Genomic DNA, 57,671 nt, shown 5'->3' on the forward strand with positions numbered 1-57,671 from the left:
ATTTTGAGATAATTGATACGATGATTGAGTTGTGCAACAGGCACTATGTCTGAGACCCGGGTGTCAGATAACCTAGTTCTACTAACTAAAATAAAGGTAAAGCCATACTATTTAATTTGCATTAGAACAAATCAAATTTACGTCTCTACAAAATAGGATTTTCAGCTTGTGTTATTTTATTCCGCCACGATCACTTTGATGTCATAACCTATGAAAAGTCCGCTCTCTATAACACCGGTGATTGCCTTCAGTTGTTCTTCGAGCGAAGAGTCAATGTAGTTGAAACGGGTGTCGAGGATAAAGTTGCCGTTTTCTGTAAAGATAGGTCCGTCTTTGCCACGAGCGGGACGAAGAACAATCTCCGAGGCACCCAGTCGCTGCAACTCATGCTCTACATAAGTCAGTGATTCCGGAAAGACCTCTACAGGGATGGGAAATTTGCTTCCCAACTGATTCACACGCTTGCTGGGGTCGATGATGATGAACGTTTTGCGGCTGCTTTTAATCAGTAGTTTCTCTTTGAACATCGCTCCGCCACGTCCCTTAATCAAGTTCTGTTGCGGATCTACTTCGTCCGCTCCGTCGAATGTCCAGTCGGGGCGTTTGTTCCAGAGGGTAGTTTGGGGGATGCCTAGCTGTATGCAGGTCATCGAGATTTCTTGTGAGGCGGGAATCACTTCGATATGCAAGTGCTCTTCACGAATTCGTCGTGAGAGTTCGAACAGAGTCAGGTAGACTGTAGAGCCGGAGCCGGCTCCTATCACATCCCCGTCTTTTGCCGTGGCGGCAATTTCACGGGCTACGTGTTCTTTTGCCTCCCGGTTGATGATGGAGTCCGACCATTGCAGGTGTTTTATCAGGTGATTTTCCCAATCCATAAATTTGCGTTCTAAATCGTTTTCGTTTTAAGTTCCTCTTTTCTATATAACGAATTTGTGAATCTGTTTGTTTGTTCGTTTTAAATTCAGGTGATCTGATTGTTTAAATAGTTAATAAACGATTCGTTAATTTTTAACTTTGTTGCGTTAAACGTTAACGAACCTCTGCTTTTTATTAAACCGTGTTATAAGTTGGGCTGCTTTGGCCTGAAAATTTGGAGATGACCGAAAAGTCCGTATCTTTGTACTGTGTTTTTCATAGTATTAGATTTAAGGTTAACAAAGATTGGCTGTCTGGGATAGATAGCCTTTTTTTTGTCCCTACCATTCCTTACAGAATCAGCCAGATTGCAATGATATGTCCGATGCTGCCTCCCAGGCAAAATAAATGGAAAGTGGCATGCATATACGGTTTGCGCAATGAATAAAAGACAGCTCCCACGATGTATGAGACTCCACCGCCGATCAGCCACCAGAAAGCAGTAGTGGCTCCCAGTTCTCCCAGATGATCCAGCAAAGGTTTCATGGCCACTAATATGCACGCACCCATACCCACATAACAGGCCGTTTCGAGGTTGCTGTGTTCTTTCAGCTTTTTGAAGCTAAGAATGAAACCGGCAATAGCCGACAGCCAGACGAAAGCGAAGATTCCCCATCCCCATCCTCCGGCATGCCGCAGGACAAGTAGCGTGAAAGGAGTGTAGGTGCCCGCGATGTGCAGGTAGATAGCTCCATGATCGAATTTGCGGAGCAACTCTTTCAGTTTTCCCGGACGGCTGCCGTGATACCACGTAGAACTGATATAAGAGGAAAGCATCCCCGCCAGATAGACGGATACACAAGCAACTGCCCACTGCGGTTCCATATTCTCGGAAGCCTTTTCCAATAGGAAATATCCGGCCACGATTCCAAGCAGGATACCTGCTCCGTGACTAAGGGTATTTGCCCATTCTTCTATATTATTGTATCGTTTGTTCTTCAATGTTCCTTTTTTTGAATGGTTAAGTCACAAAAAATGTTGAGTCGCAAAGATACTTTATTTTCCGTAAAGCGTTTCCCTCCTTATTCTTTTTTTAAAATGATTTTTCCTCCATATTGTCCTGCCACTTGCTTGCGGAAATCAATGAATGCCGCATATTCATCCGGACTGTAAACCCCTTTGCACATAAACAATCGGTGAGTGATGTAGATTTCCTTATCTTTCACCTGAATATCGGAATGGAAACTGCCGAACTTGCTTTTCACGTCAAGCGGTTTCGGAAGTCCTTCGATTACATATCCTTCCGGCAGTTGGATGCGGATGCTGTCGGCATCTGTGTATCCGTAGTTGATGTAAATGGGATAGGCGCGCTTCGTCACAGGAGGAACACTGAATTCTTTTCGGAACACATTGGTGGGGATAAACAGACGGTTGCCCGTTTTATGCCCGTATTGATTGCTGGTGGCAGTGTAGTCGAAGGTGATAGACGGATTGGCCTCCTTGCACTCGCTGATTTGCAGGTTCTGAATATTGGCTTGGGATAAGTTGATGCTTGAACGGATGCGGTCTTTTTGTTTGTTGGGCTCCAGATAGACGATGCCTGCTTCATTCTCATATTGGAAAATCCGGGAGATTTCGTTCACCTCTATCCGTGCCTCGGCTGTGGGGGAGAGGGTGATGTTGGCAACGATGTGCTGCGTGTTCAGCGAGTCGGGATAGGTGGGCAGGCGATACATCTGGCCGCCGGTCGGTTTGATGAGTAAGGCGTCGTGTCCCGCAATGTCTTGGTGGACATAGCCGAAGGGAAGCGATGGATTTGTACATTCCAGCCAGAGCGTATCTTGGGGAAGCGGAACTTGCAGGATGACGTGATTCATCTGGTTGGCACTGGAGAAGTCTGGTAGCAAACGCTCGTTGGTGGTGCTGATGACTGTATAAGTGGAAGCAATTCCCAACTCTTTCAGCATGGCGCGGGTGTAATTGGACAATCCTTTACAGTCGCCGAATCCCGTGCGACAAACATCGGCGGCGGCAATGGGCTGTAAACCTCCGATGCCTAGTTGGATGCTCACGTAACGGGTGGTTTTGGCCAGATAATCGTAGATTGCTTTCACCTTGTCCCGGTCGGTAGTGCAGCTGGCTGTCAGTTCGTGCAGCTTGGCGCGGAAAGGTTCGGTGAGCAGGTCGCGTCCGTCGAGCAGTTGGTATTGCCATTCTCCGTACTTTTGCCAGCTGCTCATATCGCCTTCCGACTTGTCGTACTTGAAAGCGGAGGGAGCAAAGTAGACACGTGGAAATAGCTCGGCGAAATCCGGACCGAAAGGTTCTTTGATGATGGGAGAGAGCTTGGAAGCGGTGGCTTCGATCACTTGCTGCCCGTCGGCTCCGGTGGACTCCTTCACTTCGATTCCTTTTCCCTGCGTGTTCAGTTCGCGGTATCTGCATCCTTGTCCTGCGGGCAGCTCGATCCGGTAAGTCGCTTTCTCCACTCCCTGGTTAAATTCTGCCTGTGGGACAAAAGGGAGATAACCGATCAGTCCGTTGTTGCATTTTATTTCCCATTCGTATTTCACTGTGAAAGGGAAAGAAGGATAATTACATTCGTAATAATAAAAATAATCGTCCGTGGTAAGCGAAGAGCTGTATTCACTTTTCTGTAGTTCGGATTTCTTTATCTTACGTACACTTTGTCCGGTGGCATTGAGGATTTCTCCGGAGAATTTCTGCAAAGAACGGAACATGTCACATCCGCAGAAGAAACGGGCTGCCTCCAATCCTTTGCGGTTGAGGACGGTGATTGTCAGGCTTTCTTTTTCTATGGATTGAGTCATGGATTTGCAGAGAACCTCTGTGCGTGCTTCCACGATGATGGAATTGGCATCCTTGAGAATGTCCTGTGCACATGCCGGCTGTATGTGCAGACTTAGGTAAAGAATGGCACAGGACAGACCGAATGCCCGGCATATCTTTTGTTTCAGGATGGGGTGGCTGGAACGAATCATTTTATAAATAGGTAAAGTTTATATTTTCTTGAGCACGATGAGTGCGTTGTTTTTCTCGATCACTTTGGTCCATAGTTCCTGCAGTTGTTTGTATTGTTCGGTGAGGAATATAGGTTCTTTCAGGTGGAAAATATAATTAAGTGAGATTGTATTTCCCTGTCTCTGAATCATATATTTGCACTGCAAGCCGTCTCCTTGTGTCCGGATGACTTGTGGTTGGGGCGTTTCTTCCACTTCGTATCCTTCGGGGAGAGTCAGTGTAGTCAGCATTGTAAACTTGTACGGATAAGGAAATTCAATGGGGAGCACTCGTTCCGTCTGGATAAAAGGATTGCTTTTTAGTTGCGGAAAGAGCATCGGGTTAATATAGAGGTGGCTGTCCGTCTGGTCGGTTTGCAGGACGAAGTCGAATTCTTCTTCTATCAGTGCCCAGTCATTTTCCTGCTTTTTCACTTTCAGGTTGGTGACGGTGAGTTTGTTTTTCTGGCTAGCATTGCTTTCGGGGGCCGAAACGATACTGTCTTGTTTGTGCTTCTCGTTTGTCTGATATTCTACGGCTTCCTGTCCGTAGAGAATGGTGCTGCGATGTCCTTTCACTTGGTTTCCTTCCATGCGGGCCTCAATCTTCATAAAACTTTTGTTGTCGGCAAGAGCCATTACGTTCACCCATTTCTTTTCTTCTTTCACTTTCGGGGAGAGGATACGCGCTTTGTTTACAGACAGTTCGAGTGGAAGTATATTGAGAGTGGGCACGTCCATGGAGCCGTCTAAAAAGACGTATTTCTGTTTGTTTATGTCGTAGACGGCGACAATGAACGTATTCAGTTTTTGCAGGGAAGGGAAGTTGTAAGGCAGCATGCCCGACGAACGCCGGCTCAAAACTACCGGATAGGCTTCCAGCCCGAAGTCTTTCAGAATGCTGATAAGGATGAAATTCAGGTCGGCGTTGCTGCCGTTTCCTTTGGGAATCACCTTTTCGAGTTCCTTGCTGTAGAGCTGATAGCGTCCGTTCCATGCCATTTTCTTTTTGAGTACCTGGAAGGCGCAGATGACTTTCTCTTCGAAACTCATTTCGCTGTTATATGCCTGTTTAGTTTCCGGGCGAAACGGGTTGGTGAAGGAGAGGTATTTGCCGAACTGTGTATTTTCCGGTTTCAACAGTTGGTTGTCTACATCTTCCCATTTCTGGCTGTATGGCTTGTATTCGTTGGGGGTGAATTGTGTGCCTTGCAGGTCGAAACTCACTTGCACCTTGTAGTCTTCCGGACACCAGCAGTAGGGTTCGTCCTGACGGATAGCCGGAAGGTTGCGTGAGGTAAAGGTGGTTTCCTGTGCCGAAACGATGAAGTCTTTGCTGACTCCGCCTGCACTGGATCCCTCACGTTCCGTGGCATGGATGGAGGAGTCTCTTTGTTTCACTTGTATGTAGTCCTTTCCCCGCAATTCGATGTTATAGATGAACACATGCGGGATGGTGATCTTATACTGGTTGTAGAGCATTGGGAGTTCTTCCTGCATCATCCAGTTGTCGATGTGTGAAAAATAGTCGGAGTAGAGTTTGTAGTGATATTCGATGACAGTGCCTTCTTTGACAGCAGGCAGAGAGAATTTCAGCATTTTATACAGGTTGTTGATCCGCTCGAAAGAGATGGACTCCCGCTTCATGGACGTTTTTATACATTTCCCGTTTTCCATATTGTAGGAGCAGCCTTCTATGTCGCTGGCTCTTTCCTGCCCTTCGTCCCTATCGGTGGGAGAGTAGTAGGGAACGGATACGTCGGCGTATGACACTCCTTGCGGTTTCAGGATTTTGATGCGTACCCAATGCTCGGTAGTCAGTTGAAAACCGTCGTGGTAGACGAAGTCACTTTGTCCCTGATGGAAAAGATAAATAGCCGTAGCGGTGGTGTCGGGGGCATAGGAGGTGAGAGATAGTTCTTCTTTGGAAGGTTTTCCGTACTTTAGATTGGGCTCTATGGTGGCTGTTGTGGCTTGTTGCGAGTGGACAGGCGACAGAAATTGTAACAGAAATGCGCAGAGAATAAATAGTTTTCTCATAATTGTGTTTTTGTAGTATGCTCACAAAGATAAAAAAAATAGAGAAAGGTGTATCACCTTTCTCTATTTTAATTTTGTTTTATATATAAAATATATTATACCAAATGTCCGATCCATTCTTCGCGGTCACCGGGGAGAAGGTCGATAACGGGAACTTCTACCATTGTGTAGCAGCCCGGTTGTTGCTTCATGGAAGCGCGTGCCACGCATACCAGTACTTGTGCGGTCAGTGCGGGGTTGTTGATACGCATATTAAATTCGAACAACTGGTTCTGTGTTTTGCCGGATACACCTTTGCGAGTCAGATTTACACCATGACCCATGTCTAGCAGGGCGTCTACACTCGGAACGAGTTTTACGTGTGTTTCATCGTTCACGAAGTAAGGATCTGCTTTGATGGCAGCGGCTACTTCTTCGAATTTATATCCGTCTTTCAGTTCGATGTATACCATGCGGCGGTGGATTCCCGTGCCGGTCGGAATGGTCATGGAAAGGGCAGCTTTCACTCCGTCAATCGCTTTTACGGCTACTGTGTGTCCCATGCTCATACCGGGACCGAAGTTGGTGTAGGTGATGCCTTTCGGAGCAATTGCTTCCAGCATGGTGCGTACGATGGAATCGCTTCCCGGATCCCATCCGGCAGAGATGATCGATACGGCTTTATGTTCTTTGGCGGTAGCATTCAAGGTACGGCGCAGGTCAACGATACCGGTGTGGATATCGAAACTGTCTACCGTATTAATCCCCATTGCCAGGTATTCTTTTGCATATTTCTCAACGCTGCGGGTCGGTGTGCAAAGAATAGCTACGTCTACATCTCCCAGCTCTTTTATGTCCTTCACGACTGCGTAGTTTGTCAACTCTTCCGGTTTGTTCTCTGCTCCTGCACGACGAACGACTCCGGCTATTTCAAAATCAGGTGCTGCCTGAAGTGCTTCGAGTACGTAGTGTCCAATGTTGCCATAACCAACGATGGCGGCTCTTACTTTTTTCATTCTTTTCTTGGTTTTATATGAACATTTTTCTTTATTTCTGCCACAAAAGTAAACAAAACACTAGTAATAATTGTTTGGAGCCTACATTATTTTTTATTTTTTTCACCACATTATATATAATTAGAAGGTAAATCTGACACCTGCCTGGCCTCGCCAACGCGAATAATAATCGCTATAAGAATGCATTGTGTAGTCAGCATCGTGCAGAAATTGGAAGTTGCCTTCGCCTTTATAGGTGACGGGGGTGTAAGTTCCGCCGGATTCATACGTGCGCCCCCATTTTTTATTCAGCATATTGCCTATATTGACAATATCCAGTGAAAATTCCAGTCCGTACGTACGTTTGCTCGTCACGAAACTGATGGTGTGTGATAAATGCAGGTCGAAGTGATGCTCGAACTTTTCGTTGGCGCCGTTGCGTTGGCAGTATTCTCCCCGGTGGTTCTTCAAGTAGTCCTCATTTGCCAGCCAAGCCTTGAAATTGGTTTTCTGCTCTTCGGCAGTATATCCGGAGGTGGCGGTGAAGTTCATCTGGTCCGCTTCGGCGTCAGTTGGGATATACATCAGGTCGTTGTAGCCGCTGTCACCGTTCAGGTCGCCGTAGTAGTAGACAGAGTAAGGTATACCGCTGCTGCCATTGTAGATCAGTCCGATAACAGTGGAGTGGTTTGTTTTCCACTTTTTCGTGTAGAAAGCCGCTACGCGGATGTTGTGAGGGACATTGAAGATTGAATTGGCCAGTTCCGGGTCATTCGGATTGCCGGTGGTATAGTTGTATTGCCAGTTGGTTTGGGCGACTGACCCGGTACAGTCATTTTGTGCTTTCGATTTTGTATATGCGTAGGAGGCTGTTACGTCCAGGCCGAAGTCGAATTTCTTCATTCCCTGGAGGGATAAATTGTAGGTGTATCCTTTGTTGGTGTTGGTCAGAACATAGACACCGCTATATGTATTTGCTCCTTCAATTTTGCTCAACATGGGGCGTTGGTCGAATTGCAGGCTTGGAAAGGTTTCTCCCAAGGTCTTTCCGGTCAGGTCTACTATCGGATTCTGATATAAAATGTCGTTCAATGATTTGGAGAAAATCGCTTCTGCTGTCCAGTTGATGCCACCCAGCGTGAAGTCAAAACCCAGATTGAGACGCAGGTTTTGAGTAAATTTGAAGTCTTTATCGAAAATGTTGATGGTCTGCGAACCGCTGGCTGTCAGTTTTTCCACATTCTGCGTCTGCTTCGACAGGTTGAGGATGAAAGACAGGTCTTTGGTGGCATCCGGATTGCTGCTGCTTGTGCTCGCGATATAGGAAGAAAGCTGGATTCCGGTGCCCGAAAAATTATTGCTCAACCAGACGAAAGGAATACGTCCTGTGAAAACACCTGCTCCGCCACGGAGAATGTATTTGCCCGCCCCGTCCATGTTCCATCGGAAACCGAAGCGAGGGGAGAACATCGGAGCACTGCTTAACCTGGAGTTTGTCTTGTAGTGCCATCCTTTGGATGCTGCGAATTCGTTGAACGAAACATTCTCGGCGGGTGTGTCGAAGAAGAGGGGAATGTCCATGCGGACTCCCAGTGTCAAGTCTAAATGGCCGGTTACATTAAAATTGTCTTGTGCGTAAAATCCGAGCTGTCCGGCACCGAAAGCGGCGGCCCAACGAGGAGTGCCGGTCACGTCTACATTGGCTTGCGCAAAGCGGTATTGCTTGATTTTACCGGCATAAAAGTCGTCCGGGCTGCTGAAGAAGTAGCTCCCGTACGCGTCCTGTATAAACAGGTTGGAGAATTTATAAAACTCGTTGTGCGTTCCGAAAGTGAAAGCGTGTCTGCCGGTATACCAGGTCAGGTTGTCGGTGAACGACCAAATGTCCTGATTCAGGCTGTTCTCCATAGAAGAGCGGTCGTTGCCTAAATGCAGCGTGCCATTGCCTACATTCCCTATTTCAATCATCGGGAAAGGTGCGCCCGGCTGACGTTCGTCGCGTACACGCACGTAGGAAATACGGAATTCGTTGCTCCATTGGTCCGAGAAGCGGCTTTGTAATTCGGCAGTGAAAGAATTTGTCTTCGATACAAAATCATAGCTGAAATCAGAGGAGTTGAGCACTGCGGCAGAACTTGCGCTGTTCATCTGTCGGGCGGAGACGAGACTCCAGCGGATAGAGGCTTTGTGCTTGTCGTTGATGTTCCAGTTCAACTTCAAACCTGCTTTGTCGGATTTAGCATAAACATCCGTCGAATTCAGTTCTCCGTTGTAGGTAACTTCTTGTTGTATGGCCATTTCACGCAATTTATCCAAGATATTGTTGGCTGTGGCGGCATCGATCAGAGAAGCGAAACTGTTGATGGCATAAGGATTCTGGTAGGTTTTATTCGCTTTTTCGTAGTTGGCAAAGAAGAAGAGTTTGTTTTTGATCATCGGTCCGCCAAGGGTTACACCGGCCTGATATTCACTTTGGTCTCTGTATTTTTCGCTGTTTTTTCCGTTTATCATGCGATATTTGCTGCCGATAAGATGCTGGTTGTTTCCGAATCCGTAGATCGTTCCGTGAAATTCATTCGTGCCCGATTTGGTTATGGCGTTGATTGCTCCACCCGTAAAGCCCGACTGGCGGACGTCGAACGGAGCTGTATTTACTTGAATCTGTTCGATGGTTTCCATAGATACCGGTTGTGTGCCTGCCTGTCCGCCATTGGAGCCGTTGGCGGTTAGGCCGTATGCGTCGTTGTTCATGGCGCCGTCAATCTGGAAACTGTTATAACGGTTGTTCACACCTGCGAAGTACATGGCTCCTGTGTTTGCCACGCGTACTTGAGGGTTTAGTCGAGTGACGTCGGCGATACTGTGGCTGATAGACGGCATACGGTTTATTTCGGTAGAGGATATATTCATTGCCGCACCGGTTTTGGTGGCGTCCACACCGGCTTTTCCTGTAATGACGACTTCATTCAGTTGCTCGGAGAGTTCCGCCAGTTTTACGTTGTGGCGGAATGTTTCACCCAGTTGGAGCATGATACCTTTGGTTTCGCTGGGTTTCATGCCGATGTAGGAAACTAGTATCTTGTAAGGGCCGCCTGCCCTCATTCCTTGAAGGGTGTATCGTCCGTCAATATTGGTGACGGTGCCGTAGCGGGTGCCCGACAGTTCGTGTATGGCCAGAATGGTAGCGCCGATGATCGGTTTTTTATTCATGTCTGTCATTCTGCCGCTAATGCTGGAGGTGGTTATTTGCGCTTCTAGATTGATGGTGATGAATAGAGTGACTGCGGCCAGTATGAATCTTTTGTAAGTTGGCATAATATTATTTGATTTAATACTTTAGCATATTATATTCTTCAAATAGTCGGGTAAGGGTTGATTTATTCTAATGGGAGGACCACCATGAAGCGGCTTCCCTTTCCTTCTTCTGATTCCACTTCGAGCCTGCCCTGCATCCGGTCTATGATACTGCGACAGATAGAGAGTCCCAGACCGGTTCCCTGGGCAAATTCATCGTGTTTGTAGAAACGGTCGAAAATGATTTCTTGTTCGTTGGGAGATATTCCTTTTCCGGTGTCTTCTACGAAGATGCGTACCGTTTTCTCGTCGGTAGAGAGGCGATATCCCAATTTTATATATCCTGTGTCGGTGAATTTATTGGCATTAGTCAGGAAATTGTTGATTATTTGTTGCAGGCGCATCGAATCTACGTGTACAATGACATCTTTGTCTGGAAAGTCTTGCAGGAACTCAAGACCTGGTTTTATCTGCATACTGAAAGCCTGATAATAGGAGTAGAGTAGTGTGCGTAAGTCTTCTTCACACACTGTGAAAGAGACGGTTCCGGAGTCGATGCGGGACAACTCTAGGATGTCGCTAATCAGGTTGAGAAGCAGAGCGTTGTTCGTGTTAATGATGTCAACGAATTCTTGCCTGTCTTCTTCTGTGAGGTCGGGGTCGCTGATCAGTATGTTGGAGAAGCCGACAATAGCATTGAGTGGAGTGCGTATTTCGTGACTCATATTGTTAAGGAACGACTGTCGCAGTTCGGCGCATTCGGCAAGATGACGGGCTTCTATCAGTTCGGCTTCCCGATCTTTTATTTCTTGTATATTTTGCAACAGACCGGTTACAACGGAAGCTTGTCCGTCATTGAAAACGAAACTGTAGCGAAATTCCCACCATTGATATTCTCCGCTGAAGTTGCAGCGATATTGTCCTTTGTAGTTGATGTGTTTATCTCCTTTCAGGAAGTTTTTTCGAAAAGATTCGGAATCTTCGGGGTGCAGGAAAGTAAGTATTTGTTCTAATGTAATGAATTTGCGTGGATAGCTTATTAATTTATAGAAGTGAGAATCGAAACTAAGTCCGTCTTTTTCTTTTCTCCATGCATAGGTTGTACCTCCTTCAATGGCAAGTTTCAGAGTTTCGTGTTCATAGAGCAAGTGAAGCAATGCGTCTTTCTTCCGCTTGCGTTCACGCGTCAGACTGTGCGTCAGGTAGGCGATGAGGAGCAAAACAAGGAGGCTTCCTGAAACCGAGCTAAAGAGGATGTAATAGCGATAGCGCACGGTGAAAGGAATATACATCAAATGATATTCGGACGGGAGATTCTTCGTTGAAATGCCGTAGCGTTGCATCACTTTCCAGTTTAGTACATATTCTTTGCGGGACTGTGTCATTTGTTGTCGGGGCATTTCTCCCCGAAGACGTTGGGCAATGCCGTTTGCCATGTCTTTTAGCTGGGTCTCGAGAGGAGTAAAGTAACCTCCCAGCATATTATCCTTTGATCCGAATCCATCGTTAATGGTGGCAAAGGAGGGATTGGTGAAAAAATCGGCGGCATCCAGAGAGGAGAAGGTGCGTGCTGTCTGCATGAAATATGTATGAGTGCCTCGTGCCGTTAACTGGATGGTACGAAGAGGTAATGTCTCGGACATCAGCCGCATCACGACGGTGGTGTCGATGCGTTCGTTATCGATGGTATTCATGTCTTGGTTGAAAACCCCTTCCTGTATAATACGGTGTGTTAGTATATGTTCCAATACGTCTCCCTCGTAGGCCATTATATGAGCCTTGCGGCATTGTTCGTTCAGGTTGGACCAGATTTCATTATTCATAATACCGATACCGCTCATCAGTATCACTCTTGATTTTCCCATCAGTTGCTCTATCATCCGGATAGTTCGGGTATAGTCGGGAATGTCTACATAGCCGGTTGCGTTGGGGTATTGGCGGATTAATTCCTTGTCCGGACAATACAGGCCGCTGAAAACGACGGGAATGCGTTTCAGCTTGGGATTATCACATTTCAGGAGTGAATAGGTAGCCTGATTATTGAACACGGCAACTATTTCGGCTCCCCATTTGGTAAATTCATCAATGAAGTAGGATGCGCGTGATAGCTCCAGATAATAGTCGAATTCTTCACAATCCAAAAAATACTCCCTAATCTCGAATTTGATATTGTTGGCAGCTAGTTCTTTTTCCAGCGTTTGACGGTATCGTTGGGCATCATGGTAGTTTCTTTCGTAAGAATGCACGAGAGCTACCTTGTATGAATGAGTGGCTTGAGTAGTAAACACGTTCCATAGCAGGCTGAATGAGAGGACTAATATACGAGGCAATATTTTTATTATCAATATGTTTTTCATGTATATAATAGTAGTGGTTTGTTTGGTTATGTAGGTCAGCGGCGTTACCGCCGCTTTCCCCATTAAGAACTGTACGTGCGAGTTTCCCCGCATACAGCTCGGATAATTCAAAATTTAGTTCTCATAAACCTAAATCGGCTCATCCCCTTCTGATGATGGGTGAATTTCCGATAAAGTTCCCTTTCGGGCCGTACGCAAGCGGTTGCCTTTTAGTTTCCGCTTGAAGAAGTAGGCATCCCAAGTCGGGTCATAAGGATTGGCTTGAGACTTCACTTTCACATGTCTTCTAATCGGTATGTCTGCCAACTTCCTAAGTGCAAAGATAGCTTCTTTCTCGGAATCTTTGTACTTGAAGCCAAAAATCCAGTCCCGATTTCCGACCTTGATAAAGTATTTGTCCTTTATCCATTTTCCGGACTTGTTCTTATGTCTGCGATAAGACCAGCGTTTCAACTGATTGGTTAATATATGGTCTATCTTACAAAACGTAGTTTTTGATACCACACCGCTGTAGTAGTTACCCCATCCCCTCAATATAGGGTTGAGTTCTTCTATCAGCTTCTGCTGCGCTACAGTCTTGTTCTTCTTTAACACGACCTCGTGCAACTTCCCTGTGAACCGTTTCTGACTCTTAGGGGATGGTTTGATTAACAATGTACCGTTGTACTTCCGGACATTGAACCCCAAAAAGTCAAAGCCTTCGCTGATGTGTGTTATCAGTGTCTTTTCCTCTGACAGCGTGAGTCCACGTTTCCCAAGAAACTCACTCAACATGCATCTTATCTCTTCCAGTGTCTCCCGCTTGTCTGCTGTGACGATAAAGTCATCGGCATACCGCACGCAATTCACTTTCGGCTGATAGAACCTGCCATTGATATATCTCACCTTGTACCTCTCTTTCAGCATCCTTTCCATGCCGTCAAGCGTTGTGTTGGCGAGTGTCGGTGAGATGATGCCGCCTTGCGGAGTACCCTCCATAGTGGGTTGCAGCAGTTTGTTGAACACACTCCACTTTTCAGCCATTTCTCTAGGATATGCTTGTCGATTCGTACGTTATCGAGAAGCCATTGGTGGCTGATGTGGTCGAAGCATCCCTTGATGTCTCCCTCCAATATCCATTTGGGAGAACACTCCCTGCTTAACCATCTGTGTAGGGCGTCAATGGCGTCAGCCGTACTTCTGAACTTTCTAAATCCATAAGAATTGGCGTCCGCCGTTGTCTCCGTGATAGGTTCCAAAGCCATCAGGTAGAGAGCCTGCATGGCTCTGTCTTTCATGGTCGGAATCCCCAGCGGTCTCATCTTGCCGTTTTTCTTTGGTATGTTGACCCTCTTCAGTGGGAGGACTCTGTACCCTCTCCGTTTCAAAGAACACACTGCGTTTATCTTCCTGGCATCGGTGTCCCATAGTACATGGTCTACTCCTGCCGTACGTTTTCCTTTATTGGACGTCACTTTCCTTACCGCTAATACCTTGGCTTCGAAGGAAGTGACGAGAAGATGTTGCAAGGCTTTCACCTTATTATATCTTCCTTCTTTCAGAGCCTTTGCTATTCTGACTTGTAGCTTCCTTACCTTGCGTTCGCATTGTGCGAAGTTGATTCCCTTCCACGATGTTCTGCACTTGGCTGAAGATGCACACTTGGCTTGCGCCTCGCTCCTTTGCTGTTTCTTCATTCTTTAAGTTCTACCATTCGTTTCGCAAAGAATTACCCTGTGGAAGTCTGCCCGCTTTCGCGTGGGGTGACGTTGAAACCCCTATCCACAGCATTACACCGTGGCATTCACTTTCTCCACAATCCTTTACCCGCACCCCGTTCGGCTGCTCTTACGATTAGCTTACCCATCCACAGTTAGCTGATGGGAAAAGTACGGGCTTACCAAGTTCCGCACAAGTAACTAACGACCGACTTAGAGTCCGCCTCTCCACCGGCAGTGCAACATCCGTGTAGCCCGAAACAACAGCGGACTATCCTGACTGCGTACCTTTTGGCATGGCTCATTAACATCCGTGAGCCATTTCTTTGTTACGATGGTGCAGCGATTCACCTACGTTACTCATATCGGTCAGCCTGGCCATTCTTCACCTAGGATGTTTAGGAGGGAACGTCGTTGTCAAGAGGGCTCCGCACCCGACCGTTGCCAGTCAAGCACGCCTCTTTAGGCTACTATTGACGGAACAATAGGTTCAGACAGCATGCTGAACAATTACTTGAGCGACTTCTTGTCGCACATCGTTGTTACAAAGATATATATCTTTTTTAAATATAGGTCAATAATTCCGCCAATAAAATGCAATATAGTTGATAATTGTAAGACTTTATAACTCCAGATTTCCGATTTCCGCTTTTTTATTCTATTTTTGTGTCATCTATGATAGAATATATTAGAGGCGAACTTGCCGAACTAAGTCCGGCAACCGCAGTAATCGACTGTAACGGGGTGGGCTATGCCGCCAATATATCTCTGAACACCTATTCGGCCATTCAGGGAAAGAAAACCTGTAAGTTGTATATATATGAAGCCATTCGTGAGGACGCTTATGTGCTCTACGGATTTGCCGAGAAGCAGGAGAGGGAGATTTTCCTGTTGCTGATTTCCGTTTCCGGAATCGGGGGGAACACGGCTCGTATGATTCTTTCGGCTCTCTCGCCTGCCGAACTGGTGAACGTAATCAGTACCGAAAATGCGAACATGTTGAAAACGGTGAAAGGCATCGGGCTGAAGACTGCGCAACGCGTGATTGTCGACCTGAAAGATAAGATAAAAACAATGGGTACGTCTGCTGCCGGAGGGGCTTCCGCAGGTTTGTTGTTGCAACCTGCCAATGCGGAAGTGCAGGAAGAGGCGGTGTCTGCATTGACGATGCTAGGCTTTGCTGCTGCACCTTCACAGAAGGTGGTGTTGGCTATCTTGAAGGAGGAGCCGGATGCTCCGGTAGAAAAGGTTATCAAACTGGCTTTGAAACGTTTGTAGTATGAAGCAACAGAAGATATATATGAAAGCATGGCTGGACGCTCATGGTCGTGCAAAAGCAGTGGATACGGATGAATGGTATCTGGATTTCGCTAACCAGCTATTGCCGTTGGTGGCAGATTCTTTTATATACGGTGGGAGAGAGTGGGAGGAAGACCAGAAGCGAGTGGCTTTGACGTGTGCCTTGTATTTGGAAGATTGCGTAGCAGACGGAGGAAATTGGCGTCAGTTTATTCATTGGCACCGGAAAAGCTACGGACGTTATTTGCCTTTTTACGCACTGACGGAGGAATATTTGCCGGACGAAATTAACCGTGAAGATGTTGTTTTCCTTTTGTGGGCCATCAATTCTCCGGTTGGCGATGATTTTGATGGAATAGAGAACCCGATGGATGCGGATTTGCTGGAGTTTGCGGATACGCTTTACAACCGTTTGGATGCTGCGTTCGAATTGGCTCCTATCAGCGATTATCTGGCAACGGACTGGCTGATGGAAACGGAGCTGATGCAAAAGAAGCGGATGCCTCTGCCGGTAGCTTTGCCGGGAGAAAAGATGCCTACGAACGTAGAACGTTTCCTTGAAGCGAGCAAAGGTGAACCGCTTTTATACTTTGACTCTTACGAAGCGCTGAAATTTTTCTTTGTGCAGTCGTTGAAGTGGGAAGATGAAGAGGATTCTTTGTTGCCTGACTTAAAGGAGTTCGGTAACTTTGTGGTTTTTGCCAATCCGAAAGGGTTGTTGATCGGTCCTGATGTAGCCGAATATTTTGCAGACAAACGTAATCCGCTCTACAATGCCGAACTGGCTGAAGAGGAAGCATACGAGCTGTTTTGTGAAGAAGGTTTGTGTCCGTTCGATCTGCTGAAATATGGAATGGAACATGATTTGTTGCCGGAAGCACAGTTCCCGTTTGAGAACGGAAAGGAGTTGTTGCGGGAAAACTGGGATTTTGTGGCTCGCTGGTTTTTGGGTGAGTATTACGAAGGAGAATAGGAATTATAAAAGTACTGTCTATATAAGTGCTGTCTATGCCAATCAAAAAAAGTAACAATCCTTTTGCCGGAAAGACAAAACCTGCAGTCGGTAAAAAGAAGACGACCGGAAAACGGGTCGGAAAATCAAAGCAGGAAAAGGCTAATAATCAGTTGAATAGAAGGGTAAAATAAAGGCGTGTAGACCACGCCTTTTTTGGTCATCAGGCTACGCCGTTTGATGATGGCAGACTACGCCGTTTCTCCCTACCAGGAGACGCCCTTTCTCTCACGCAGAGGATTAAGAGTCTCATTATGCATTTGACGGGAATAGTTGTCGTTTATGAAAAATAACAACTATTCCCGTCTATTTTATTATTAACCAATGGCTTTTTCTGGTGGATGGCTTTCCTTTTACTAATCGGTAATTTCTTCCTGTGCTTTCCGTTCTTTCTTCTTATTGATGAATCCGATTTTCAGGTTGGCTTCCTCTTGTTCTTTTTTAATCTGTTCCATGGCCGAGAGGATTTGTGCTAATTCGTAAACACCTGCTGCGGCCTGGCGGTCGGTTGGACTCATTGTCGTCTTATAGGTGCGGTCGCCTATATATTCCACACGGATATTTTTGTCTTTATTGAGATTCAGGAATTCGATCACATTTCCGTCTTCCCCTAGTTTGTAGTCAGCTTTTTCTATTTTCTCGTTCATGTCCGTTGTCTCGTAGCTGTCTTTGGAGCTTGGAGTTTCTGCAAAACTGCCGTCAGGAGCAATCACTTTCACTTTTGTATGGTGAATATTGCCGGCACCACAGTAGATGGAAGTCATACTCATTATACCTTGCTCGTTCACTTGGAAGCGGAGGTACGAACGGTGCATATTCTTTTCAATGGTCTGTGTAGGCCAGAGGTAGTTGCCGACTTGTTGATATTCGGCATCTTTTTCTAGTTTGAATTTGTCCTTGATGGCATTGAATTCTTCCGTCTTTGCCTGAAAGGCGCTATCCAGGTAAGCAAGCGTTTTTTGTTGTGCTTTTGTTTCAACATCGAGCATCAGTGCTTGTCCCGCTTTACGTGCTTTGAACGCTTTGGGATAGAGAATCTTGATACTGTCAATTTGTAACTTAGCTTCTTCATAGTCGCCACGTTCGTAGGCAGCCTTGGCAACCATCAGTTTTTCATTGGCTTTTTTCTCAAGGCCATTTCCGCAGGCAGCTAATGCCAGCGTACCACAAAAGAGGATAATCAGTTTTTTCATCACAAATTCTATTTACTGGTTTTATTAGCGGCAAAAATACAAATATATCCCTTATTTTTGTAATTTTGTCCCCTCAAAACTTATAACTAAAAAGAATGATAGAGTTGACTCAAGAGGAATTGAAGCAGCATTTTAGCGAACCCATCTTCGGACAGATAGCCGAAACGGCTGATACACTCGGTATGGAGTGTTATGTGGTAGGTGGTTACGTTCGTGATATTTTTCTGCAGCGTCCCTCTAAAGATATAGATGTAGTAGTTGTAGGAAGTGGAATTGCAATGGCGGAAGCCCTTGGAAAACAGTTGGGACGTGGTGCTCATGTTTCTGTTTTCAAGAATTTCGGAACAGCACAAGTAAAATATAGAGGCACGGAAGTAGAGTTTGTTGGTGCACGTAAAGAATCTTATCAACGGGATTCGCGTAAACCTATTGTTGAAGACGGCACGCTGGAAGACGATCAGAATCGTCGCGATTTCACGATCAATGCTTTGGCCGTATGTCTCAATAAAGCACGTTTTGGCGAATTGGTAGATCCGTTCGGAGGTTTGGAGGATATGAAGGAAAAGACAATCCGCACTCCCCTCGACCCGGATATCACTTTCAGCGATGATCCCTTGCGCATGATGCGTTGCATCCGTTTTGCTACGCAATTGGGTTTTTACATTGACGATGATACTTTCGAATCGCTTTGCCGGAATAAGGAACGGATTGAAATTATATCCCGTGAACGTATTGCGGACGAACTGAATAAAATTATTCTTTCTCCAATCCCCTCAAAAGGATTTATTGATTTGGAGCGTAGCGGTTTGCTGCCGTTGATTTTTCCGGAATTTGCAGCCTTGCAGGGTGTGGAAACACGGAACGGACGTTCTCACAAGGATAATTTTTATCATACGTTGGAAGTGCTGGATAATATCAGCAAGAAGACTGATAACCTTTGGCTGCGTTGGGCTGCTTTGTTGCACGACATTGCCAAACCTGCCACGAAACGTTGGGAGCCTAAAGCGGGATGGACGTTCCATAATCATAACTTTATCGGTGAAAAGATGATTCCGCATATCTTCCGCAAGATGAAGTTGCCGATGAATGAGAAGATGAAGTATGTACAAAAGCTGGTCAGCCTGCATATGCGCCCGATCGTTATTGCGGATGACGTGGTGACAGACTCGGCTGTACGCCGTCTGCTCTTTGAAGCGGGTGATGACATTGACGACTTGATGATGCTTTGCGAAGCGGATATTACTTCCAAGAATATGGAACGTAAACAGCGTTTCCTAAATAACTTCCAGTTGGTTCGACAGAAACTGAAGGATTTGGAAGAGAAAGACCGTGTCCGTAACTTCCAGCCACCTGTGAGCGGAGAAGAAATTATGGAGATTTTCGGCTTGGAACCTTGTCGTGAGGTCGGAGTCTTGAAGAGTGCTATCAAAGATGCAATCTTGGATGGAGTGATTCCGAATGAATATGAGGCGGCTCATGCTTTCATGCTGGAACGGGCAAAGAAGATGGGAATGACGCCCATTCGCTGATAGAAGGACGGAACAGATATAAAATCAGGCATCGTAATCCTATAGTATTCAGACACTGATTTATGCGAATCAGTAGTTGAATTGGAGTAAAACAAGGCAGTATTGAGTGGGATGCCAAGTGAACGTATAAGCCCCATAGTGATGTCACTATGGGGCTTATTGAATGTCTTTTCCGGCTCACTTGTATGGGCACGTTTCTGTTAGCAATATCTCTTATTGAAATTTCTTATCTTCTTCGAGGAGTTCCTGGCTACATTGCTCCCGTGACAGAGGAGTAAAGAGTTCTATCAGATTTTCTTCAGGATCGCGCAGGTACACGGTACGCATACCCCAATCGGACATATCTGTAGGTTCATTCATAAATGTCACGCCTTTTGCTTTTAGAGCGGCAAAGGTTTCGTCTACGTTATCTACACTGAAGGAGATCATTGATTTTTCGCGCATCCCAACAGGTTGCTGCTTATCCGCATTGCCTGCCGAAGGTGCCATCCAGTCGGATACAAAAAGGGCTAAGCCTTCTATTCCGTCGGCTACTTTAAAGCTGGCGTAGCCGCTGGTTTCATCTCCCCAGGCTGGTTCCAATCCGAGTTGTTCGGTGTAGAATTTAAAGCATTTGGCGAAGTCGTTTACTAATAATCTTACATTGCTGAATTTCATTGTTAACTGATTAGTGGTTTGTAATTTATTCCTTATAATCAAAATGCAAATATAATCATTCTATTGGATGGAGTTTCAAAAATCCGTATTTTTCTCAAAACTGCATCGGAATGAATGATAACTTGCTTTCCAACTGCTGATTACTCATTATTTCTTTATCTGTGCGTTTACTGTTTGGGCAACGTCACCGAAAAATGAGGATTCGGAGTATGTTGTTCAAAGGTGATAGCCTTCATCTTTTCCACGATATCCGGATGTTGGAGTGCTATGTCATGATCTTCATGAATATCTGTTTTTAGATTATAGAGGAACGGTGTTCCTTTTTTCACTACCATTTTCCAATCATCCATGCGTACGGCAATCTGGTCTGTTTCATCAAACTCCCAATACAGGAAGTCATGTTTCTTTTGCTTATTTTTACCCAGCAGTGTGGGAGCGAAAGAAATCCCATCGAAATAATCGACTTCTTTTTCCTTATTGCGATATTTCTTTTCGTAGTCTTTGATACCAACAACTTCGCAGAACGTCGGCATTAAATCATAAAATGCACAGATGTGATCGTTTACTTCACCTGCAGGTATGTGTCCCGGCCAACGGGCGATAAATGGAATACGTATTCCTCCTTCATGACATTGACGTTTCAGTCCGCGTAGTTTTCCGTCTCTGCCGAAGAAAGTAGGATCAGCTCCGCCTTCCTCGTGAGGGCCGTTGTCACTGGAGAAAATAACCAATGTGTTTTCGTCCAGTCCTTTTTCTTTCAGTTTTTTCAAAACTTCGCCCACGTAATAGTCCAGGCGGGTAATCATTCCGGCAAATTGGGCGTGTGTATGCGTGATGGCGTTGTATCGTGAGCCTTCGCTTCCCTTAAATTCTTTATCCGGGTTGAATTTAGCTTTGTATTCATTCAGGATAGAATCTTCCGGCTGAACGAGTTCCGCATGAGGTAAGGTGTAAGTCAATACGCCGAAAAACGGTTGTTTGCCGTCTTGCTGATCCAGCCACTCCAATGCTTTCTGGTGGATCATGTCGGCCGAATATTGCGGACGTTTCAGGTAGTCGGGACCATACATCGGATATTGGATGTTTTCATCCATTACTACACGTACCACTCCGGTGTCACCCAACGCTTTACTATAACGGTTCAGGAAATTGGGATAATAAAGATGAGCCTGAAACTGACAGATATAACCGTAGTATTCGTCTATCCCCCGTTTGTCGGGAGTGGAACAGGAGCCTTCGTAACCTCCGGCCCATTTGCCGAACATACCTGTGGTATAGCCGTTATCTTTCATTATCTCCGGCAGGATTACGTGGTCGGGATCATAAGGGTGTTGCCCCACTATTGAGTATTCTTTATTCTGTCCATATTCCACGATCGGTGCATTTTTCCAGTATTCTTTGTTACCTCGTACTTCACAGTGCCCTGAATGTTGTCCTGTCATGAATGAAGCTCTGGAAGGGGCGCTGACGGGACTTCCTGCGTATGCTTGCGTAAAACGCATTCCTTCACCGGCCATAGCGTCTATATGAGGGGTACGGATAAATGGTTGACCGTAGCATCCCAAGTCTCCATATCCCATATCGTCACAAAGGATGAAGAGGATATTGGGCTGGGTATTTTTTTTCTGTCCGTTGGCAGATAGGGTAGATAGGAGCAGGGCGCTGCCTATTAAGGGGATTGATTGATAATTCATGATGTTGTTGTCATTAAAATGAAAGCGTTTCAGTGTTTCGTATCCGGAATTATTTCCCGATTAAGTCCTTTCCTTCGCGTACGCTTTGAAGGATACTTTGCAGTTCTGCCACTTTCTCCGGCATATTCTTTGCATAGTTGGTTACCTCTTTCACTTCTTTCATCTTATAAAGCTGGGGTTCTTTAGAGTTTCCGGTTTCTATCTTCGGTCCCCATTGAATCATTTTCGGTCCGTCATTCGGTTCGATGTATTTCCAGTCTTTGGTGCGGACGGAAAGCGTGTGATTGGAAGCCTGCTCTATCACCCACGGGCGGTCTGTCTTTTCTTTACCCAGCCAACTTCCCAGATAGTTGTAACTATCCGGTGCGGTATTCTTAGGCATCGTAGCTCCGGTCAGGGAAGCGAGAGAGGCGAGCCAGTCCACTTGTGAAACCAATAAGTCTGAAGTCATTCCTTTTTTTACTCCTGCAGGCCAGCTGACGATGGCAGGAATACGGGTTCCTCCTTCAAAGGCACTATATTTGTTGCCCCGTAGCGGTCCCGCAGGACTATGACCGTTGAGTAGTTCTTCTGCTTTGTCATCGTATCCGTCGTCTACTACCGGGCCGTTGTCACTTGAAAGAATAATGAGTGTATTTTCTCTTAATCCCAGTTTTTCGAGTGTATTCAGGATTTCACCGACACAATAATCGAACTGTACGATAGCGTCGCCTCTTAATCCCATCGGATTTTTTCCTCTGAAACGGTCGTGAGGAAAGCGGGGCACATGTACGTCATTGGTGGCAAAGTAGAGAAAGAAAGGTTTATTTTGGTTTTCCTCGATGAATTGAATGGCGTGTGTGGTAAGTGAATCAGCAATGTTTTCGTCTTTCCAGAGTGCCTTTCCACCGCCTTTCATAAAACCGATGCGTGAAATTCCATTAACGATCGACATGTCGTGACCGTGACTTGGCTTGAGGTTATAAAGTAATTCAGGATTACTTTTTCCGGTAGGTTCACCCTCGAAGTTCTTTTGATAACTGACTTCGATGGGAGCACTCGGATCATAGTTGGCTACTTTCCCGTTTTCGATGTACACACAGGGTACACGGTCGGCTGTAGCTGCCATAATGTAATGATAGTCGAAACCTAAATCGCCCAGTGCGCACGGTAACGGAGCATTCCAGTCTTGAGTGGCGGTTTGATCTCCGAGTCCCAGATGCCATTTGCCTACTGCGGCAGTGGTGTAACCGACACTTTTGAACATATCTGCCATGGTGTATTGTTCGGGACGGATAATCATTCCGGCATTTCCTGCCGCTACATCCGTTCCTTCTTTGCGCCATGCGTATTCTCCGGTTAGCATGGAGTAGCGGGAAGGGGTGCTGGTGGCGGCTGTTGCATGAGCATTGGTGAAAAGGATTCCCGATTTTGCCAGTCGGTTGACGTTGGGTGTCTGTACGTTTTTAGCTCCGTAACATTCCAGATCGCCGTAGCCGAGATCGTCGGCGTAGATAAATACAACGTTGGGTGTTTTTGACTTTGTCGGTGTGGTGTTTTCCGGTGCTTTGTTGGCGGCTGTTGCAGCGCAGGCAACAGAGGATACAATGGTTAGAATGAAAGGTTGTTTCATTGGTTTTGGGGGTTAAGTGTGTTATTATTAGTAGAAAAAGATGTGCCGGTTCTTTGCCGGACACATCTTTTTCATTGTCTGTTTAACTTAATTCAATGATTTCTTCATTGCAGTTTGTCAGTTTTTCGATTCCTTCGTTGGTCACTACCCAAGAGTTCTCGATACCTACGGGACCTACACCCGGAATAACGATTTTCGGTTCGAGGGCAAAGACCATACCCGGTTCTAATGGTTGCTTTATGCGGGGAGCCAGTACCGGAGCTTCGTTAATTTCAAGCCCGATGCCGTGACCGATAAATTTGGCTTGTTGTCCTGTTCCCATAAATTTGTCGGCAAATCCGGCTGCTTTGACCACTTCGACTGCTGTGTCGTAAAGCACTTCACAGGCAATACCTGGTCTGGCAATGGAAGCAATTTTGTCCTGAATATCCAGACAAACCTGATGGGCGGTGTAAGCTTCTTCGGGCAGTTTGCCGATGGAGAATACACGGCTCATATCGTTCATGTAGCCGTTGAAGTTGCCACCTAAGTCCACCATAACGCTTTGTCCCTCTTTTAACGGAGTTTTATTTGCTCCTCCCGGCAAGGCAGGATCAAGTCCCTGACCGCCTAAGGCAAAATCATAAGGAGAGGGGTAACCGGCATTATCCCCGGTCAGTACGCTACCCATGAATATTTCCATACTACGTCCGAATACCCGGAAAATTCCGAGGCAACCTTGCAGGCGCATCAGGCGTTCTATTTCGATGGAAAATTCAATGTCCGTCATACCGGGACGATAAACACCAGGAATCTGCTCATAAGCCTTTGCATGAGCAATGCCGGAGCGGCGGAACATTTCAATTTCTACAGGTGTTTTCACACTGCGTGCCTGGCGAATCAACGGGGTACCATTTACCACTTCCGCTTCCGGGAAGAGACTGGCCAGACGACAATATTCCGTATAAGGAAGTTCGTCACCTTCTAACATCAGTTTGGTTGGCATCGGCAATCCTTGTTCTTTCAGCAGATCAACAATTTGTTCCGGTTTGCGGATAGAGAATGAGTGCTCTCCTGTGATGTTATTAGGACGTTTAAAAAATAATAGTGCAGGCGAATGAAGGGGGAGGTAAAGATAGCCACTGACTACACAGCCATACGTGTAAATTAAATTTGCATTACACGTGATAAGTGCGGCGTCAATGCCCTGCGACACCATCAGACTGCGAATCTTGTCACGGCGAAATTTCAATTCGGGTTGTAGCATTTTTATTTATTACTTGATTATTAATTACAAAACCAATAATGGCAAATTATTAGTTGTGAGTTGTTTATCGCATATAACAAATTCACAAACTATTATTTAACCTATCATGCTACAAAGATAATTAATTCCAGCGAAAATAATGTTAATCTCAAAAAAATAGCGCTACCCGCGTCCTGTCACAGGAGACGAGCAGCGCAAACCACAAATACAAATACAACTAAACAAAGTCCTTGAATAAATTGAGAATTAAAAATTGAGAATTGAAAAATAAATGTCTTGTTGACTAACATAGTCCACTACCAAACTCTTTTATAGTCCACTACCAAATCTTTTATTTTTTAATTTTTAATTCTCAATTTTCAATTATTAAATAACTCCTTGTCCCATCATTGCGTGAGCTACTTTCATAAATCCGGCAATGTTGGCACCCTTCACATAATTAATGTATCCGTCGGGTTCCGTGCCGTACTTCACGCATTGTGCATGGATGCCGTGCATGATTGCATGGAGCTTTTCGTCCACTTCGGCAGCACTCCAGCTAAGGTGCATTGCGTTTTGAGACATTTCCAGACCGGAAGTGGCTACACCACCTGCGTTGACCGCTTTACCCGGAGCATACATCGTCTTATGTTCAATGAAAAGATCGATAGCTTCAGGGGTACATCCCATGTTGGAAATTTCTCCGACGCAAAGTACGTCATTTTTTATGAGATTTTGAGCATCTTCTCCATTTAATTCGTTCTGGGTGGCGCAAGGAAGCGCGATGTCTGCTTTCACTTCCCACGGGCGTTTTCCTTCTACGAAGGTTGCGTTCGGATATTGTTCAGCATAGGGAGCCACAATATCGTTGCCCGAAGAACGAAGTTCAAGCATATAGTCAATTTTTTCACCACTGATGCCATCCGGATCGTAGATATATCCGTCCGGACCGGAAATTGTAATCACTTTTGCACCCAGTTCGGTAGCTTTAGTAGCTGCTCCCCAGGCAACGTTGCCGAAACCGGAGATTGCCACTGTCTTACCTTTTATATCGATCTCTTTTGCCTGAAGCATCTGGTTGACAAAATACAGTCCTCCGAAACCAGTAGCTTCCGGACGAATCAATGAACCGCCGAATTCCAATCCTTTGCCGGTGAATGTACCGGTAAATTCACGAGTCAGTTTCTTATACATGCCGAACATATAGCCCACTTCACGTCCTCCTACGCCGATGTCACCGGCAGGCACATCCATATCCGGTCCGAGATGGCGCCACAACTCCAGCATAAATGCCTGGCAGAAACGCATGATTTCAGCATCGCTCTTACCGCGTGGAGAGAAATCGGAACCGCCTTTACCACCACCCATAGGCAGGGTAGTCAGTGCATTCTTGAATGTTTGTTCGAAGCCGAGGAACTTCAAAATGGAAAGATTAACGGATGCATGGAAACGAATACCACCTTTATATGGGCCTATCGCATTATTGAATTGTACACGATAGCCGAGATTGGTCTGTACCTCGCCTCTATCGTCCACCCATGTCACACGGAAAGTGAAGATACGGTCAGGTTCTACCAATCTTTCTATGATTTTAGCTTTTTCAAATTCAGGATGTTGATTGTATATATCTTCGATAGAAAGAAGAACTTCCTTCACTGCCTGAAGATATTCAGATTCACCGGGATGCTTAGCCTCCAAAGAGGACATGATTTTCTGGATGTTCATGATACTATATTTTAAAAGGTTAATTCTGATAAAATGTCAACTAATTCACTGCAAATATAGGAAAATTTTTCAGATGTGATTGGTTTTATGCCATTATTTTGATTAAATAATGATAAAATGATAGTAGAAAAAGCATTAGGTATAAAGTATTAAGTGGTAGGCTACGCTGCAAACCGCATGAGCTCATACTTAATACTCTATACCTAATGTTTAATGTAAGTATTAAGTGCTCATACTTAATACCTGAATTTAATACTTTGTACTTTTTACTTCTTAAAATCCGGCTTCATGTCCAAATTGTACATGATGAAACCGTAGATGTCTGCTTGTTCTTCAAGTACTTTTGCCATTGGTTTGCCTGCACCGTGACCTGCTTTGCTGTCGATGCGGATCAGTGTCGGGTTTGTACCGTCGTTGTCTGCTTGCAGCGTAGCGGCAAACTTGAATGAATGGGCGGGAACCACACGGTCGTCATGGTCGGCAGTGGTTACCAGTGTTGCCGGATATTTTGTGCCCGGTTTCAGGTTGTGCAATGGAGAATAGCCTTTGAGGTATTCAAACATTTCTTTGCTGTCTTCGCTTGTTCCGTAATCGCTTGCCCAGTTCCAACCAATAGTAAATTTATGATAGCGAAGCATATCCATCACGCCTACCTGCGGAATTGCTACACGGAACAGGTCCGGACGCTGTGTCATGCAGGCACCTACCAGCAGACCACCATTGGAGCCACCTACAATGGCGATTTTATCTTTATTCGTATATTTTTCGTTGATAAGATATTCGGCAGCAGAGATGAAGTCGTCGAATACATTCTGCTTCTGCATCTTAGTTCCGGCTACGTGCCAGTCTTCACCGTATTCGCTGCCACCACGCAGGTTGACTTGTGCGTAGATACCGCCATTTTCGAGGAATGGGATGCGCATTGCACTGAAACCCGGGTTGAGGCTGATGCCGAAACCACCGTATCCGTAGAGGAATACAGGATTTTTGCCGTCTTTCTTCAGATCTTTCTTATAGGTAAGGAACATCGGAACTTTTACACCGTCTTTGCTGGCAAAGAATATTTGTTCCGTCACAAAATCATCCGAGTTGAACTGTACTTTCGGTGCACGGTATAGTTCGTAGGTGTTCTGGTCCATATCATATTTATAAGTGGCACCCGGAATGGTGAATGAAGTGAATCCGAAGAAACATTCTTTATCGTCTTTGTTGCCGCTAAAGCCTACCGAACCGAGTGAAGGCAGTTGGATTTCCTGAATCTGCTTGCCGTCGAGGCCGTAAACGTATGCATGGTTCGAAGCATCTTTGTCGTAAGTAAGGAACAGTTTGCCACCGATCACTTCTGCATTTGAAAGAACGGCTTCCGATTCGGGAACGAGTTCTTTCCAGTCTTCCAGTTTCGGACGGTTGATGTCGGCTACCATGATCCGGTTTTTCGGTGCACCATAGTTAGTATAAATATAAATCTGGTCGCCGATCACTTCAATCGGGTAGTATTGGTAGTCGAGGTCGGTAGTCAGTTGGATAAAAGGAGAATTCGGCTTTTTTAGGTCCCTTATAAATAAGTTGTTGCCTCTTCCGGCACCGGATTCTGTGAGGAAGAGAATACGTTCGTCTTCGCTGGTGCTGGCTGTATAGAAACGTTTCGGATAAGCCGGATTCTGATAAATCAGTTTATCTTTCGATTGCGGTTCACCTATTTTGTGATAATAGATTTTGTGCTTTTCGTTTACGTTGGAGAATTCTTTTCCTTTGGCGGGAGCATCGTAGGCGCTGTAGTAGAATCCGTCTCCTTGCCAGGCGGCACCGGTAAATTTGGCCCATTCGATGTGGTCTTCCAATAACTTGCCACTTTCAGTGTCCATGACAAATATTTCAGACCAATCCGATCCGCTGCGTGAGATGCTGTAAGCGGTATATTTGCCGTCGTTTGAGAAGTAAAGACCGGTCAGTGCCACTGTGCCATCGTCCGAGAGCTTGTTCGGGTCGAGGAAAACGCGAGGCTCGCCGTCCAGTGAATCTTGTACGTAGAATACACTCTGGTTTTGCAGGCCGTCATTTTTACTGAAGTAATATTTGCCATGTTTCTTGATTGGCGCACTGATCTTCTCGTAATCGGCCAGTGTGGTCAATCGTTTCAACAAGTTTTCCCGGAATGGAATCTGACTTAGATACTCATTCGTTACTTTGTTTTGTGCTTCTACCCAGGCAGTAGTAGCTGCACTGGTGTCATTTTCCAGCCATCTGTAAGGGTCGGGAACTTGTGTACCGAAGTACACGTCTACGGTGTCTACCTTTGCCGTCTCGGGGTAGACAAGCTTTTTCTGTTGGGGAGCGCATGACATCACCATGATTCCACTCATTAATAAAGTTACTTTTTTCATGTGAATAAAAAGTCTTTTTGAATAAACTTAAAGTTACAAATCTACAAAATAATAAGAGATAAACAAGTAAACTTTATAAAGAAGATGGTGGAAAATGAGATTTAAAGAATTAACTTTGCAAAATGTGATTCTGCAGATAGACGATTTGAAATAAGAAAGGAGAATGACTTTATGCTTAGTAAATATAAATTAAACCAGCTTTACTTCAAAGATACACAATTCGCTAACTTGATGACAAGGCGGATTTTTAACGTGTTATTAATCGCTAATCCTTACGATGCTTTCATGTTGGAGGATGACGGGCGCATTGATGAGAAGATTTTCAATGAATACACTTCTTTGTCTCTGCGCTATCCACCTCGTTTCTCGCAGGTATCTACGGAGGAGGAAGCACTGTCACAGTTGGAAAATATGTCGTTCGACCTGGTGATTTGTATGCCGAGCACGGGGGATAATGACAGTTTCGATATCGGCCGTCACATCAAAGAGAAATACGAGCATATTCCTATCGTCATACTGACTCCTTTTAGCCATGGTATTACCAAACGGATTATCAATGAAGATTTAAGTGCGTTCGAATATGTGTTCTGCTGGTTGGGTAATACTGACCTGTTGGTGTCTATCATTAAGTTGATAGAGGACAAGATGAATCTGGAACACGATGTACAGGAGGTCGGTGTACAGCTGATTCTTTTGGTGGAAGATGGCATTCGTTTCTATTCTTCCATTTTGCCGAATCTGTATAAGTTCGTGTTGAAGCAGAGTCAGGAATTCTCTACCGAAGCCTTGAATGCACACCAGCGTACGCTCCGTATGCGCGGACGTCCTAAAATAGTGTTGGCACGTACGTATCAGGAGGCGATGGAGATCTATCATAAGTATCAGAATAATATATTGGGGGTAATCACTGATGTCCGTTTCCCGAAAGTGGAACGGGGAGAGAAAGACGGTCTGGCAGGTATCAAGTTGTGTGCGGAGATACGTAAGAATGATCCGTTTGTTCCTTTGATAATCCAGTCTTCCGAATCTGAAAATTCGTCTTATGCAGCCAAGTATGGTGCCAGCTTTATCGACAAGAACTCCAAGAAGATGGACGTTGATTTGCGCCGTATCGTCTCCGATAATTTTGGTTTTGGTGATTTTATTTTCCGCAATCCGGATACCGGGGAGGAGATTGCCCGCGTCCGGAATTTGAAGGAGCTGCAAAATATTCTTTTTGCCGTACCTGCGGAATCTTTCTTATATCATATCAGCAGGAATCACGTGTCGCGTTGGTTTTATTCGCGTGCCATGTTCCCGGTGGCTGAATTCTTGAAACCGATAACCTGGAATAGTCTTCAGGATGTCGATGCTCACCGTAAAATCATCTTTGAGGCGATTGTGAAGTATCGTAAGATGAAGAACCAGGGAGTCGTGGCGGTCTTTAAGCGCGACCGCTTCGACCGTTATTCTAACTTTGCCCGTATCGGGGATGGCTCTCTCGGAGGAAAAGGACGTGGACTGGCATTTATTGATAATATGGTGAAGCGTCATCCGGAGTTTGACGAGTTTGAAAATGCGCGTATTGCTATTCCGAAAACAGTGGTGCTTTGCACGGATGTCTTTGATGAGTTCATGGACACCAACAATCTGTATCAGATTGCACTGTCGGATGCGGATGATGATACGATTTTGAAATACTTCCTGAAGGCTAAATTGCCGGACCGGTTGGTAGAGGACTTTTTCACTTTCTTCGATGTCGTGAAGTCTCCGATTGCCATTCGGTCTTCTTCCTTGTTGGAGGACTCACATTATCAGCCGTTTGCAGGAATTTACAACACCTACATGATTCCTTATCTGGACGACCGCTATGAAATGTTGCGGATGCTTTCCGATGCCATCAAAGGGGTGTATGCTTCGGTTTATTTCCGTGACAGCAAAGCGTATATGCAAGCTACGTCGAATGTAATCGATCAGGAGAAAATGGCTGTTATCTTACAGGAAGTAGTTGGCAATCAGTATGGTGACCGTTATTATCCTTCCATGTCCGGTGTGGCACGCTCGCTCAATTATTATCCGTTGGGGAATGAAAAGGCAGAAGAGGGAACGGTGAATCTGGCTTTGGGATTAGGAAAATATATTGTTGACGGTGGCATGACCCTTCGTTTTTCCCCTTATCATCCTAATCAGGTGTTACAGACCAGCGAAATGGAAATTGCTCTCAAGGAGACTCAAACCCGTTTCTATGCATTGGATTTGAAAAATGCCGGACATGATTTTTCTATCGACGATGGTTTTAATTTGCTGAAACTTCATGTCAAAGAGGCAGAAAGTGACGGTGCTCTGCGTTATATTGCTTCTACCTACGATCCGTACGATCAGATCATTCGTGATGGTTTATATCCGGGAGGACGTAAGGTGATTACTTTTGCTAATATCCTGCAACATGATGTTTTCCCGTTAGCTCGTATTCTGCAGTTAGTATTGAAATATGGTGAACAGGAGATGCGCCGTCCGGTTGAAATTGAATTTGCAGCAACGTTAAGTCGCGAACATGATAAATCCGGAACTTTCTATCTGTTGCAGATCCGTCCTATCGTAGACAGCAAAGAAATGCTGGACGAGGATTTGAACGAGATTCCTGATGAAGATGTGATTCTCCGTTCGTATAATTCGTTGGGACACGGTATTATGAATGAGGTATATGATGTGGTTTATGTAAAAACCGACAATTATAGTGCCTCCAATAATCAGACGATTGCCTGGGAGATAGAAAAGATCAATCAACAGTTCCTGAACGAAGGAAAGAACTATGTATTGGTTGGTCCGGGACGCTGGGGAAGCAGTGATACATGGCTTGGTATTCCGGTGAAGTGGCCTCATATTTCGGCTGCCCGTGTGATTGTGGAAGCCGGTCTGACTAATTACCGGGTAGATCCCAGTCAGGGGACACACTTTTTCCAGAACCTGACTTCTTTCGGGGTGGGATATTTCACGATCAACGCCTTTATGAATGATGGAGTTTATAATCAGGATTTCCTCAATGCACAACCAGCAGTGCAGGAAACGAACTATCTCCGTCATGTTCGCTTTGAAAAGCCTGTGATAGTCAAGATGGACGGCAAGAAGAAGCTGGGCGTAGTCTTGATGCCAGGTGTCGATAAATAAGCTTTATTAACGTTTAAGCTATTACATAATGAAGTTCTGTTTTTCATCTGAAAGACAGAACTTCTATGTTATATCTCTTAAAAATGTTTCATTTTTCATATTCCAGGCCTTAATTGTGGTCTTCTTTTCATATTTGAAAATAAAACTTTCTTTAGATACTTTATTATAAAGAAATAAAACTGTATTTTTGCGGCCAGTTTACAAGATAGCACCTGTATATTAGGTATTTAAGCTTATCTTTGATTTCAGAGAGAGGGACTCCGTATTATTTAAAGGCGTATTTAATTCGGTATGAAGGGTATTTTGAAGTTTATTTTATTTTTAGAGATTGTATTGTTGTGCAGTTGTGTAAACGATGAAAAGCGTTCGGGTGCCTTTGGCGGAATGAGCTTGCATCTATCCGCAAATTCTTCGGTGACAGATGTTACGACACGCTCAAGTGAGGAAGTACTGCCTTCCATACAAGATTTCTCTATTTCTGTGTTGCAAGGTGACAAAGTGCAGGCTTCCTGGGATAAGTTGAGTGACTATGATGAAGACACTACTTTTCCGGTAGGAAGTTATACCTTGAAAGCTTTCTATGGTGACATTGAGAAGGAAGGCTTTGATTCTCCTTATTATGAGGGTACTACCGATTTTAACATCCGTGGTGGCGAGACTACTCCCGTAGAAACTACTTGTAAGTTGGCCAATACTAAAATAAGTATTGAATACACGGATGATTTCAAACAGTATTTTAAGACTTATTCTTCTACCGTACAGGCAGAGTTGGGAAGTGAAGTTTCTTTTTCGTCCGGAGAAACACGTGCTGCTTTTGTGAAGCCGGGGAGAATTTCAGTAAAACTGACTTTCACGAAAGTGAATGGCGGACTAAGTCCGACTACTATTGAAGTGGCTACCATTGAGGAGGCGTTAGCTCAACATCATTATCATTTGCAAATGAATGTGGACGCTGGTAAAGCCATGTTGAGCATTGTTTTTGACCGTGTAACGGAAGTCAGACCCATTACTTTGGATATTTCGGATAAAGCATTGAATATTAAACCTCCTTATTTTACATTGACCGGATTTGAGAAAACAAGTAATGATGGTAATCAGTGGGACGGTAATCCTATTGAATCGAATCAGTTATCGGCTTTGTTGACTTCTTTGGGCGGTTTTACGAAATGTATTCTTAGAACTACTTCTCCTAATTTACCCGATTGGCCGGAGGAAGGATTTAATCTGGCGGCACTTACTCCTGAAGATCAAGCATTGTTGGACAAATCAGGTGTGAAGTTGATTGGCTTTGGTATTAATCAGGATCAGATGGGTATTATTAATTTTACTGGTTTGATTCCTAATCTGAATATCACGGATAATAATGATACTCATTTATTCTATTTGAGTGCCACCAGTACTTATGGTAAGCAAAGTGAAGATTATGTGTTGAATATAACAACGCCTAAGAACTTTATGTTGCTGCCTACGGAGCCTGTGAAGATGAAGAGTAAAGAAGTGACGATTCCGGTGAAACTGAAAGAAGGCAATCCGCAGAATATTAAACTTTATTATCGTTATTATGGTGTGATGACTTTGATTAACAATACGGTTATCACTCCGATAGAAGGAAAAGAAGGATATTACAATATAAAAGCAAGCGGTATTGATATGGGAGTTGTAGCCAAAGACTTCCAGGCTGAATATAACGGTTTGAAATCAGCCATCGTTTCCGTAGCTGTTATTATACCTTCTTATAGTGTTATCCTCGAACCGTTTGATATGTGGTCATACACGGCTGAAATGACGATTATACCTGAATATGCCGAAGATATGTCTAATGTGATGAGTGCTATTGAAGCATATATTTCTTTGAATGGAAGTACGTGGACGAAAGTGGATGCCAAAGATTTGAAACTGGATGTAACCACTGGAAAGGCTGTCATTTCAGGACTTACTCCGGGAACTACTTATTATTTCAGAACGACTTGTGATGATGGTACGACTTATTCAATTCCTGTTATGCAGACAACAGAGAGTGTAATACAGCTTCCGGATTTCACGCAGGGATGGGGGACTACTCTGTTTAGTGGCACTATTAATAAGGGAGGTAAATATTACCATAAAGGTTTTTGGGGAGATAATAGATTTGATACAACTGTTTTAACGGCCCTTGATCTTGAAAGTAGTGCAAGTTGGGCGACAGTAAATAGTAAAACTGTACCAACTACAGGTAATAAAAATACTTGGTATATGGTTCTTTCAAGTATGCAGCAAAATAATGGAGTTTTGATGCGCAATGTGGCATGGACTATAACCTCTAATGATCCTCCTTCAGGAAGTGGTGGATTTAGTGCAGATCAGTTAACAAGTCTTACGCCTCCTACGCATGGTCATCGTTCTGCCGGTAAGCTTTTCCTGGGAAGTTATAGTTATAACCATTCTACTAATGTAGAAATCTATAATGAAGGTATATCCTTCACTTCCCGTCCGATAAAGCTAAAGGGTACTTATACTTATGTAGCTAATAACGATCAGGGCGGTATTGTAACTGTAATAGTAGAAAACCGCGAAGGAGGACAAACATTAAAGCTGGCCGAAGGTAGTGAAGTCTTAACAGCGACGAGTTCTCAAAAGGACTTCACGGTGGACTTAACTTATAATACGATGTTTGAGAAAAAAGCGACTCATTTAAGAGTGATGTTTGCCTCTTCTTCCAATGCTTCAAACACTCAAAGTGTTGAAGACAGTAAGATTAAAACAACGGATAATAAGGGTGAAGCTGTTTCTACTGGTAGTGAATTGTATATAGATAAAAATATAATATTAGAATATAAGTAATGAGTAATATGAAAGCAATAAAAAAACTCGTTTTTATATGTTTGGCAAGCATCTTAGGTTTATGCAGTGCTTGTATGAATGATAATCCTGATTTTGGAAGGGACGACGAAGGAACCGGGAATACAAATCAAGGCGAAGGACAGGTAAGACTTGCGGGAACAAGTGTTTCTGTTTCTGTGGATGTGCTGTCACGTGCGGACGGTAAAGCAATCAATACAGATGATTATATCATTCGGATTTATTCAACTGATAATAATTTATTGGTAAAGGAATATACAAGATATAGAGATATGCCTGAAATCTTAACCTTGAATGTGGGTAACTATAAGATTGAAGCATTATCACATGACGTAAAACCTGCTGAATGGGAAAAACCTTTCTATAAAGGAACCCAAACTTTTACAATAAAGAAAGATGAGGTTACATCGGTTGATGTAATTAAATGCTTCTTGCAGAATATAATGGTGACAGTCGATCTCAATGATGATTTGAAGCAGAAAGTCGGTGGTGACCAATCCATTACAATAAAAGTCGGTACAGGTGAACTGACTTTTAATAATAACGATATTGGAAGTGGACGTGCCGGATTCTTTGAAGCTGCCGAAGTAAGCAATATCATCATTGTTCATTTCCAGGGAACGGTAGATGGGGAATGGACAGAAGACCAAACCAGTTTCAGCAATGTGAAAGGTGGAGAGCACCGGAACATTGTGTTTAATCTGGAGATACCTTCAGTGGGTGACATGGGATTAAGCGTAAAGCTGGATGCAGTATGTAAGAAAGTGGATTTGCTCGCTTGGGCTGATCCGGGAGCAGAAGATATATTGCCGGAAGATCCATCTGTAAATCCTGGTACAAGTGCACCGACAATCGTAGGACAAGGTTTCAATATAATGGATGAGATAGAAGTAGAGAAAGACGAAACCAAAACTATTATTGTTAATATCACGGCAGATAATGGTATTCAAAATTTGAAAGTGAAGATTGATTCGGAGACTTTGACACCTGAAATTCTGAAGTCGGTAGGCTTGTCTTCCGAATTTGATTTGGCACACCCTGCAAATGCAGATTTGGAGAAAGCGTTGAAGAGCTTAGGTTTCCCGGTGAGCAGTGAAGTGATCGGAGTGAAATATTTGGTGTTTGATATTACACAGTTTACGCCGCTACTCGGATTGTATGGACTTGCTTCTCATAATTTTATTATTACCGTTGTCGATCAGGCAAATAATACCAGAACAGCTACTTTAGCATTGAAATCAATAGCAAAGAAAACAGAATGAAAAAACTGATACATATATTAGTTATAGCTTTCATTGTTGGACTTGTTTGTGTCTCCTGCCGTGAAAGTGACCTGACAAATAATGGAGAGGGTGCATTATCTTTAAAGATAGGTGTTCAACGTGAATTACCCACTGTTTCTGCCGGAAAGACGAGAGCTACGCTTACTGATGAAGAATTGCTTCAGAAGTGTAAAGTGTATATCCGTAACGCGGAGGGCTTGGTGCGTAAATTCGCCACTTTGGATGAAATGCCGGAACAAATACTGTTAGTTCCCGACAATTATAAAGCGGAAGTTACTGCGGGTGATTCCGTAGCTGCATCTTTTACCGATTCTTATTTCAAGGGGACGAAAGAGTTTACAATTTCAAAAGGGACGGCTATTTCGGAATCAGTAGTGTGTGGCATTCGCAATACAGTAGTCAGTCTGGCTCTGTCTGACGAATTACAGGAGGCATTTCCTACTTATAAAATTACGGTGAGTAACCGATTGGGGACCTTGGAATATACACAGGATAATATATCCCAACTAGGATATTTTATGCTGTTGGATGATGAAAACCAATTAAGATGGAATCTTGTTGGGCAACTTAACGGCAGTGAAACAGAAATAACCAAAAGTGGAGTTATTAATTTGGTGCGGAAAGCAACCAGATATGATTTGACTTTTAGTAATTCTTCCTCTGAAGTGGGTGGTGGCATGATTTCTGTAAATGTGGTTGAAACAGCTTTGACGACGGATGAGAAAGTAGATATACTGGCACGTCCTGTTATTAAGATAATCGAGAATGATCAGATTTATGAGTTGGATAATGCAGTTTATCGTGCGCAATTCGACAAGGAAACACCTATTGTTGTGCGGATGGCTGCCAGTGTGCCTTTTACTGAACTGAAAGTGACGAGTGCGGATTTTGCACGGTTGGGAATTACCCATTTTTCTTCTTTCGACTTGATGGAATTGACTGAAGTTCAGATAAGAGAACTGGATAATCTTGGATTTAGTATCCAATTTAATGCGGATATGACAAAGGTTCAGTTTGCATTTAAGGAAAACTTGAGAGAGATAATGACTAATTCGATTGACGACGGTAATAACACCTATCGATTTGACATTGAAGTAAGGGACCGGAATGGAAAAGATAGAGCGAAAACGTTGACGGTTATTGCTACAGATGCTTTGGTTGCTACCGAGGATATTGCTACACAGAACGATATTTGGTCAACAAAAGCCACTCTGTATGGTAGTCTGGTTGCTTCAGTTACAGAAATGAATTTCCGTTACCGGGCGCTTGGTTCCAATGATTGGATGTATTCGAATCAGGCAGTGTTGAATAATAAAATATTTACGAGTCAAATAACCGGACTTGAACCTGGTATAACCTATGAATATCAGGCAATGGCTGGTACTGTTGCAGCGAAAGAAACAAAACAATTCACTACAGAAGCTCCTGCACAATTACCGAATGCCGGGTTTGAAGACTGGCATGGAAGTTCTCCTCTTTATATTTATAAGAGTGGTGGAGAAATGTTCTGGGATAGTGGTAATACAGGTTCTGCCACATTGAATAAGAATGTGACAACGTATGACGCAGCCATTAAGCACAGCGGGAATTATTCTGCAAAATTACAGTCTCAATATGTGGCTCTTTTTGGAATTGGTGCTTTTGCTGCCGGAAATGTATTTGTCGGGAAGTTCCTGAAAATAGATGGAACAGACGGTATCTTACGGTTTGGACGTCCTTTCACTTCACGTCCATCGAAATTGGTGCTTTATTATAGATATGTAGCTGGTACGGTGGACTATTCAACATTGAGCGAGTTGCCGAAAAACAGTAAAGACATGGGCTCTATTTATGTAGCATTGGGTGACTGGCCACATCAGACTTTTGAAGGAGAAACGGATATACCAGTACTTATTAAGACAAAGCCTGCTGACAGGCAGCTTTTTGATTCAAATTCTTCGAATGTGATAGGCTATGGAGAGTGTATTCTTAAAGAGTCGACGGAGGGTGAAGGATTGATTAAACTGGAGATCCCGATTAACTATCGCTCTAACCGTAAACCGACTGATATTATTTTAGTGGGTAGTGCAAGTAGATATGGAGATTATTTTACCGGAAGTACGGGCAGTACTTTGTGGCTTGATGATTTGGAATTAATTTATGAATAAGCAAAGTATGAATTACTTTATCAAAACTTCATTCCTGATAATCTTGGGAATAATTGTTGGAACGACGCAAACATGCGCGCAACAGGAGTTCAAACGGAATATAGAAATGAGAACTTTCATTCCTAAGGGACAATGGATTGTGGGTAGTTCAGTTTCTTATTCTCAATACTCAAATGATAACTATCAGTTTCTGGTGATAGAGAATTTGAGTGGGGAAGGGTATGCTTTTAAAGTGAGTCCGGTATTGTGTTATGCTTTTAAGGATAATGTAGCTGCAGGTGGACGTTTTATGTATAGCCGGACGTATACCAAGCTAAATAATATCAGTGTAAATATTGATGAAGATACCAACTTTGATATTAGTAACCTGTATGAATTGAAGAACTCTTATTCGGGAATTGCTGTTTTGAGAAATTACATCAATTTAGGTACTAGCAAGCGTTTTGCATTATTCAATGAAGTGCAGTTAGAGTTGGGAGGTTCTGTTTCAAAAGTGGTGAACGGTAAAGGGGATGACCTGACAGGAGTATATCAGACTTCTTTGGATGCAAGTGTTGGTTTGAGTCCAGGTTTGGTTGCCTTTATCAATAATTATACGGCAGTGGAAGTAAGCATTGGTGTGTTGGGACTGAATGTCAGTCGAACCCATCAAGTGACGGACCGGATTTACGAAAGCAACCGTTCGTCGATGAGTGCCAATTTTAAAATTAATCTTTTCAGTATAGGACTGGGAATAGCTTTTTACCTTTAAAAAACAAGACGAATGTATAAACGGTTATTGGTAACAGTACTGGTGTCTGTATTCGTTTTCTCTTTGTGGGGAAAGACGGAAACGGTTTGTCAATCGTTGGAGGTAGAAGATTCTGTCCCCGTTTTTCAGAAGGATACGCTACCGGTAAAAGGGAGCTTGGACTTCCTGCGAATCAAACGTATCGGACGTTATGATCGTGGAATCATGAACTATCGTTTCATTCCTAAAGGGAAGTGGATCTCTGGTTTCACAATGTCATACTGGGATTATAATAGTGCGGATAATAAACTGCTGTTTGCCTATTTTGATAATTTTGATTGTAATGGGCGTAATCTGAATTTTTCTGTATATGGAGGCTATGCTGTCCGTGATAATATGGTGTTGGGATTGAAGTTCGGATACCGGAATATGCGGGGAGCCTTGAATAATATCACGCTGAAAATTGATGATGATGTCGATTTCTCTTTGAAAGATTTAAAGTTGGAACAAAATTTGTATAACGTGTCGTTCTTTCATCGCTCTTATGTAGGTTTGGATGCCGGTAAACGATTTGGATTGTTCAATGAGACTGCTTTGACGTTCAATTTTGGAAAGTCTAAATTCGACCGTGGTGTAGAAGAAAATCTGGTTAATACTCAAACAGATATATTTGAGGTGCAATTGGGAATAAATCCGGGATTGGCTGTTTTTATCATGCAAAATGTAAGTATTGAATGTTCGCTCGGAATAGCCGGCATTCGTTACAGGCAGGAAAAACAGAAAAATAATCTGGGAGAGACGGGAAAACGGATGACGGGTGGATCTAACTTTAGGGTGAATCCTTTCAATATTAGTTTAGGATTGACGATTTGCTTATGATTTTATGAGACATAGAAAAAAATACATATTACTGTTCCTGCTTCTGGTTGTATGTGCCGGCTTGGTATTCTTTTATGGAATAAAAAGTGAGGGACAGGAAGACAAACAGGAGGTATTGTCATCAGTAGAGGATACTCATCAGGTACCTGAAGCTGCTGTGAACTCTGCCCGCCAGATAATTGGAGAAGTGGAGGAAAACGTGTCTCCAGCAGAGAATTCTGTGGAAAAGGTTGTGAAGAAGCCTGAAGAAAGAACAGTGGAGAAATCTGAAGAAAGACCAGTGGAGAAGTTTGTAGATAAAAAGCAGGCAGATAAAAGGCAGAAGGTTGCGTCTAAGAGAGAAGCAGTAGCTGTTCCGCCGGTTTCTTCAACGGATATAAAATTGGCTTCTGATGTTGTCAATACTCCTTTGAAGTTAGAAGGAACTATTTGTGACCTTGTATTGTCGGAGCGTAAACAGGATAGTAAAATAACAGCTGCACTTCCGGTTCACACGGTTGAAACGGTTAAAAGAGAGTTCGATTGGAAAAGTGATACGTTAGAGACCAAGCGAGGCATTGATTTATTGAGAATCAAAAGGGTAGGGCGGTTTGATCGTGGCATTGTGAATTATCGCTTTATGCCTAAAGGAAAATGGATGTTTGGTACGGATTTTTCATTTTGGGATTATAACAGTGAGGACTCTAAATTATTGTTTACTTACCTCGATGATTTTGATTTTGAAGCACGTACCATTAATGTGGCTCCTTTTATCGGTTATTTTTTCAAAGATAATCAGGTAGTGGGTGTAAAGCTCGGTTATAAGCATACGGATGGTCATTTAGGCAATGTTAGTTTTAAGATTGATGATGACGTGAATTTCACTCTCAAGGAATTGAAGTTGAAAGAAGAGTTGTATAATTGCACCTTTTTCCATAGCTCCTATATCGGGTTGGATCCGGGAAAACGTTTCGGATTGTTCAATGAAACCAATCTGCGTTTGGGATTCGGACATTCGGAGTTTACAAGAGGTTCGGGCGAGAGTTTGAAGAATACCAAAACGAATATATTTGAGGCACAGTTGGGGATTAATCCGGGAGTGGCTGTCTTTATTATGCAAAATGTGAGTGTGGAATGTAGTGTGGGAGTGATAGGCTTGAAATACCGTAAGGAAAGTCAGGTGAATAATCTTGGTGAGAAGGGTTCCCGTACGAATGGTGGAGCCAACTTTAAAATAAATTTGTTTGATATTAATTTAGGATTAACTATAAGTATGTAATCATGAAAAGTAAAGGCAGAAATAGACTTTTATCCTTAATTATATGCATTTGCATTGCATTTGCTTTTTCATCATGCGTCAAGAACGATTTGCCGTATCCTGTTGTCAGATTATCTATTACCGGCTTTGAGGTGAATGGACAGATTGGTAGTGCAGTCATTAATAATGAAGAACGTACAGTAACAGTAGACTTGCTCGATTCTGTGGATTTGAAGAAAGTGATTGTCACCCGTTTTGATTATTCGGAAGAGGCTAATACGGATTTGAAGGTGAATACAACGATTGATTTGTCTTCTCCTAAAGAAGTGGTATTGTCTTTGTATCAGGATTATCGATGGAAGATTATAGCCAACCAGACCGTTGAACGCGTATTTAGCGTCAAGAATCAGGTCGGAGGAGCCGTGATTGACGAAAAAGCTCGACAAGCTATCGTTTATGTCAATAAAAATACGATGCTCAACAAAATAACCGTGAAAGATTTGAAGCTGGGGCCGATCAGTTCTACCGTTTCGCCTGACTTTACCACTTTGAAGGACTTTACACAAGAGCAGAAAGTAAATGTGACATTTAAAGGAAAAACCGAAGAGTGGAGTTTGTACGCATTCATCACGGATAAGGTTGTCTTTACTAATTCGGCGGATGGCTGGACTAATGTAGCATGGCTTTATGGAGAAGGACAGGAGGATGTAGTGAACGGCTTTGAAATACGTGAAGCTTCATCAGAAGAATGGACAAGGGTAGATCAGGATATCGTTGTACAGAATGGAGTAAATTTCTATGTTTGTGTTCCGCATTTGAAAGCGGACACGGAATATGTATGTCGTGCTTTGGTGGATGGAACAGAAGATCGTGGTGAAGAGATTACTTTTAGAACGACTGCTGCGATTCCTTTAACAGGTGGTACATTTGATAATTGGAATCAGAGCGGTAAAGTCTGGAACCCGTGGGGAAGTAATGAAACTCCTTTCTGGGATACCGGAAATCAGGGAGCTACAACCTTAGGTGACAGCAACTCTGTTCCTACCGAAGATATATGGTCGGGTAAAACAACCGGTATGGCTGCGAAGCTTGAGTCTAAGTTTGTGGGAGTAGGTTCTGCCGGGAAATTAGCAGCCGGTAACCTCTTTGTCGGTAAATATGTGGCAACCGACGGAACAAATGGTATCTTGAACTTTGGGCAATCGTTCTCTGCTTATCCTACTCATCTGAAAGGATATTATAAGTACCAGCCCGGAGTCATTGATAACTCTTCCATTGAATATAATTATTTAAAAGGAAGGACAGATACCTGCTCGATCTATATTGCCATTGGTGATTGGGATAGTCCGATTGAAATACGCACCAAACCTTCTAACCGGAAATTGTTTGATAAAAATGATAAGCATGTGATTGCTTATGCTGAATTTACATCGGGAACTTCTGTTGCCGTGTATAAGGAATTTGACTTGAAACTGGAATATAGGGCTACGAACAGAAAACCAACCTATATCGTCCTGGTATGTTCTGCAAGCAAATATGGTGATTTCTTTACCGGAGCGTCCGGTAGTGTGCTTTATGTGGATGAGTTTAGTCTGGAATACGATTATGATAACTGATTGGCTTTATAGCATATAACGAAGATAATCTGTTAGTGTCCGGTCATTTACCCATTATTCCTATAGGTCAATGGACTCATGCCAACATATCGTTTAAAGTATTTGCCGAAGAACGATGTGTTGGCAAAATTGAGTGAATCGGAAATTTCTTGAATAGAGAGTCTTGTCGATTTCAATTGTGATTTGGCATCCATGATGACCATGTGAGAAATAATTTCTATGCATGTGTTCCCAGTAACCTGTTTTACTATAGTACAGAGGTGGTTGTGTGTAATTTTTAGTTTCTCGGCATACCATGCTACATTACGTGTCTGATTATAATTTTGCATCACTAGTTGAGTGAAATTCTTGTAAATCAGCTCATTTTTTGATAGATTCTCTGTTGTATTTTGCAGCCGTTTTTTATACATGGCGGCTATTCCTGCGTGTATGTTATTATATAGATGTGGAGTAAAACTTTTGCGTGTTGTTTCGTCGAAAAAGGAATAAAGTTTTATTAAAAAATGAAGATATTCTTCCAATAGCTTGGCACCCTCCGGCTTCAATGAAATGATCGGTCTTCCCAGTGTCACAAATAAGGTATCAATTGCTGCATGGTTTAAACTAGCCTGTTCTATATATTTGGATGAGAAGCCACCGAAGTAAAGGACAGGCTCTCCATTTAGACTGTGTATCTGAATAATACTTCCCGGCATAATTGTTACGAAATCATTGGCGTGTACTGTGAAGTGGTTCAGATTGACTGAAGCTTCTATTTCTCCAGCCATGCATAATACGAAAATCTCCGATTTTAATCGGCATGGAAAATTCGTGTACAAGTTGAGTAAATCCTTATTAATACCTGCACCAATGAGCCATTCTTCTGGCAAGTCTATTTTAGGTAATTCTTTATTCATCATGCATTCTCTTTATGCAAAGGTAACCGATTTTGGGAAATAGAAGTCTTTTTTATTTTTAGAAAAATATATTGGCTGGTGAAAAAATGGTGTTTTATAAAAGAAATATGGTGTTTTTCTTCAAAATGGAACAGAAACAAGAAAAATAGACCTTGTGTTATACTAAATTAGATTGTTATTTTGCAACGTGAAATTTGGGCATTGGTGCGATGGTATATCGCGCGTTTGCTAGTATTAATTAAAAAGAGAATTTAGAAATGAAAAAGAAATTATTTTATTATCTGTTTGCAGTATTGTGTACTGCGACATTGTTTACGTCTTGTAGTGATGACGATGATGAGGTGAAATACCCGATAGATACAGATTTAGCTGGAAGCTATGTTGGTAATCTGTCTGTAAATGTGGATGGTAATCAAATGGGAACTACCGAAAATCAAAAAATTACAATTTCACAGTCTAATAAGGGAACTAATCAAATTGCATTGTCATTGAAGAATTTTACTTTTTTGGTAAATGTTGGTGACATTGAAGTCGATCCTTGTACTGTGAAAGCTATAGATGGTGGTTATTCTTTTGAAGGTCAACAGAATCTAGATTTGGTACAGCCACTTGGTAATTGCCCTGTTAGTATTTCTGGTACTGTGAAAGGTAGCAGTATTAATATTGAAATAGGTGTAAAGGTTGGTGCTCCTTTAAATCAAAATGTAAAGGTTACTTTTGTTGGTCGTAAATTGACAGGTAGTGAAAGTTCGGAGGCTAAAATAACAAGTTTTATTTTGGATGATGATATTGTAACAGAACAGCCTATTATTAATGAAGAGGAAGGAATAGTAACTTTTAAGGTTAGCGATGCTGCTGTTGATGACGATTTGTCTGAAATGATTCCTACTATTGTGGTATCATCGAAAGCTAAAATAACTCCAGCTTCAGGTGTTGCGCAGGATTTTTCGAATGGAAAAAAGGTGGAATATACTGTCACTGCTGAAGATGGTACAACTAAAAAATATTCAGTTTTTATAGCTGGATCTTCTGACTACTATTCTTTTGAGACTTGGAAGTCTTTAAATGATGGGGCTTTTGAAGAACCGGATGGTGGATGGGCTACTTCTAACACAGGTGTGTATTTTATAAAGATGGCTTATTCTAATGTATATAATGGTGATTATCCCGTTGTTAAAAGTGAGGATGCAAAAGATGGCACTGTTGCTGCTAAACTAATTACCTTAGATACTAATGGACAGGCAGGAGCAGAATTATGGCCTGGATTTGTAATACCTGCTATTCCTAAAGTAACCTCTGGTTCTTTATTTTTAGGAACATTTGAAACTGATATTCAGAATACATTGAATAGTACAAAGTTTGGTAATCCATATTATTCTAAGCCTATTTCTGTGCATTTCTCTTATAAATACACTCCGGGTACAGTGTATTATACATGCCCTGATCCGGTAAAAGCTGAAACGGTTGTTGAGGATCCTAATACAACTGATGAATGTAGTGCAACTGCTGTTATTTATGAAGTGCCATATTGGGAGACGGTGGATCCTGATGATGCTAATAATAAAGATTATGATAAACGATTGACCGGTGCAAATTTATATACTAATACGGATCAGGTTATAGCAATGGCAACATTCTCTAGTGGTGTCCAAGAAGATTATAAAGATGTTACCCTTACTTTGAATTATACGAAGGATTATGATCCTACTAAAAAGTATCGATTTGCTATTGTGTTTTCTTCTAGTAAAAATGGTGATAAATTTAGTGGAGCTCCTGGAAGTACTTTGATAGTGGACAATGTGAAAGTTGTAGCTGAAAAATAGTAGATATAGAATAAATATAATTAGTTTTATTTCCCTTCACTCTTGTTCTTTATTATCATCTGAAGAATAAATGAGTGGAGGGATTTTTGTAATTGTTGATGGTTATTCTAGGGTATGAAATTTAAAGTGTAGATGAAGAATGTACTGTAATTAAATTATATGTTATAGGTGTGGTCTATTGAGACATCCATTTTTCTTAGATATTACTTTAGTATTTATTGATTTAGTCCATACATAAATAGAAAACTACGAGAAGAATTTCCCGTAGTTTTATTGGCACAATATCTGGATTGTTTATAACAATATGCTAGAATGCATATCCAAATCCTACGTTCAAATAAATAGGATACATGGCAAATGAGATTGTATTAAAATCTTTTTTGAAAATATCATTCAGCCCCCACGTTAAGTCAGCGTATACATTTAGATGTTTAAATGCTCTCCATTCGCCGCCTAGTTGTAGTCCCCATTGAAATTTTCGGAGATTTTCGGAGAAATCATAGGTAGCTATGCTTTCCCCAGAGAAAACAACTCGTGAACCAGTTTGGTCTGGCGTGCGTAAATGACCGTTGTATACATGTCCGGAGAATCCTCCTTCGATGAGGTATGATATGTATGGACCTGCAGACAATTTCCAACGGTTGCTTATCTTATAGTTAGCAACTACCGGAATTGTCAGATATGAATTTTTAACTTTGGTCTTTACTCCTCCTGTCCATAATCCTTGTAATTCTCCACCATTAGTATTAATAATTTTCATACCGTAATTTTTTACGGTAGCTTCGGTGGTCATATTTTTATTTTCAAGTCGTACTCCTACAGTCATCCCCCATTTGGGGTCGAACCACTTCGTCGCATTACCTTCAATTGAAATTGCGACTCCTGGTGCATAACTATCAATTTTACGGATTTCTTTTGGTAGAGGTAATGGTGAAGTTCCACCAATATTGAAACCGGCTTTTATTCCATATTCCCACCCATGTAAATAAGACCAGATGATACCTTGGTTTCTTTCTTCCTGTGCTTGAGCTGTGAATATGCTTGCAAATAGCAGCACAACTATGATATTGATTGATTGATATTTTTTCATTGTGTTAGTTTTTTTATTCTTTACAAATAAGTTCTAGCTCATCAACGTATAGAGTGCTACCAATAGCCCCTCTAAAATAGGCGCCATCTACGCTGGATGATAGTACAATACCTAATTTATATTTACCGTTTTGTAGTTTCGTATCGTCAATTTCTCGTCCTTTTACTGATTCGAAATATATAGTAAACTCATTCCATTCATCTTCTGATTCAATGATATCTTCAGGTTTTATTCGTGCTAATAATACTAATTTATCAGAGTTGAATACGTCATCACCATTGAGCATGATAGAATTATTCTCTGCCTCATACATAACAGCATAAATATCACATTTATCCCTTTTTCCGGTTTGTGGCTGTCCTTCTACAGAATACACTTCCCCAGCTTTAAATTTATAATGTCCTTTGAGTGCTATGGGATGTTTATAAAATTGAAAACCAAAGTTTGTTGCTTTTCTAGGATTTGTCAGTGCATTTTCTACTTCGAATGTTCCGATAAATAAATTCCCAGCAGCAATATACATTTTTACCATTGCACCAAAATCTCCAGTGTTACGAGTTTCTAGCTTTACAGCCTTACCTTTAAAACCATTTGTAACTTGTACTGTTGGGTAATCTATTCTAGAATTAGCCATACCTGTTAATTTAAAACCAGGATTACCACTTGACCATTGTAGTACTTTAGATATTTCTTGCGAGGTTGCTGGTGTAAATTCGTAAAATGTATCGTATTCACTGGAGGTTGTCAGTAATTCTTCAAAACTGAAAAGGGTAGGTAATTCCGCTAAAATCACATTTACGGTATAAACAGGCTGCCATTGACCGTCTTCTGATGTAACGGTGAATTTACGGGAGTGCGGTTCTTCGCTGAAATCATAGGTAGATTCAGTATCTCCTGCTATTGGAGTATTTACTTTAATTGTAGCTCCTTGTGGAAGTGTAAATTTTAATTTCTGTTTGGAAAGGTCGGCTCCTTTGTTTACATATACATTGATTACTTTAGAATCTGCATCGATATTTGCCAATTGTACATCATCGCCTGAACAAACATCAATGGCTGCTTCTGAATTTAATGCTTCATCCTGTATGCAGGAAGATATTGCACATGTAAAGATGAAATAGGCTATTAAAGTCTTGATTTTCATTTGATTTTCCTTTTTAGTTTACTAATTCAGTTTCTTTTATAAAACTTGGTTGCAAAGTTAAGTTTCTTTTTTGAAATGCAGCACTTCATCAGTTAAGTAATTTAATAAAATTAGCGCCTTTTTATGATATGAATGTATGATTCCTGCTTTGATATGGGGTTTTATTCGTTTTGATTCATAAAAAAGAGGCTATTACAAGCCTCTTTTTTATGAATCTTTTATTTTTTCAAAGCCTCTTGCAAATCAATTCCCAACGCTTTGGCAACTCCTGTTCCGTATGCCGGATCAGCTTTGTAACAATTACGCGTATGACGTTGTTTGATAAATAGTTCGGAGTCTCCCATGGCACGAGCTGTGTTTTCGAACAATAATTGTTGTTCTTCAGCCGGCATCAATCGGAATAAGTCGCCCGGTTGGCTATAATAATCGTCATCATATTCCCGTTCATTGTAGTTGTAAACTTCACCGGTAACTTTGAGTGGCGGTTCTTTCATGTCAGGAGAATCCTGCCATTCGCCGTAACTGTTCGGTTCATATCCTTTGGTAGCACCGTAATTACCGTCTACGCGCATAGCACCGTCACGATGATAGGCGTGGAAAGGACAACGAGGTTTGTTGACCGGAATTTGTTCTGCATTCACTCCTAGACGATAACGTTGTGCATCGCCATAAGAGAATAAACGACCTTGTAACATTTTGTCGGGAGACAGACCGATACCGTCTACAATATTCATCGGGTTGAAAGCAGCTTGTTCCACTTCAGCAAAATAATTTTCCGGGTTACGGTTCAGTTCAAGGATGCCGACATCTTGCAGAGGGAAATCTTTGTGCGGCCACACTTTAGTCAGGTCAAACGGGTTGATGCGGTAGTTGTCCGCTTCTTCCTCCGTCATTAACTGAATTTGGAACAACCATTTTGGATAGTCACCCTTTTCGATACTCTCGAAGAGGTCGCGTTGATGAGATTCACGGTCTTTGGCAACAATAGCTTCTGCTTCTTGATCGGTCAGATTCTTGATACCTTGCAAGGTGCGAAGATGGAATTTAACCCAGATACGTTGATTTTCTGCATTGATAAAACTATAGGTGTGACTGCCGAAACCGTGCATGTGGCGATATGAATAAGGAATACCGCGAGGACTCATGGTGATGGTAACCTGATGCAGAGCTTCCGGCAAAAGTGTCCAGAAATCCCAGTTGCTGTTCGGGCTACGCATATTCGTTTTCGGATCTCGCTTGATGGCATGGTTCAAATCCGGAAATTTAAGCGGATCACGTAAGAAGAATACAGGAGTGTTGTTACCCACCAAATCCCAGTTACCTTCTTCCGTATAAAATTTCATGGCGAAACCTCGGATGTCACGTTCTGCATCAGCAGCTCCACGCTCTCCGGCTACAGTGGAGAAACGGACAAAACATTCTGTTTGCTTTCCGACTTTACTAAAAATAGCTGCACGGGTATATTTTGTAATGTCATGAGTAACGGTAAAAGTACCGTAAGCTCCTGAACCTTTAGCGTGCATACGTCTTTCCGGAATCACTTCACGATCAAAATGGGCAAGTTTTTCAATAAGCCAGGGGTCTTGTAACATTACAGGTCCGCGTTGACCTGCGGTTTGCGAGTTCTGATTGTCGGCGATAGGACGGCCGTTCGCAGCTGTTAGTTTTTTCTTTTCCATAAATAGATTTTTTAGTCGGATACAAGTATAAGCAGACTATGCCTTTTTATTCTTTCATCCGGGGTTTATAATATGTAACAAAGATAGCTCTCTTTTGCTCACTTGTCAAACAGAAAATTTCTATCTAAAGATAGAGAATAACTATGAATTGTGTATATATTACCTGTTATTTTTTATTGCATAAAAAACTCCCGCACTTCCTTTCGGAAGGCGGGAGCTTTTAAATAAACTATAGCTTATATATCCTTTGCTGATTATACGATACCTTGTGCCATCATTGCTTTAGCAACCTTCATGAATCCGGCTACGTTAGCACCCTTCACATAGTTTACGTATCCGTCAGCTTCTGTACCGTACTGAACGCAAGCTTCGTGGATATTCTTCATGATACTCTTCAGTTTTTCGTCTACTTCTTCAGCGCTCCAGCTTAATTTGATAGAGTTTTGAGTCATTTCAAGACCTGATACTGATACACCACCAGCGTTAGCAGCTTTACCCGGAGCATAAAGGATTTTTGCATCCTGGAATACTTTGATAGCTTCCGGGGTAGAAGGCATGTTAGCACCTTCAGATACAGCGATACAACCGTTTGCTACCAACTGACGAGCGTGGTCACCGTTCAATTCATTTTGAGTAGCAGAAGGAAGAGCAATATCACATTTTTCACCCCAAGGTTTAGCTCCTTCTACATATTTGCAACCATATTTTTCTGCGTATTCACGGATACGGCCACGGTACAGATTCTTCAGTTCCATGATATAATCCAGTTTTTCGCGGTCGATACCGTCTGGATCATAGATATAACCGTCAGAGTCAGAGCAAGTAACTACTTTACCACCCAGTTCGATTACTTTTTCGATTGTATATTGAGCAACGTTACCAGAACCAGAAACCAGACAAACTTTACCTTTCAAGTCAGTGCCCTGTTTCTTCAACATTTCCATCAGGAAGTAGATGTTACCGTAACCGGTAGCTTCCGGACGAATCAGTGAACCACCGAATTCGCGGCCTTTACCTGTGAATGTTCCGGTAAATTCATGAGCCAGTTTTTTGTACATACCAAACATGAAACCTACTTCGCGGCCACCAACACCGATGTCACCAGCAGGAACGTCAGTTTCAGGACCGATGTGACGCCACAGTTCCAGCATGAATGCCTGTACGAAACGCATTACTTCGGCATTTGACTTTCCACGAGGAGAGAAGTCGGAACCACCTTTACCACCACCCATTGGCAGAGTAGTCAGTGAGTTTTTGAATGTTTGTTCAAAGGCAAGGAACTTCAAGATAGAAAGGTTCACAGATGCGTGGAAACGGATACCGCCTTTGTAAGGGCCGATTGCGTTGTTATGCTGAACACGGTAACCCATATTGGTCTGAATATTACCTTTATCGTCCATCCAAGTCACACGGAACTGATATACTCTATCAGGAATACACAAACGTTCGATCAAGTTTACTTTATCAAACTCCGGATGTTTGTTGTATTCTTCTTCAATAGTAGAAAGTACTTCTTCTACTGCTTGATGATACTCCGGTTCATTGGGAAATCTTCTTTTCAGATCGTCTAATACCTTTGCTGCATTCATAATCTTTTTTTTCTTTAATTGGTTGATATAAATAAAGTGCTAATTTGACAATTTGCTAATATACCGTTTGACTATGTGCTTTTGTGCTATATAGCAGATTTGCACATCTGCGTATGGGTACATCGGATATTTATTTTCGGTTGCAAAAGTAAAGATAAAATTTGAACTGGCAAACATTTTATAAAGAAAAATGCGATAAAACATCAAATTTGATATTTTATCGCATTAAAAATAGGAAAAAAGATATTTATTTGTTCTTTTTGATCGACTTATAGACAGGAATAAATACTAATGCTGCCGAAATGCCAAGCATTACCACTGTCATCCCGTCAATTCGTTCGGATTTTGTCAGAACTAGATAGCAAAGCGCCAACCAAAGCAGGCTGATGCAAACTATTTGTGATTTGGATAACGGACGTTTCATTTACCTCCTCTTTTCTTTTTGTCAACGATGGCGTCGATCACGGCTACAGCTGTGATATTGACAATGTCGCGGACAGAGCTTTCGAAATCGGTGAAATGAATAGGTTTGTTCAATCCCATCTGGATAGGGCCGATGAATTCCGTATCCGGGTCCATTGCCTGCAACAGTTTGTAACCGGCGTTTGCTGAACTCAAGTTCGGGAAAATCAATGTATTTACATCTTTTCCTTTCAGGCGGGTAAACGGATATTTGGTATCACGCAATTCGCGATTCATGGCAAAGTTTACCTGCATTTCACCGTCGATAGCCAGTTCCGGATATTCTTCCTGCATGTGGGCAACAGCTTCGTGCACTTTCACAGGGCTACCTGCAGTATCAGCACCAAAGTTGGAGTATGACAACATTGAGATAACCGGTGTGTGATTGAAGAAGCGAACTGTTTTATCAGACAGTTTAGCGATGTCAATCAATGTTTCCGTATCCGGGTGGCGGTTAATCAGTGTGTCTGCCAGGAAGTAAGTACCTTTCTTGGAGTTCAGGATATGCATTGTTCCGAAGTGTTTGAAGCCCGGTTGGATACCGATTACTTCTTTGGCCACTTTGATCGTATTGCTATATCTTGTATAAAGTCCGGTGATGAAAGCATCCGCATCTCCTGTTTCCACCATCATCATACCGAAGTAGTTGCGTTCGAACATCTTATCGTTGGCTTCTTCATAGGTAAAGCCTTCGCGTGCACGTTTTTCTGCAAGAATGCGTGAGTAACGTTCGCGGCGGTCCGATTCGTCCGGGTGACGGAGATTGACGATTTCAATACCTTCCAGGCTAAGATCCATTTCTTCTGCCAGTTTTCCGATAGCTTCGTCGTTTCCTAATAAGATAGGATGACAGATACCTTCGGCTTTCGCTTCAACGGCAGCTTTTAGCATATTTGGATGGATACCTTCGGCAAATACGACACGTTGCGGTGAACGGCGGGCTGTATCATACAGCTGACGGGTTAGTTTGGATTCATAACCCATCAATTCGCGCAGGTGAACACAGTAAGCATCCCAGTCTTTGATTTCAGTGCGAGCCACTCCGCTTTCCATAGCAGCTTTTGCCACTGCACAGGAAACTTCAGTGATGAGGCGTGGATCTACCGGTTTCGGGATAAAGTATTCCGCACCGAAAGAGAGGTTATTTACGTGGTATGCCGCATTGACTACATCGGGTACTGGCTGTTTTGCCAGGTTAGCGATAGCGTGTACGGCTGCAATCTTCATTTCTTCGTTGATAGCTTTAGCGTGAGTATCCAAAGCACCGCGGAAGATATACGGGAAACCGATTACATTATTAATCTGGTTCGGATAGTCGGAACGTCCGGTAGCCATCAGTACGTCAGGACGTGCTGCCATGGCATCTTCGTAAGAGATTTCCGGTGTCGGGTTAGCCAATGCGAACACGATCGGCATCGGAGCCATGCTGCGCACCATATCCTGGCTTAACACATTTCCTTTCGACAGGCCGAGGAATACATCTGCACCTTTGATTGCTTCTTCCAGCGTGTGAATATCAGTGCGGTCGGTTGCAAAAAATCTTTTCTGTTCGTTCAGATCCGTGCGCACCTTGCTGATAACACCTTTACTATCCAGCATGACGATGTTTTCGAGACGTGCACCCAGTGACACATACAATTTAGTACAAGATACGGCAGATGCACCTGCACCGTTCACAACGATTTTTACATCTTCGATTTTCTTTCCGGCTACTTGCAGGGCATTCACCAAACCGGCACTGGAGATAATAGCAGTACCGTGCTGATCGTCGTGCATGACAGGTATATCCAGTTCTTCTTTCAGGCGACGTTCGATTTCAAAACATTCGGGAGCTTTGATGTCTTCCAGGTTGATACCTCCGAAAGTAGGAGCAATAGCCTTTACTGCAGCAATGAATTTCTCCGGATCTTTTTCATCCACTTCGATGTCGAAAACGTCGATGCCCGCGTAAATTTTGAAAAGCAGACCTTTACCTTCCATTACAGGTTTACCGCTCAATGCACCTATATCACCCAGTCCGAGTACGGCTGTACCGTTGGAAATAACGGCCACCAGATTACCTTTAGCCGTATATTTATACGCATCCTGCGGATTCTTCTCGATTTCGAGACAAGGTTCTGCTACACCGGGAGAATATGCGAGTGATAAGTCGGTTTGTGTACTATAAGGTTTGGTAGGCACTACCTCAATCTTACCGGGTTTGCCCTGTGAATGATAGAGCAAAGCGGCTTCTTTCGTTATTTTAGCCATGGTATTTATGAAATTTGTTAATAAGTTATCATTTGACCGCAAATGTAGGAATAAAAGTTCGAAATTGTAGCTATTGATTAATAATTTCTATTAATTTTATAGCAAAATGGCTAAAATAATGATATGATATGTCAAGTATATGTTTTTGTATTCTATTCCCTTTTAAATGCAATGATATTGATTTATTGAAATTTTAACAAGTGCTTTGGTTGTCGGCTTTAGTTATTTCGCTATTTTTGAATCGATATATGATTTAACCTTATTTTATAATGATTACCACCCAGCAACTTCAATTATTGAAAGAAGGAAATAAAAATGCTTTTGAAGCATTGTATCGTGGATACAATGCTCGCATTTATAATTTTGTCCTTTCTATGGTGAGCAATGCCGGGGTGGCGAAAGATATCACACAAGATATTTTTCTCCATATCTGGGAGAAGCGGCTTAATATCGATTTGGAAGGGAATTTTGACGGCTATCTTTTTAAAATATCCCAAAACATGGTATATCATTATGTAAGACGCGAACTCCTGCTTCAAAATTATGTAGACAGGCTTGCGAATGAGTCATCTGACGAATCCGTAGAGATAGATGAAGAACTGGATTATTTGTTTTTGGAAGAATATATCCTGAAACTTTTAGAAGAACTGCCTCCAGCGCGCCGGGAAGTTTTTATGCTTTACTGGAAATCAGGGTTGAACTATCGTGAGATAGCCGATCAGTTGAATATCTCGGAAAAGACTGTTGCCACGCAGGTACACCGTTCTTTGGATTTCTTGCGTGACAAACTGGGAATAATTGCCTTTTCAGTCTCTCTCTTCTTACATGATATCTAATACATAAGTTTTAATAAAAGTTAATATCTGAATTATTTCGATTTCTCAGTAGTCCTTTTCTGTCTCTCAAGACTAGTATAAATAGAACAGGAAAATTATGGAGCAACACGATTACATAGTACTATTGGAAAAATTCTTCAAAAAGGAGGCCTCTTCTGAAGAAAGAAGGATACTTATTGAATGGATTCGTAAACCCGGAATTCGTAATGAGTTTAATCTGCTTTGCGAGCAAATGTGGAAAGAAGCAGCCGTCGAAATCGATAAGACAGTGGAAGAAGAAATGTGGAACCATCTGCAGAGGAATCTGGATGAGCCCAAGATGCTGTCTCCGAAGAAACGGCGCTGGCAACCTATTATATATAAGGTGGCAGCCACCATCTTATTACCGGTTTGTTTGGGACTGGCCACTTACTTTGGGGTAGAACATATAAATAAGGTATCACAAGACCCTTTCATGATGGCCGTAGATTATGGACAGAAAGCGAATCTGACTTTGCCCGATGGAACGAAAGTCTGGTTAAATTCGGCCACTCATCTTTCTTATGATGCGGAGTATAATAAATCCGACCGGAAAATCTATTTGGACGGAGAAGCCTATTTCGAGGTGGCGAAAAATAAAGAAAAACGTTTTATCGTCTGTTGTAATGATCTGGAGATAGAAGCGTTAGGAACTACCTTCGATGTGAAAGGCTATCGTGACGATCATTCCGTCACGACACTGCTGGCAGAAGGAAGCGTCAGGGTTTCTAATAAAACGGACGCTACCTTGTTGAAACCCGGGGAAAAGGTAGAATACCATAAGAACAAGCAGACATTTACTAAATCTGTAATCTCGGATATGCGTGAAATCGACTTTTGGCGGAACAATATGTTGATTTTTAATTCATCCTCTTTAGCGGAGATCGCGACTACGCTGGAGCGGATGTACGGAGTGAAAGTCGTGTTTGACTCCGAGAAACTGAAGAACGTGCTATTTTCCGGAACCATTCGGAACAGCAGCTTGCATAATGTATTTTACATTATAAGCCTTACTTATCCTTTAACCTATGAGTTAGAAGGAGATACGGTGAGAATAGGAAGGAGTATTAACTAAAAAGGACGATTTATGGAAGACACCTCATAATAAAATAAAGAGGGTAGAATTATGTAGCAGCATAATTCCACCCCGAAATCAAATACGGTTTATACATGATAGTAAAAAAGAAATTTTCCTTATGCGGATAAGGGAAAGGGAATCCTTTTTGCTTCACGATTTTACAAAGATAATAAAAAGTCTAATTTTCAGACTTATATTTTAAAGAATTTAAAGCTAATTACTAATGAGAAAACAATTACATATCATATTCAGGCTTGTTATGTTCAGTTGTATCTTGTTGTTTGTGTCTCAAGAGGCAAGTGCACAGATCACTTTCTCTGTGAAGAATCAGACGATACGCCAGACGATACGAGTGATTGAAAAGAAGGCTGATTACAGCTTCTTTTATACGGATAAGCTTCCCGGATTGGATCAAGAAATTTCATTGACAGTGAACAATGAAAGTATTGATGCGGTTTTAGAAAAAGTTTTCAAAGGATCATCTATTAGTTATAAAATAGAATCGGGTAAGCAAGTGGTGCTTACTCTGAAAAGTGAACAGAACGCCCCCCAGAAAGGCGATAAGAAAACAATCACCGGTGTTGTGGCCGACCGGAGGGGAGAACCCTTGATTGGTGTCACAGTGAGAGTGGAGGGAGAGAATATTGGAACCGCTACCGATATAGACGGTCGTTTCTCTTTGGAAGCTCCTGTGGGGGCAAAGGTCAGTTTCTCCTATATCGGTTATGTCTCCCAATCTCATACGGTCAATAAGCAGAACGTATACAATGTGTCATTGAGCGAAGATTCGCAGGTACTGGAAGAGGTAGTCGTAGTGGGATACGGTTTTATGAAACGGAAAGATATTACGACTGCGGTATCTGTCGTTTCCACGGCAGATATTGAAGAACGTCCGATTATGACAGCTGCACAGGCTATTCAGGGAAAGGCAGCCGGTATTCAGGTTGTACAGCCGTCGGGTATGCCGGGTTCCGGAGTGACAATCCGGGTGAGAGGAGCCACTTCGGTACAGGCATCCAATGAACCGTTGTATGTGGTGGACGGTTTGCCGTCGGATGACATTTCGAATATCAGTCCGAATGATATTGAAAGCATGCAAATTCTGAAAGATGCCTCATCGGCAGCTATTTACGGAGCACGTGCGGCAAACGGAGTAGTGTTGATTACGACTAAAAGAGGAAAGATCGGTGCACCGCAAGTGAAAATGAGTGCTTATGTGGGTTTCTCTAAATTAGGGAAAAAAATAGATGCGTTGAATACAGAACAATATAAAGACTTGATGAAAGATTTGAAAGCAGTTTCGGATGTTGCCCCCAATATCCCCGAAAGTGAAACGCGCTATGTGGACTGGACTGATTTATTCTTCGGTACGGGTGTCAATCAGAACTATCAGTTGTCTGTGGCAAATGGAACCGAGAAACTGCAATATTTTGTTTCCGGAGGTTATTCCGACGAACAGGGTATCGTGGAGAAAGCACATTTCAATCGGTATAATTTCCGTGCAAACCTGGATAGTGAGCAGACCAAATGGCTAAAGATGGCACTCAATTTTGCATATTCGCATACAGGCGGACAATGGGTGAACGAAAGCCGCAGTTCTTTGCGTGCCGGTTCCATCTTATCCGTTGTGAATACTCCTCCGTTTATGCAGAAGCGGAATCCGTATGATCCGAACGAATATGATGAACAGGCTTACGGTGCACGTATTCTGAATCCGCTGGCTGCCAATGCTGCAGACAGTAACACGAATACAGACCATATAAATGGCTCACTCGGCTTCACGGTTGACATACTCAAAGGACTGAAGTTTAAAACCACTTTTGGCATTGAACTGACCAATGAACATTGGGACTACTATCTGGACCCGATTTCAACTTCGGACGGACGGGGCACAAAAGGACGTGTGGAAGAGAGTTTCTCGCGAAACTTTGAATGGCTTTTTGAAAACTTGCTGACCTATGATTGTTCATTCAATAAACATAACCTTTCTATTTTGGGAGGGGCTACCCAGCAGCGTGCACAATATAACGGTTCGTGGATGGCAGGTTTCGATCTGGCAGAGTCTTATCCCGATATTCATTCCATCAGTGCTGCCAATCAACTGGATAAGGATGCTTGCGGTTCTTCTGCTTCCGCATGGACGCTGGCCTCTTTTCTGGGGCGTGTAGCGTACAATTACGACAGCCGTTATTTGCTGACGGTTAACTTTCGTGCAGACGGCTCTTCTCGTTTTGCCCCGGGACATCGTTGGGGTACTTTCCCTTCTGTTTCTGCAGGTTGGAGAATTTCAGGCGAAAAGTTCATGCAACCTTTGCAAGACATTGTTACCGACCTGAAATTACGTGCCGGATGGGGTATG

Annotated in this window: 39 protein-coding genes and 1 pseudogene (1 of these 40 running past the window's edge); 16 read left to right on the top strand and 24 right to left on the bottom strand. The window is 42.8% G+C overall.

What is annotated here, in order from left to right; translation table 11 throughout:
- Nucleotides 1-176 precede the first annotated feature (176 nt).
- From rpiA to DXB58_RS28365, 10 genes and pseudogenes are all read right to left on the bottom strand, one after another.
- Nucleotides 177-878: a ribose 5-phosphate isomerase A gene (gene rpiA, locus DXB58_RS12530; protein WP_122136939.1), complete on the bottom strand. Its 702-nt coding sequence runs from the start codon at nucleotides 876-878 to the stop codon at nucleotides 177-179.
- Nucleotides 879-1,209: 331 nt separating this feature from the next.
- On the bottom strand, nucleotides 1,210-1,860 hold the full coding sequence (locus tag DXB58_RS12540; protein WP_008998787.1) for a hemolysin III family protein: 651 nt from the start codon (nucleotides 1,858-1,860) through the stop codon (nucleotides 1,210-1,212).
- 80 nt (nucleotides 1,861-1,940) lie between these two features.
- Nucleotides 1,941-3,860 (bottom strand): transglutaminase family protein, encoded by a 1,920-nt coding sequence (locus DXB58_RS12545; protein WP_122136940.1) that lies wholly within the window; start codon nucleotides 3,858-3,860, stop codon nucleotides 1,941-1,943.
- 18 nt (nucleotides 3,861-3,878) lie between these two features.
- Nucleotides 3,879-5,918, bottom strand: coding sequence for a DUF3857 domain-containing protein (locus DXB58_RS12550; protein WP_122136941.1), 2,040 nt, complete (start codon nucleotides 5,916-5,918; stop codon nucleotides 3,879-3,881).
- Between the two features lie 95 nt (nucleotides 5,919-6,013).
- The gene (locus DXB58_RS12555; protein ID WP_122136942.1) at nucleotides 6,014-6,913 is read right to left on the bottom strand and encodes a diaminopimelate dehydrogenase; all 900 of its coding nucleotides are present in this window, start codon (nucleotides 6,911-6,913) and stop codon (nucleotides 6,014-6,016) included.
- 120 nt (nucleotides 6,914-7,033) lie between these two features.
- Entirely contained in the window at nucleotides 7,034-10,207 is a 3,174-nt protein-coding gene (locus tag DXB58_RS12560; protein ID WP_122136943.1) for a carboxypeptidase regulatory-like domain-containing protein, read from the bottom strand.
- A gap of 62 nt (nucleotides 10,208-10,269) precedes the next feature.
- Nucleotides 10,270-12,543 (bottom strand): PAS domain-containing sensor histidine kinase, encoded by a 2,274-nt coding sequence (locus tag DXB58_RS12565; protein ID WP_122137013.1) that lies wholly within the window; start codon nucleotides 12,541-12,543, stop codon nucleotides 10,270-10,272.
- Nucleotides 12,544-12,672: 129 nt separating this feature from the next.
- Nucleotides 12,673-13,521 (bottom strand): group II intron maturase-specific domain-containing protein, encoded by an 849-nt coding sequence (locus DXB58_RS28355; RefSeq protein WP_254009567.1) that lies wholly within the window; start codon nucleotides 13,519-13,521, stop codon nucleotides 12,673-12,675.
- Nucleotides 13,443-13,844 carry a reverse transcriptase domain-containing protein gene (locus DXB58_RS28360; RefSeq protein WP_254009566.1) on the bottom strand — a complete coding sequence of 134 codons (402 nt, stop codon included), beginning with the start codon at nucleotides 13,842-13,844 and terminating at the stop codon, nucleotides 13,443-13,445. The genes DXB58_RS28355 and DXB58_RS28360 overlap by 79 nt, the downstream gene beginning before the upstream one ends.
- 123 nt (nucleotides 13,845-13,967) lie before the next feature.
- Nucleotides 13,968-14,219 (bottom strand): annotated as a pseudogene (locus tag DXB58_RS28365) (reverse transcriptase N-terminal domain-containing protein); the annotation flags it as partial.
- 696 nt (nucleotides 14,220-14,915) lie between these two features.
- Between DXB58_RS28365 and ruvA the strand changes: the two are divergent.
- Genes ruvA through DXB58_RS27945 form a run of 3 tightly spaced genes read left to right on the top strand, consistent with a single transcriptional unit; the run spans nucleotide 14,916 to nucleotide 16,685 of the window.
- Nucleotides 14,916-15,518, top strand: coding sequence for a Holliday junction branch migration protein RuvA (gene ruvA, locus DXB58_RS12575; protein ID WP_122136944.1), 603 nt, complete (start codon nucleotides 14,916-14,918; stop codon nucleotides 15,516-15,518).
- Between the two features lies 1 nt (nucleotide 15,519).
- Nucleotides 15,520-16,512, top strand: coding sequence for a DUF3843 family protein (locus tag DXB58_RS12580; RefSeq protein WP_122136945.1), 993 nt, complete (start codon nucleotides 15,520-15,522; stop codon nucleotides 16,510-16,512).
- Between the two features lie 35 nt (nucleotides 16,513-16,547).
- Complete coding sequence (locus DXB58_RS27945; protein WP_175486907.1) at nucleotides 16,548-16,685, top strand: hypothetical protein; 138 nt, start codon at nucleotides 16,548-16,550, stop codon at nucleotides 16,683-16,685.
- Nucleotides 16,686-16,907: 222 nt separating this feature from the next.
- Here DXB58_RS27945 and DXB58_RS12585 read toward each other — a convergent pair whose 3' ends face one another.
- Nucleotides 16,908-17,744, bottom strand: coding sequence for a hypothetical protein (locus DXB58_RS12585; RefSeq protein WP_122136946.1), 837 nt, complete (start codon nucleotides 17,742-17,744; stop codon nucleotides 16,908-16,910).
- Nucleotides 17,745-17,839: 95 nt separating this feature from the next.
- Between DXB58_RS12585 and DXB58_RS12590 the strand changes: the two genes are divergently transcribed.
- Complete coding sequence (locus DXB58_RS12590; RefSeq protein WP_004297989.1) at nucleotides 17,840-19,273, top strand: CCA tRNA nucleotidyltransferase; 1,434 nt, start codon at nucleotides 17,840-17,842, stop codon at nucleotides 19,271-19,273.
- A 213-nt stretch (nucleotides 19,274-19,486) separates the two neighbouring features.
- Here DXB58_RS12590 and DXB58_RS12595 read toward each other — a convergent pair whose 3' ends face one another.
- The 6 genes from DXB58_RS12595 to DXB58_RS12620 all read right to left on the bottom strand — a co-directional run bounded on the left by DXB58_RS12595 (nucleotide 19,487) and on the right by DXB58_RS12620 (nucleotide 28,570).
- A complete protein-coding gene (locus DXB58_RS12595) occupies nucleotides 19,487-19,930 on the bottom strand; it encodes a VOC family protein (protein ID WP_122136947.1) in 444 nt (147 codons plus the stop codon).
- A 167-nt stretch (nucleotides 19,931-20,097) separates the two neighbouring features.
- Nucleotides 20,098-21,624 (bottom strand): arylsulfatase, encoded by a 1,527-nt coding sequence (locus DXB58_RS12600; protein ID WP_122136948.1) that lies wholly within the window; start codon nucleotides 21,622-21,624, stop codon nucleotides 20,098-20,100.
- 49 nt (nucleotides 21,625-21,673) lie between these two features.
- Nucleotides 21,674-23,236, bottom strand: a complete 1,563-nt coding sequence (locus DXB58_RS12605) for an arylsulfatase (RefSeq protein WP_122136949.1) — start codon at nucleotides 23,234-23,236, stop codon at nucleotides 21,674-21,676.
- Nucleotides 23,237-23,318: 82 nt separating this feature from the next.
- Entirely contained in the window at nucleotides 23,319-24,482 is a 1,164-nt protein-coding gene (locus DXB58_RS12610; protein ID WP_122136950.1) for a Xaa-Pro peptidase family protein, read from the bottom strand.
- Between the two features lie 366 nt (nucleotides 24,483-24,848).
- Nucleotides 24,849-26,186 carry an NADP-specific glutamate dehydrogenase gene (gdhA, locus tag DXB58_RS12615; protein WP_122136951.1) on the bottom strand — a complete coding sequence of 446 codons (1,338 nt, stop codon included), beginning with the start codon at nucleotides 26,184-26,186 and terminating at the stop codon, nucleotides 24,849-24,851.
- Nucleotides 26,187-26,452: 266 nt separating this feature from the next.
- Nucleotides 26,453-28,570, bottom strand: coding sequence for a prolyl oligopeptidase family protein (locus DXB58_RS12620; RefSeq protein ID WP_122136952.1), 2,118 nt, complete (start codon nucleotides 28,568-28,570; stop codon nucleotides 26,453-26,455).
- 171 nt (nucleotides 28,571-28,741) lie between these two features.
- On the opposite strand from DXB58_RS12620, the gene DXB58_RS12625 reads away from it, so the two are divergent.
- The 8 genes from DXB58_RS12625 (at nucleotide 28,742) to DXB58_RS12660 (ending at nucleotide 42,447) form a co-directional block, all read left to right on the top strand.
- Nucleotides 28,742-31,717, top strand: a complete 2,976-nt coding sequence (locus DXB58_RS12625; RefSeq protein ID WP_099147098.1) for a PEP/pyruvate-binding domain-containing protein — start codon at nucleotides 28,742-28,744, stop codon at nucleotides 31,715-31,717.
- Between the two features lie 291 nt (nucleotides 31,718-32,008).
- Nucleotides 32,009-34,537 (top strand): DUF4493 domain-containing protein, encoded by a 2,529-nt coding sequence (locus DXB58_RS12630; protein ID WP_122136953.1) that lies wholly within the window; start codon nucleotides 32,009-32,011, stop codon nucleotides 34,535-34,537.
- An 8-nt stretch (nucleotides 34,538-34,545) separates the two neighbouring features.
- Nucleotides 34,546-35,817, top strand: coding sequence for a DUF4493 domain-containing protein (locus tag DXB58_RS12635; RefSeq protein WP_122137014.1), 1,272 nt, complete (start codon nucleotides 34,546-34,548; stop codon nucleotides 35,815-35,817).
- Nucleotides 35,814-37,985: a PCMD domain-containing protein gene (locus tag DXB58_RS12640; RefSeq protein WP_122136954.1), complete on the top strand. Its 2,172-nt coding sequence runs from the start codon at nucleotides 35,814-35,816 to the stop codon at nucleotides 37,983-37,985. Before DXB58_RS12635 ends, DXB58_RS12640 begins: the two co-directional genes overlap by 4 nt.
- 7 nt (nucleotides 37,986-37,992) lie before the next feature.
- Nucleotides 37,993-38,736, top strand: a complete 744-nt coding sequence (locus DXB58_RS12645) for a hypothetical protein (RefSeq protein WP_004306842.1) — start codon at nucleotides 37,993-37,995, stop codon at nucleotides 38,734-38,736.
- A gap of 12 nt (nucleotides 38,737-38,748) precedes the next feature.
- Complete coding sequence (locus DXB58_RS12650; protein WP_074638718.1) at nucleotides 38,749-39,594, top strand: hypothetical protein; 846 nt, start codon at nucleotides 38,749-38,751, stop codon at nucleotides 39,592-39,594.
- 4 nt (nucleotides 39,595-39,598) lie between these two features.
- Nucleotides 39,599-40,852 carry a hypothetical protein gene (locus DXB58_RS12655; RefSeq protein WP_199487949.1) on the top strand — a complete coding sequence of 418 codons (1,254 nt, stop codon included), beginning with the start codon at nucleotides 39,599-39,601 and terminating at the stop codon, nucleotides 40,850-40,852.
- A gap of 2 nt (nucleotides 40,853-40,854) precedes the next feature.
- Nucleotides 40,855-42,447, top strand: coding sequence for a PCMD domain-containing protein (locus DXB58_RS12660; RefSeq protein ID WP_008998770.1), 1,593 nt, complete (start codon nucleotides 40,855-40,857; stop codon nucleotides 42,445-42,447).
- 47 nt (nucleotides 42,448-42,494) lie between these two features.
- Here the strand turns inward: DXB58_RS12660 and DXB58_RS12665 are convergent, their stop codons facing one another.
- Entirely contained in the window at nucleotides 42,495-43,343 is an 849-nt protein-coding gene (locus tag DXB58_RS12665; RefSeq protein WP_122137015.1) for an AraC family transcriptional regulator, read from the bottom strand.
- A gap of 257 nt (nucleotides 43,344-43,600) precedes the next feature.
- Between DXB58_RS12665 and DXB58_RS12670 the strand changes: the two genes are divergently transcribed.
- Nucleotides 43,601-45,166 carry a PCMD domain-containing protein gene (locus DXB58_RS12670; RefSeq protein WP_122136955.1) on the top strand — a complete coding sequence of 522 codons (1,566 nt, stop codon included), beginning with the start codon at nucleotides 43,601-43,603 and terminating at the stop codon, nucleotides 45,164-45,166.
- 307 nt (nucleotides 45,167-45,473) lie between these two features.
- Here the strand turns inward: DXB58_RS12670 and DXB58_RS12675 are convergent, their stop codons facing one another.
- The 6 genes from DXB58_RS12675 to DXB58_RS12700 form a co-directional block, all read right to left on the bottom strand.
- Nucleotides 45,474-46,256: a porin family protein gene (locus tag DXB58_RS12675; protein ID WP_122136956.1), complete on the bottom strand. Its 783-nt coding sequence runs from the start codon at nucleotides 46,254-46,256 to the stop codon at nucleotides 45,474-45,476.
- Nucleotides 46,257-46,269: 13 nt separating this feature from the next.
- The gene (locus DXB58_RS12680; RefSeq protein WP_122136957.1) at nucleotides 46,270-47,400 is read right to left on the bottom strand and encodes a PCMD domain-containing protein; all 1,131 of its coding nucleotides are present in this window, start codon (nucleotides 47,398-47,400) and stop codon (nucleotides 46,270-46,272) included.
- Between the two features lie 218 nt (nucleotides 47,401-47,618).
- Nucleotides 47,619-49,079, bottom strand: a complete 1,461-nt coding sequence (locus DXB58_RS12685; protein WP_122136958.1) for a catalase — start codon at nucleotides 49,077-49,079, stop codon at nucleotides 47,619-47,621.
- A gap of 254 nt (nucleotides 49,080-49,333) precedes the next feature.
- Entirely contained in the window at nucleotides 49,334-50,668 is a 1,335-nt protein-coding gene (locus DXB58_RS12690; RefSeq protein WP_122136959.1) for an NADP-specific glutamate dehydrogenase, read from the bottom strand.
- Nucleotides 50,669-50,915: 247 nt separating this feature from the next.
- Nucleotides 50,916-51,092: a hypothetical protein gene (locus DXB58_RS12695; protein WP_122136960.1), complete on the bottom strand. Its 177-nt coding sequence runs from the start codon at nucleotides 51,090-51,092 to the stop codon at nucleotides 50,916-50,918.
- Nucleotides 51,089-53,380, bottom strand: coding sequence for an NADP-dependent malic enzyme (locus tag DXB58_RS12700; protein WP_008998762.1), 2,292 nt, complete (start codon nucleotides 53,378-53,380; stop codon nucleotides 51,089-51,091). Before DXB58_RS12700 ends, DXB58_RS12695 begins: the two co-directional genes overlap by 4 nt.
- Nucleotides 53,381-53,649: 269 nt before the next feature.
- Between DXB58_RS12700 and DXB58_RS12705 the strand changes: the two genes are divergently transcribed.
- The 3 genes from DXB58_RS12705 to DXB58_RS12715 form a co-directional block, all read left to right on the top strand.
- Nucleotides 53,650-54,216: an RNA polymerase sigma factor gene (locus DXB58_RS12705; protein WP_004297676.1), complete on the top strand. Its 567-nt coding sequence runs from the start codon at nucleotides 53,650-53,652 to the stop codon at nucleotides 54,214-54,216.
- A gap of 97 nt (nucleotides 54,217-54,313) precedes the next feature.
- Nucleotides 54,314-55,309 carry a FecR family protein gene (locus DXB58_RS12710; RefSeq protein WP_122136961.1) on the top strand — a complete coding sequence of 332 codons (996 nt, stop codon included), beginning with the start codon at nucleotides 54,314-54,316 and terminating at the stop codon, nucleotides 55,307-55,309.
- A 226-nt stretch (nucleotides 55,310-55,535) separates the two neighbouring features.
- A protein-coding gene (locus tag DXB58_RS12715) for a TonB-dependent receptor (RefSeq protein ID WP_122136962.1) crosses the window boundary here: on the top strand, nucleotides 55,536-57,671 show its 5' portion. 1,107 nt of this gene lie beyond the right edge of the window; only the first 2,136 of its 3,243 coding nucleotides appear in the window; the start codon lies at nucleotides 55,536-55,538; its stop codon lies off the right edge, out of view.

The organism is Bacteroides sp. OM05-10AA, from assembly GCF_003439055.1.
GTDB classification, from domain to species: domain Bacteria; phylum Bacteroidota; class Bacteroidia; order Bacteroidales; family Bacteroidaceae; genus Bacteroides; species Bacteroides intestinigallinarum.

Coding starts and splice junctions, on each gene's coding strand:
- rpiA (WP_122136939.1), bottom strand. CDS start 878: ATGGATTGGGAAAATCACCTGATAAAACACCTGCAATGGTCGGACTCC.
- DXB58_RS12545 (WP_122136940.1), bottom strand. CDS start 3,860: ATGATTCGTTCCAGCCACCCCATCCTGAAACAAAAGATATGCCGGGCA.
- DXB58_RS12550 (WP_122136941.1), bottom strand. CDS start 5,918: ATGAGAAAACTATTTATTCTCTGCGCATTTCTGTTACAATTTCTGTCG.
- DXB58_RS12555 (WP_122136942.1), bottom strand. CDS start 6,913: ATGAAAAAAGTAAGAGCCGCCATCGTTGGTTATGGCAACATTGGACAC.
- DXB58_RS12560 (WP_122136943.1), bottom strand. CDS start 10,207: ATGCCAACTTACAAAAGATTCATACTGGCCGCAGTCACTCTATTCATC.
- DXB58_RS12565 (WP_122137013.1), bottom strand. CDS start 12,543: ATGAAAAACATATTGATAATAAAAATATTGCCTCGTATATTAGTCCTC.
- DXB58_RS28355 (WP_254009567.1), bottom strand. CDS start 13,521: ATGGAGGGTACTCCGCAAGGCGGCATCATCTCACCGACACTCGCCAAC.
- DXB58_RS28360 (WP_254009566.1), bottom strand. CDS start 13,844: ATGAGACCGCTGGGGATTCCGACCATGAAAGACAGAGCCATGCAGGCT.
- ruvA (WP_122136944.1), top strand. CDS start 14,916: ATGATAGAATATATTAGAGGCGAACTTGCCGAACTAAGTCCGGCAACC.
- DXB58_RS12580 (WP_122136945.1), top strand. CDS start 15,520: ATGAAGCAACAGAAGATATATATGAAAGCATGGCTGGACGCTCATGGT.
- DXB58_RS27945 (WP_175486907.1), top strand. CDS start 16,548: ATGCCAATCAAAAAAAGTAACAATCCTTTTGCCGGAAAGACAAAACCT.
- DXB58_RS12585 (WP_122136946.1), bottom strand. CDS start 17,744: ATGAAAAAACTGATTATCCTCTTTTGTGGTACGCTGGCATTAGCTGCC.
- DXB58_RS12590 (WP_004297989.1), top strand. CDS start 17,840: ATGATAGAGTTGACTCAAGAGGAATTGAAGCAGCATTTTAGCGAACCC.
- DXB58_RS12595 (WP_122136947.1), bottom strand. CDS start 19,930: ATGAAATTCAGCAATGTAAGATTATTAGTAAACGACTTCGCCAAATGC.
- DXB58_RS12600 (WP_122136948.1), bottom strand. CDS start 21,624: ATGAATTATCAATCAATCCCCTTAATAGGCAGCGCCCTGCTCCTATCT.
- DXB58_RS12605 (WP_122136949.1), bottom strand. CDS start 23,236: ATGAAACAACCTTTCATTCTAACCATTGTATCCTCTGTTGCCTGCGCT.
- DXB58_RS12610 (WP_122136950.1), bottom strand. CDS start 24,482: ATGCTACAACCCGAATTGAAATTTCGCCGTGACAAGATTCGCAGTCTG.
- gdhA (WP_122136951.1), bottom strand. CDS start 26,186: ATGAACATCCAGAAAATCATGTCCTCTTTGGAGGCTAAGCATCCCGGT.
- DXB58_RS12620 (WP_122136952.1), bottom strand. CDS start 28,570: ATGAAAAAAGTAACTTTATTAATGAGTGGAATCATGGTGATGTCATGC.
- DXB58_RS12625 (WP_099147098.1), top strand. CDS start 28,742: ATGCTTAGTAAATATAAATTAAACCAGCTTTACTTCAAAGATACACAA.
- DXB58_RS12630 (WP_122136953.1), top strand. CDS start 32,009: ATGAAGGGTATTTTGAAGTTTATTTTATTTTTAGAGATTGTATTGTTG.
- DXB58_RS12635 (WP_122137014.1), top strand. CDS start 34,546: ATGAAAGCAATAAAAAAACTCGTTTTTATATGTTTGGCAAGCATCTTA.
- DXB58_RS12640 (WP_122136954.1), top strand. CDS start 35,814: ATGAAAAAACTGATACATATATTAGTTATAGCTTTCATTGTTGGACTT.
- DXB58_RS12645 (WP_004306842.1), top strand. CDS start 37,993: ATGAATTACTTTATCAAAACTTCATTCCTGATAATCTTGGGAATAATT.
- DXB58_RS12650 (WP_074638718.1), top strand. CDS start 38,749: ATGTATAAACGGTTATTGGTAACAGTACTGGTGTCTGTATTCGTTTTC.
- DXB58_RS12655 (WP_199487949.1), top strand. CDS start 39,599: ATGAGACATAGAAAAAAATACATATTACTGTTCCTGCTTCTGGTTGTA.
- DXB58_RS12660 (WP_008998770.1), top strand. CDS start 40,855: ATGAAAAGTAAAGGCAGAAATAGACTTTTATCCTTAATTATATGCATT.
- DXB58_RS12665 (WP_122137015.1), bottom strand. CDS start 43,343: ATGAATAAAGAATTACCTAAAATAGACTTGCCAGAAGAATGGCTCATT.
- DXB58_RS12670 (WP_122136955.1), top strand. CDS start 43,601: ATGAAAAAGAAATTATTTTATTATCTGTTTGCAGTATTGTGTACTGCG.
- DXB58_RS12675 (WP_122136956.1), bottom strand. CDS start 46,256: ATGAAAAAATATCAATCAATCAATATCATAGTTGTGCTGCTATTTGCA.
- DXB58_RS12680 (WP_122136957.1), bottom strand. CDS start 47,400: ATGAAAATCAAGACTTTAATAGCCTATTTCATCTTTACATGTGCAATA.
- DXB58_RS12685 (WP_122136958.1), bottom strand. CDS start 49,079: ATGGAAAAGAAAAAACTAACAGCTGCGAACGGCCGTCCTATCGCCGAC.
- DXB58_RS12690 (WP_122136959.1), bottom strand. CDS start 50,668: ATGAATGCAGCAAAGGTATTAGACGATCTGAAAAGAAGATTTCCCAAT.
- DXB58_RS12695 (WP_122136960.1), bottom strand. CDS start 51,092: ATGAAACGTCCGTTATCCAAATCACAAATAGTTTGCATCAGCCTGCTT.
- DXB58_RS12700 (WP_008998762.1), bottom strand. CDS start 53,380: ATGGCTAAAATAACGAAAGAAGCCGCTTTGCTCTATCATTCACAGGGC.
- DXB58_RS12705 (WP_004297676.1), top strand. CDS start 53,650: ATGATTACCACCCAGCAACTTCAATTATTGAAAGAAGGAAATAAAAAT.
- DXB58_RS12710 (WP_122136961.1), top strand. CDS start 54,314: ATGGAGCAACACGATTACATAGTACTATTGGAAAAATTCTTCAAAAAG.